A 54,217-nucleotide genomic window follows, 5' to 3' on the forward strand; every position below is an offset into this window, starting at 1 on the left:
CCGACCCCGCGACCAACGGAACCCGAAGGAGGAGTCCCAGCACCGACAACAGAGGTTTCGAGGCTCGGCGCTGGCGCGCCTCGCACCTCAACCAGCGGGAGGCGCGGCCTCAACCACCGTCGGACGGACGCTTGATCCGCTTCGGCTGGTCGGGCAGCGGAAGCACCAGCGGCGGTGCCGCGGGCTCCTCGTCCTCGTAGTCCAGCCAGCCGTCGTACTGCTCGACGAGCATGTCGAGCTGGATCTCCGGGGCGTCGGTGACCACGGCCCACGGGTGGTCCTCGTCGTCGTCCTCGCCGGCGAGCCGCTCGCGGACCACCTCGGCGGCGTAGCCGCCGCGCACCAGTGTCTCCGCAGCCGAGCGCGCCTGGTCCTCGTCGAAGAAGATGCCCCTCACCGCACCATGATGACGCAGGTCCGCCGGCGGACTCGGCTAGCGTGACCGCCGTGGTCGGACTGCACCTGACGCGCACCGCCGAGAACGGCGCGGAGATCGATGCGCTCGCGGCGGCGCTCGCCGCCGACGGGGGTGGGCGGGTCGGCGTCGACGGGATGGTCGCCGACCTGACGGGCCGGCTGCGGCGTACCTTCGCGCCGAGCCCGCGGCTGCTGGGCCGGAAGGTCTCGCAGGCCTACACGTGGGAGGGCCACGACCGGCGCGACCCGACGTGGATGCCGCAGGGCATCACGACGTCGGCCGAGACGGGCTTCCGCGAGCGGCACGGGCACGACGTGCTCGCGACGTCGTGGTACTCGAGGAAGGGCGCCGGGTCGCGGATCAGCATCGTCGACGTCGAGCGGCGGAAGTACGGCCACGTGCTGCTGGTGACGCCGACGGTGAAGGACGGGGTGCCGGGGTTCGGGCCGCTGAAGGTGCACGCCGGCGGGATCGTGTGGCACGGCGGCTACCTGCACGTCGGCGGCACCGGCAAGGGCCTCTACACCTGCCGCCTGGAGGACCTGATGCGCGTGCCGGCCGGGTCGTCGTACGAGACGTGGGGGCACCGGTACGTCCTGCCGGTGCGCTTCGTCTACCGCGGCGCGAGCGAGGAGGGTACGTCGCGACTGCGCTTCTCCTTCTTCACCATCGACCGCAGCGGGGCCGAGCCGGCACTGGTCGTCGGGGAGTACGGCTCCCCGAAGCAGACCCGTCGCCTCGCGCGCTTCGCCCTCGACCCCGCCACCCACCTGCTCGTCGGTGGGGAGGACGGCCGCTTCGTGCCCGAGATCGACGAGCGTGGGAAGGCGCGGATGCAGGGCGTCGCGGTCGTCGACGGCGTCTACTACGCGACCGCCTCGCGGACGCCGGTGCTCCCCGGCTCGATGTTCGTCGGTACGCCGGGCGACTTCCGCGAGCTGTTCTGGGCAACGCCGATCGGACCGGAGGACCTCGTGCACTGGCCCGAGACCGACTCCTTCTGGTCGGTCACCGAGCACCCGCGGCGGCGCTGGGTGTTCGCGATGAAGCGGTCGAGCCTGCGCCGCTGACCGCGACGAAACATTGCCGTCTCATGGCGCTCCTAGGCTGCGCGCGTGATCCTGCAGCCCGGCGTCGGCCCGATCCGCGCGGAGGCCTACCTCCCGGCGGAGCCGGCCACCCTGCTCTGGGGACGGCTGCCGTGCGCGGGCGACGTACCCCTCCTCGGCGTCACGCCGGGCACGGAGGTCACGTTCGACACGGTGAGCCACGAGGGCCTGCTGGAGGACCAGGGCCGCGACCCCCGGGCCTTCTTCGCCCGCCACGGGGTGCCCGCCGGGGAGGTGCTCGACGACGCCGTCGCGATCGCCGCCTCGGACCTGCCGCACGCCTTCGGCGTCGACGGCCCCCACCTGGTGTCCCGGCCGATCCACGTCGAGGGCGCTCGTCGCGGGGACCTGCTCGCGATGACCCTGGTCGAGGCCCTCCCCCGCGTCCCGTACGGCGTCGTGTCGAACCGCCACGGCAAGGGCGCCCTCGCCGGCGAGCTGCCGGCGGGCGGGGACACCGTGTCCGTCTTCGCGGCGGTGTCCGACGACGGCACCCGCGGCCTGATGCCGCTCCGGGACGGCGGCGAGCCGGTGGTCTCCTTCCCGCTGGCCCCCTTCCTCGGCGTGATGGGGGTGGCGACCGCGACACCGGAGCGCGCGCACTCCGTGCCGCCCGGCGCCCACGGTGGCAACCTCGACATCAACCTGCTGACCGCCGGAGCCACCCTCTACCTGCCCGTGCAGGTCGACGGCGCGCTCGCCTACGTCGGCGACCCCCACTTCGCCCAGGGTGGCGGCGAGGTGTCGCTGACCGCGATGGAGGCATCGCTGCGGGCGACCGTCCGGCTCGACGTGGTGCCGCGCGAGGACGCCGTCCACCGGTTCGGCGAGCTCGCCGGACCGCTGGCGGAGACCCGCGAGCACCTGGTGCCGACCGGCCTGGACCCCGACCTCGACGTCGCGGTCCAGAACTGCGTGCGGGCGGCGATCGCGCTGCTCGGCGCGCGCTACGGCATGGCCCCGCACCTGGCCTACGCCTACCTCAGCGCCGCCACCGACTTCGACGTCTCGCAGGTGGTCGACGTCGTGAAGGGCGTGCACGCGCGGATCCGCAAGAGCGACTTCCCGAGGCAGCCGTGAGTCCGTGGGACGAGCGGGTCTGGCAGCTCCGGGGCGACCCGCTGCTCAACGGGGCGGGGGTCGGTCCGCTGGTCGGCGAGACGCTCGCGGTCAAGGACCTGTACGCCGTCGCGGGGCTCTCGACCGGGGCCGGCAACCCCGCCCGGCTGGCCGCGGCGGCGCCCGCCGACACCGATGCCGAGGTCGTCGCGGCGCTGCTCGACGCGGGCGCCGACCTGCGCGGGATCACCCAGACCGAGGAGTTCGCGTACTCGCTCTCCGGCACCAACGCCCACTACGGCGCCCCGCCCAACCCCGCCGCGCCCGGCCGGGTCAGCGGAGGCTCCTCGTCCGGCTCGGCGACCGCGGTGTCGCTGGGCGAGGCGACGATCGGCCTGGGCACCGACACCGCCGGGTCGATCCGCGTGCCGGCGTCGTACCAGGGCCTGTTCGGGATCCGTACGACGCACGGCGCGGTGTCCCGGGAGGGCGTGCTGCCGCTGGCCCCGAGCTTCGACACCGTCGGGTGGATGACCCGCGACGCCGGGCTGCTGGCGCGGGTGGGCGGGGTGCTCGTCCCCGGCACGGCCACGGACGCCGACCGGCGGTTCGTCACCGTGCCGGGCCTGCTGGAGCTCGCCCACGTCGACGTCGCGGCGGCGGTGGCGGCGTGGCAGCCCGGCCTGGCCGTGCCCGTCACGTGGCCGGTGGAGGACCTGGACCCGTGGCGCGACGCCTTCACCACCGTGCAGGCGTGGGAGGCCTGGCAGGCGCACGGCGCGTGGCTCGGCTCCCGGATGGACACGCTCGGCGCCGACGTGCGCGCCCGCTTCGAGCGGGCCAGCCGGGTCACCGCCGACGAGGCCGACGCCGCGCGCACCGTCCTCGCCGGAGCACGGGACGCCCTCGACGAGCTCGTCGGCGACCGGATCGTGGTCCTGCCCGCGACGCCGACGGTCGCTCCGGAACTCGGTCCGGGTCTCTCGGAGCGACTCCAGTCGGTTCGCGAGGCGACGCTCACCCTGACCTGCCTCGCCGCGATCGGCGGTCTGCCCGCGGTGACGGTGCCGCTGCGGACCGCCGCCGGCCTCCCCTGCGGCGCCTCGCTGCTCGCCGGGCGTGGCCGCGACCACGACCTGCTGCAGATCGCGGCCACGCTCACGAATTGATCCGCCTGAAACGATTGTTTCGCGCAGCCTTCACGAGGAGGATCTAGTTTCAACCTCGTGACGGGGAGGCGGACGTGCTGATCGACGAGTTCAACGGGTTGCCCGATGCCGAGGCGGCGGCGCTGCTGCGAACCTGCGTGGCGATCGACTCGTGGGTGAGCACGCTCGCCGCGGGACGCCCCTACGTCACGGCGCAGGACCTCCTCGACGTCGGTCGGGCCCAGGTGGTGGGGTGGGCCCCGGCCGACGTCGAGGCGGCACTCGCGGACCACCCGCGGATCGGCGAGCGGCCGGTCGGCGGGGGCGCGAGCGCCGCGGCGTCGCGCAGCGAGCAGGCGGGTGTGGACGCCGGCGACCTCGACCTGGCCGAGCGGTTGCGCGCCGGCAACGCCGCCTACGAGGAGCGCTTCGGGCGGATCTACCTCGTCCGCGCCAAGGGCCGCAGCGGCGAGGAGCTGCTCGCCCTGCTGGAGCAGCGGCTGGGCAACGACCCGGCGACCGAGCTCGAGGTCACCCGCCAGCAGCTGGGCGAGATCGCGTTGCTGCGCCTGGCCGACCTGGTCGGCGTCGACGAAGGAGTCCTGCGATGACGACCGTCTCGACCCACGTGCTCGACGCGGTCCTGGGGCGCCCGGCGGCGGGGATCGCCGTCGTGCTGGGCACCGCGGCCGGCGTACCGGTGGCGGAGGGGGTGACGGATCCCGACGGCCGGATCCGGTACGACGCCGAGCTGGCCCCCGGCGACCACCGGCTGACGTTCGCGACCGGCGCGTGGTTCGCCGCGCAGGACCGGGCCACCTTCCACCCCGAGGTGTCGGTGGCCTTCACCGCGGTCGAGGGCGAGCACCACCACGTCGCGCTGCTGCTGAGTCCGTTCTCGTACACGACCTACCGGGGATCCTGATGACCTACCGACTCTCGGACCTGCAGCACGGCAAGGCGGAGTGCCGGCTGGTGAAGGTGGACCGCACCGACGGCCTGCACGTGCTGCACGACCTCAACGTGACCACGCAGCTGCGCGGCGACTTCGCGACGGCCTACACCGACGGCGACAACACCCAGGTGCACGCCACGGACACCCAGAAGAACACGGTGTTCGCGCTGGCCCGCGAGCACGGCGTCACGACACCCGAGGCCTTCCTGCTCGCCCTCGCCGACCACTGGCGCCGCCAGCCGTGGGTGACCGGCACCTGGTTCCACGCCGAGGAGCAGCCGTGGCAGCGGCTGCCGCAGAACGGCCACTCCTTCGTCCGCACCGGCGTCGCGACCCGCACTGCGTGGGTGCAGACCGACGGTGACGAGACCTTCGTGCTGGCCGGCACGGCCGACCTCGTGGTGCTCAAGACGACGGGCAGCGAGTTCCACGGCTTCCCCCGCGACCGCTTCACGACGCTCGCCGAGACCGACGAGCGGATCCTCGCCACCAGCGTCACCGCGACCTGGCGCTACGCCGTCACCGACGCCGACTGGGACACCCTCCACGCGACCGTGCAGGACGCGATCGCCGGCGCCTTCGCAAGCACCCACAGCCTCGCGCTGCAGCAGACGATCCACGCGATGGGCGAGGCCGCGCTCGACGCCTGCCCGGAGGTCGTCGAGATCCGGATCGCCTGCCCCAACAAGCACCACTTCCTCGTCGACCTCCAGCCCTTCGGGCTCGACAACCCCGGCGAGGTCTACGTCGCCGCCGACCGCCCCTACGGCCTGATCTCCGCGACGATCTCGCGCTCCGACGTCCCTGCCGAGCCCCGCGCGTGGACCGGGATCGCATGATCCGGTCCGTCTCCGCGCGGCGCACGCTGGTCGACGGGGAGCTCCGGGCCGCGACGCTGACCGTCGAGGACGGGCGGATCGCCGCGATCGGGCCCTACGACGCTGGCGCCGAGCTGGCGCTGCCCGACTCGTCGTACCTGCTGCCGGGGGTGGTGGACACCCACGTCCACGTCAACGAGCCGGGCCGCACGGAGTGGGAGGGCTTCGCGTCGGCGACCCTGGCGGCGGCGCTGGGCGGCGTGACCACGCTGGTCGACATGCCGCTGAACTCGCTGCCGCCGACGACCTCGCTGGAAGCGCTCGACCTCAAGCGGTCCGCGGCCGCGCCGCAGTGCACCGTGGACGTGGGCTTCTGGGGCGGCGCGGTGCCCGACAGCCTCGGCTCCCTGGAGCGGCTGTGGGAGGCCGGCGTGTTCGGCTTCAAGTGCTTCCTCTCCCCGAGCGGGGTCGACGAGTTCCCTGCGCTCGACCCGGAGCAGCTGCGCGCCGCGCTCGCGGAGGTCGCCTCCTTCGACGGCCTGCTGATCGTGCACGCGGAGGACGCCGCGGTGCTCGACGCGGCGCCGCACCGCCCGAGCCGGGCGTACGCCGACTTCGTGCTCAGCCGCCCCGACGAGGCCGAGACCACGGCGATCCGCCGGCTGATCGACGGTGCCCGCGAGACGGGCTGCCGGGTCCACGTGCTGCACCTCTCGAGCGCGCGTGCGCTCGACCTGCTCGCCGGTGCGCGGGCCGAGGGTCTGCCGGTGACCGTCGAGACCTGCCCGCACTACCTCTGCCTCGCCGCCGAGCAGATCCCCGACGCCGCCCCGGAGTTCAAGTGCTGCCCGCCCATCCGCGACGAGGGCAACCGCGCTGCGTTGTGGGACGCGCTCGTCGACGACGTGATCGACGTCGTCGTGAGCGACCACTCCCCCACGACACCGGCGATGAAGGCCGCCGGCGACGGCGAGCTCCAGCAGGCCTGGGGCGGGATCTCCGGCCTGCAGGTGGGATTCGCGGCGGTCGCCGACGAGGCTGCCCGGCGCGGGATCGGCATCGAGCGGGTCGCCGGGTGGATGGCGACCGGGACCGCCGACCTGGTCGGGCTCGACCGGAAGGGGCGGATCGCGGTCGGCGCGGACGCCGACCTCGCCGTCCACGACCCCACGGTGCCGATGGTCGTGGACGCCCGTCGACTCGCGCACCGCAACCCGCTGTCGGCGTACGACGGGCGGACGCTGGCGGGATCGGTGACCCACACCCTGCTGCGGGGCGAGCTGGTGGGCGGGACGGACGGGGCGCGACGCGGCGCCCTGCTGGAGAGGACACGATGAGCATCGACGAGATCGCACCTCCGCCGCGGCTGCTGATGGGGCCGGGCCCGATCAGCGTCGACCCCCGCGTGCTGCGGGCGATGGCGGCGCCGCTGGTGGGCCAGTTCGACCCGTTCATGACCACCACCATGAACGAGACGATGGCGCTCTACCGCGAGGTCTTCGCCACCGGCAACGAGCAGACCTTCCTGGTCGACGGCACGGCCCGGGCCGGGATCGAGGCCGCACTCGTGTCGCTGGTCGAGCCGGGCGATCGCGTGCTGGTGCCGGTGTTCGGGCGCTTCGGCCACCTGCTCGCCGAGATCGCCGGGCGGTGCGGGGCGGAGGTGCACACGATCGAGGTCCCCTGGGGCCGGGTGTTCGCGCCGGAGCAGGTCGCTGCCGCGATCGAGGAGGTCCGGCCGAAGGTGCTCGCGTGCGTGCAGGGCGACACCTCCACGACCATGTGCCAACCGCTGGCGGAGATCGGCGCACTCTGCCGCGAGCACGACGTCCTCCTCTACTGCGACGCCACCGCGTCCCTCGGCGGCAACGAGTTCCGGGCGGACTCGTGGCGCCTGGACATCGCGACCGCGGGACTGCAGAAGTGCCTGGGCGGTCCGTCGGGATCGGCGCCGATCACCCTCTCGCCCCGCGCGGTCGAGATCGTCAACGGCCGGCGGCACGTGGAGGCGGGCATCCGCGAGGCCTCCGACGAGGCGCGCGGCCGGGTGATCGGCAGCAACTACCTCGACCTCGCCATGCTGATGGACTACTGGGGCCCGCGCCGGCTCAACCACCACACCGAGGCCACCTCGATGCTGTACGCCGCCCGCGAGTGCGCGCGCCTGCTGGCTGCCGAAGGCATCGACGCGGCCGTCGAGCGGCACGCGCTGCACGGCCGCGCGATGCTCGAGGGCGTCCAGGGCCTGGGCCTCGGCGTGTTCGGCGACCTCGCGCACAAGATGAACAACGTCGTCGCCGTGGAGATCCCCGAGGCGCTGGGCGCGGCCGGCGGCGACGCGGTGCGCGGCCGGATGCTCGACGACTTCGGGATCGAGATCGGCACGTCCTTCGGCCCGCTCCACGGGAAGGTCTGGCGGATCGGCACGATGGGCTTCAACGCCCGCAAGGACGCGGTCCTGACGACCCTCGCCGCCCTCGAGCAGGTGCTGCGGTCCTCGGGCGTCGCGGTCCCGGCCGGCGGCGGTGTCGAGGCCGCGCTGGCGGTCTACCGATGAGCACCGCCGACGTCGTCCTCGCGCGGTGCGGCGAGCTCGACGCGATCTCCGCCTCCCCCACCTGGCTGGAGCGCACCCACCTCACCCCCGAGCACCGGCAGGCCAACGCCCTGGCCGGTCGGTGGATGAAGGCGGCCGGGCTGCACGTGTGGCAGGACGCGGCCGGCAACATCTGCGGCCGCCGTGAGGGCTCCTCGCCCGGGATGCCCGCCCTGCTGCTGGGATCCCACCTCGACACGGTCCCCGACGCGGGCAGCTTCGACGGGATGCTCGGCGTGCTGATGGCGATCGCCGTGGCCGAGCGACTGCAGCACGTGACGCTCCCGTTCGCGCTGGAGGTGATCGGGTTCAGCGACGAGGAGGGCGCCCGGTTCGGGAAGGCCCTGCTCGGCAGCCAGGCCGTCGCCGGCACGTGGGACGAGGCGTGGTGGGACCTGCGCGACCGCGACGACGTGACACTGCACCAGGCCTTCCTCGAGTTCGGCCTCGACCCGCGCCGGGTCGGCGACGCCGCGCGCCGGCCCGACGAGCTGGTCGGCTACCTCGAGGCGCACATCGAGCAGGGCCCCTACCTCGAGGCCGCCGATGCGTCCCTGGGCCATGTCACGACCATCGCGGGCGCCCGCAGGTTCCGCCTGTCGGTGACCGGGGAGGCGCGGCACGCCGGTGGGACGCCGTACGAACGCCGGAGGGATGCGCTGCTCGGTGCCGCCGAGATGATCGTCGCCGTCGAGCGGCTGGCCCGCGCGGCCGGCACGATCGCGACGGTCGGCCGGATCGAGGTGCAGCCCGGCGCGGTCAACGTGATCGCCGGGCGGGCCGACCTCAGCCTCGACCTGCGGGCCGCCACGGATCCCGAGCGGGACCGCTCGTGGGACGAGATCGAGCAGGAGCTGCGGGCGATCTGTGTCCGCCGCGACCTGCGCCTCGACCTCGTGGAGACGCACCGGGCGCCGGCCGCTCCGTGCGCCGCCTGGCTCAGCGAGGCCGTCGTCGCCGGCATCCGGACCACCGGCGACGACCACCCGATGGGCCTGTGGAGCCGGGCCGGGCACGACGCGATGGCGATCGCCGCGATCACCGGGATCGGGATGCTCTTCCTCCGCTGCCACGACGGCATCAGCCACCACCCCGACGAGAGCGTCCGCGAGGTCGACGTGGCGCGGGGGCTCGACGCCTTCGAGCAGGCCGTGCTCGAGGTCGCGCGGCGGTACGACGAGGCGCGGCCATGAGGATCGACGAGCGGATCGCCGCCCATCACGACGAGCTGGGCCCGCAGGAGCGGCGCGCGGCCGCGACCCTGCTCGAGCACCTGGACGACCTGGCGACGTACCGGGCCGCGGAGCTCGCCGAGCTCGCCGGCGTCTCGCGGGCGACCATGAGCCGGCTGTTCCGCAGCCTCGGCTTCGCCGACTTCGACCAGGTCCGCGAGCACCTGCGCGGGCTGCGGGGCGCGGGCGAGCCCCGGCGCGTCGAGGGCGCCCCCGATGTCGCGACCCTCGTCGCGGCCGAGCAGGCCGCGATCCAGCGCGCACTGGAGCACCCGCGGCTGCCGGAGGTCGCGGGCCTGGTCGCGCTCGCGCACCGGGTCCTCGTCGTCGGCTGGCGCAACAGCTACCCCGTCGCGCTGCACCTGCGCGAACAGCTCGCGCAGGCGCGCGACGACGTAGGAATCGCGCCCGTCCCGGGCCAGGCGATCGGCGAGGAGCTGGTGGGACTGGGCCCCGACGACGTGGTCGTCGTGGTCGCCTTCCGCCGCCGCCCACCCCACCTCGGGCCCTTCCTGGAGGCGGCGCGCGACACCGGCGCGGCCGTCGTCCTGCTCGGCGACCCGAGCGCCGTCGCCCACGCCGCGCGGGCCACGGTCTGGGTCGAGTGCCCCCTTCAGAGCACCCTCGCGTTCGACAGCTACGCCGCCCCGATGGCCCTCGTCGGGCTGCTCGCCGACAGCGTGCTCGCCGCCTGCCGGCGCCACGGTCCCGCCCGGGTCCGCGCCATCACCGAGACCTACGAACGACTGGGAGAAGTCGAGTGAACGACGACAACGTCTGGCTGGCCGAGGCCGTGGACCTCGCGACCGCGAACGTCGCCGACGGCGGCGGTCCCTTCGGCGCGGTCATCGTGCGCGACGGCGTCCGTCTCGCCACCGGCCAGAACCGGGTCACCCGCGACCTCGACCCGACCGCCCACGCCGAGGTCGTCACGATCCGCGCCGCGTGTGCGGAGGTCGGCGACTTCAGCCTCGCCGGCTGCACCCTCTACACGTCCTGCGAACCCTGCCCGCTCTGCCTGTCCGCCGCACTGTGGGCCCGCATCGACCGGGTCGTGTACGCCGCCGACCGCGACGACGCCGCCCGCGGCGGGTTCGACGACCGCGAGTTCTACGAGCTGTTCTCCACACCCCGGTCGGAGTGGGCGATGGCGGTCGCGAACGTGCGCCTGCCCTCGGCGCCCGCGCCCTTCGACGCGTGGCTGGCGCACGAGGACCGCACGGCCTACTGAGCGAGGTGTGTGCAGGTTGCTACACTTGCACCCATGAAGACGGTGGCCTCACGCGACCTGCGCAACCACACGGCGACGGTGCTCGCCGAGGTCGGCGCGGGCAGTCCCGTCGCGGTCACCGTCCACGGCGAGGTCGTGGCCGAGCTCCACCCGCCGAGCCGGCTCCGTCCCGACTACGTCCTGCGCAGCGACCTGGTGCGCTTCCTCGAGCAGCGCCGGGCCGACCCGGCGCTCGCAGACCTCCTCGAGGAGATCAGCGGCGGCACGACCGACGACCTGGACCCGCTGCGGTGACTGCTGCCGCGCTCCTCGACACCAGCGTCTTCGTCGCCGTCGAGACCGGCCGTTCCCTCGTGCTCGACGCGCTGCCCGACCGCGGCCACCTCTCGGCGATCACCTACGCCGAGCTGCAGGCCGGCGTGCTGGCCGCCACCGACCTGCGCACCCGGAGCGACCGTCTCGCCACGGTCGAGTTCGCCGCGTCCTACGAGCTGCTCCCCGTCGATGCCGCCGCCGCCCGCCACTGGGCGAGACTGCGGATCGAGCTGCGCGACGCGGGCCGCGCCATGAAGGTCAACGACCTGTGGATCGCGTCGGTCGCGCTCGCCCACGACCTGCCCGTGGTGACCCAGGACCACGACTTCGACGTGCTCGCCGACCTCGGCCTGCTCGAGGTCATCCCCGCCTGAACGCACCCTGGCGGCCGAGCAGCTCGAGGGCCACCGCCAGCGCGATCCGCGCGGGCTCCTTGCCGGTGACGGCCGGGTCGCCGATGGGCGTGCGCACCCGGTCGACGGCGGAGGCGTCGTGGCCGAGCTCGGCGAGCCGCGCACGGAAGCGCGTCCACTTCGCGCTCGACCCGATCAGCCCGATCGACGCCGGTACGTCGGAGCGCAGCAGCGCGTCGAGCAGCGCCAGGTCCTCGGCGTGGTCGTGGGTCAGCACCAGCGCCTCCACCCCGGGCGGCAGCAGCGCGATGGCCAGCTCGGGCAGCACCGGCTCCCGGTGCACGTGCACGTCGGCCGGGCCGGTCAGCACCGACGCCAGCCGTTCGGGGGCGAGCTGGTCGGCCCGGGAGTCGACCAGGTGCAGGTCGAGGTCGTGGCGGCTGAGCAGCAGGGCCAGCTCGAGGCCGACGTGGCCCAGGCCGAAGATCGCGATCGCCGGGCGCACCGGCTGCGGCTCGTAGAGCAGGGTGACCTCGCCGCCGCAGCACTGCACGCCGTGCTCGGCCGGGGCCCGGTCGGACAGGTCGTGCCGCTCGGTCACGGCGGCGGCGTCGGCGAGCCCCGCCTCGATCAGGGCGCGCGCCCGTCGTACCGCTGACTCCTCGAGGTTGCCGCCCCCGACGCTGCCCCAGACCGCGTCCGCGGAGACGACGAGCTTGGCACCAGCGGCGCGGGGTGCGTGGCCGCGCACGTCGGCCACGGTCACCAGCACCGCCGCGACCCGCTGCTCCCGGCAGGAGAGGAGTGCACGCAACCAGTCCATCAGCGTCGCGCCTCCTCGATCGCCCACCAGACGGCCTCGGGCGTCGCCGGCGAGGCGAGCTCGACGGACCGGCCGGCGGGGCCGAACGCGGCGACCGCGTCCCGCAGCGCCTCGCGCACCGAGAACGCCAGCATCAGCGGCGGCTCCCCCACCGCCTTCGAGCCGTAGACCGCGCCGTCCTCGGTGGCGCGGTCGAGCAGGGCGACCCTGAGGTCGGCCGGCATCTCCGAGAGGCTCGGCAGCTTGTACGTCGACGCGGCCTGGGTGGCGAGGCGCCCTCGTGTCGGCCCGGACGAGGTGTCCCAGCGCAGGTCCTCGAGGGTGAGCCAGCCCAGTCCCTGCACGAAGCCGCCCTCGATCTGGCCGAGGTCGATCAGCGGCGAGAGGCTGTCGCCGACGTCGTGGACGATGTCGACCCGGGTCACCTCGTAGCCGCCGGTGAACCCGTCGACCTCGACCTCGGCGGCGGCGACGCCGTAGGCGAAGTACTTGAACGGGTTGCCCCGCATCGCCGCGGCGTCCCACGACAGGCCCTCGGTGCGGTAGTAGCCCGCGGCCCAGAGCTGGATCCGGTCGAAGTAGGCCTTGCGGACGACGTCCTCCCAGGACGCGGCTCGCCCGAGCTCGGCGCGGACCGGCACCAGCCGCGCGAGGATCTGCCCGCAGGCGTCCTTGACCGCCGCGCCGTTGAGGTCGGCGCCCGAGCTGGCCGCGGTGGCGGAGGTGTTCGGCACCTTGTCGGTGCGCGTCGGCGCCAGGCGCACCCGCTCGATCGGCAGGCCGAGTGCGGTCGCCGCGACCTGCAGCATCTTGGTGTGCAGGCCCTGGCCCATCTCGGTGCCGCCGTGGTTGATCAGCACCGAGCCGTCCTTGTAGACGTGCACCAGCGCACCCGCCTGGTTGAACGCGGTGAAGTTGAAGGAGATGCCGAACTTCACCGGCGTGATCGCCAGACCCCGCTTGCGGTGGGGGTCCTGGGCGTTGCCGGCCGCGATGGCCGCCCGCCGCTCGGCGTACGACGACGTGGTCAGCACCTGCTGCCAGGCCCGGTCGAGCCGCTCGGCGTGCCGCACCGGCTGCCCGTACGGCGTGGCCTGGCCCTCGACGTAGAAGTTGCGCCGCCGCAGCTCCTCCGGCGCCAACCCGAGCAGGGGGGCGCAGCGACCGAGGACGTCCTCGACCACGAGCATCCCCTGGGGCCCGCCGAACCCGCGGAAGGCCGTCTGCGAGGTCTTGTGGGTCTGCGCGATCCGGCCGTCGACGAGCACGTGCGGGATCCAGTAGGCGTTGTCGACGTGGCACAGCGCGCGCGAGAGCACCGGCTCGGACAGGTCGAGGCTCCAACCACCGTCGGAGGTCAGCGTGGCCCGCAGGGCCTGCAGACGACCGTCGGCGTCGAAGCCGACCTCCCACGCCGCGTGGAAGCCGTGCCTCTTGCCGGTCATCGTCATGTCCTGCTGGCGGGTCAGCCGCAGCCGGACCGGCCGTCCGGTCAGCGTCGCGCCGAGCGCCGCGATCGCCGCGAAGCCGTGCGGCTGCATCTCCTTGCCACCGAACCCGCCACCCATCCGCAGGCACTGCACGGTCACCTGGTGGCTCGCGAGGCCGAGCACGTGGGCGACGATCTCCTGCGTCTCGGTGGGGTGCTGGGTGCTGCACGACACGTTCACCTGGCCGTCGTCGTCGACGTGCGCGAGGGAGGCGTGGGTCTCGAGGTAGAAGTGCTCCTGGCCCGCCATCTCGAACGAGCCCTCGAACACGTGCGCGCTCGCGGCGAAGCCCTCCTCGACCTCACCGCGCTCGAGCCGCGGACGGGCGCCCTGGAAGGCCTCCTGCTCGATCGCCTCGGTCAGCGTCAGGACCGACGGCAGCTCGTCCCACTCGGCAACGACCGCGGCCGCCCCGAGCCGGGCGGCCTCGAGCGACTCGCCCAGCACCCACGCCACCGCGTGCCCGTGGAACATGGCCTCGGCCGGGAACAAGGGCTCGTCGTGCTTGGTGCCCGCGTCGTTGACCCCTGGTACGTCGGCGGCGGTCAGGACCCGCACCACCCCCGGCACGTCGTACGCCGGCCGCGGGTCCAGGCTGCGCAGCCGGGCGTGCGCGTGGGGCGATCCCACCGGGTGGGCGTGCAGGACGCCGGGCGTGCGCAGCGCGACGTCGTCGGTGTAGAGCGCGCGGCCGGTGACGTGCAGGGCCGCGGCCTCGTGGGCGCGGGGCTGCCCGACGGTGCCGGAGGTTCCGGGGCTCACGGGTGCTCGCACCTCACCCACCGGGCCTCTCCGCCACGAGCCGCGGCAGCGCCTGGCCGAGCATCGCCCGCCGGTAGGCCGCACTGGCCCGGTGGTCGTCGATCGGCGTGCCGGTCGCCGCGAGCGCCGCGGCGGCCGCGGCGACGCCGTCCGCGGTCCAGTCGGCTCCGACGAGCAGGGCCTCGGCCTCGGGCGCCCGGACCGGTGTGGCCGCCACGCCGCCGAGCCCGATCGCCGCCCGCTCGACCCGCCCGGCCACGACCTCGACGGCGAAGGCGACCGCGACGGAGGAGATGTCGTCGTACCGTCGCTTGGCGATCTTGTGGAAGGCGGTCGTGCCGGCGAGCGGCAGCGGGACCCGGATCCGCGCGATCAGCTCGCCCGGCGCACGGACGCTGGCGCGGTAGCCGGTGAAGTAGTCGACGAGCGGCACGACCCGCTCCCCCGCGGTCGAGACGAGCACGACCGACGCGTCGAGCGCGAGCAGGGCCGGCGCGAGGTCGCCGATCGGCGAGCCGGTGCCGAGGTTGCCGCCGATGGTGGCACCGTTCCTGATCAGTCGCGACGCGAACTGCGGGAACACCGCGTCCAGCAAGGGGATCCGGCCCTCCAGCCGTCGCTCGACCTCACTCAGGCTGAGCGCCGCGCCGATCTCGACGACGTCCTGCGCCACCGACAGGGAGCGCAGCTCCGGGAGCTGGTCGATCGCCACGCGCAGTGCCGGTCGTGATCCCCGCAGGTTCGCCTCGACGCCGAGGTCCGTCGACCCCGCGATCGCCACGGCGCCGGACTCGCCGAGGAGCTCCAGCGCCTCGCCCAGGCTCGCCGGCCGTGCCCAGCCGCGATCACGGACCGGGGCGGCGGGCGGTGCGGCGGCCGTCGTACGACGCAGCAGCGGGTCCTCCGCCGCCGGGGGGCCGAGCGCCTGCGCTGCCTCCAGGATGGGCCGGTAGCCCGTGCAGCGGCACAGGTTCCCGGAAGAGCGTGGGGGTCGAAGGAGGTCCGGCCGGGCCGGTAGAACTCGGCGGCCATGCTGCAGACGAAGCCCGGCGTGCAGTAGCCGCACTGCGATCCCCCGCGCACCGCCAGCTCCTCCTGCACCGGGTGCAGGCCACCGTCGGGCGCGAGGCCCTCGGAAGTGACCACCTCCTGGCCGGCGAGCGCGGCGGCGGGCAGCAGGCAGGCGTTGAGCGCCGTCCACTCGGTCGTTGCGTCGACCCCGGGGCGGGCGACCAGCACCGAGCAGGCGCCGCACTCGCCCTCGGCGCACCCCTCCTTGGCGCCGGTCAGGCCGATCGAGCGCAGCCAGTCGAGCGCGTTCGCCTCCGGCGGTGCGCCGGCGAGCGGCCGCACGGATCCGTTCACGGTGACCTCGGCATCGGTGCTCATCACCGCCACCGTAGGCCTGTCGACGGCCCGTCCGGGAGCGACTCAGCGGAATTAACGAGGCCGAAACCAGCCGACCCGGACCTGAAACGCGCGTCTCATAGCGTCGCCGCACAGCAACTGCCGTTGCGTCTCGGAGGCCCTGACATCAGCTCACAGGAGACCAGATGACCCACCCGTCCGCCCGTTCCCGCCGCCGCGGCCTGCGCCTCGCCGCCGCCGGCCTGGCCACCGCCGTCGGCCTGCTGGGCCTCGCCGCCTGCGGCAGCGACGACGCCGAGGACGGCAGCGGCACTGCCGGCGCCGACCACGGCACCATCAGCGTGCAGTACTCCTGGATCAAGAACGAGGAGTTCGCCGGCGAGTTCTACGCCGACGACAAGGGCTACTACGACGACGCCGGGTTCGCGGGCGTCAACGGCGTCTCCGGCCCCGACACGGGCGTCGCGAAGCTGCTGAGCGGCACCGTCCAGGTCGCCCTCAGTGACGCCGCGTCGATCGGCGCCGCCATCGCCAACGAGGACGCCCCGCTGAAGATCATCGGCGCGACCTTCCAGAAGAACCCGTTCACGATCCTCTCGCTCAAGGACGGCGCCGACATCACCACGCCCGAGGACCTCAAGGGCAAGAAGATCGGCGTCCAGGACTCCAACGCCAGCGTCTTCGAGGCGATCCTCAACGCCAACGGCATCTCCAAGGACGAGGTCGAGGTGGTCCCGGTCGACTTCGACCCGACGCCGCTCATGGAGGGCAAGGTCGACGGCTTCATGGCCTACCTGACCAACGAGGCCATCACCGTCGAGCTGGCCGGCCACGAGGTCACCAACCTGCCGTACGCCGACAACGGCGTGCCCTACGTCGCGGAGACCTTCAGCGTCACCGACCAGTACCTCGCCGAGAACCGGGGCCTCCTCAAGGACTTCCTGGTCGCCGAGATCAAGGGCTGGACCGACGTCTTCAAGAACTCGACCGAGGACACGGTCGGCCTGATCACGAAGTTCTACAACAAGGCCGCCTCCGACAACGCCGACGGCCTCGAGGCCACCTTCGGTGCGCTCGACCCGGAGAAGACCGGCAAGGGGCTGGAGGCGGAGAAGCTGTTGATCTCCACGCCGGACACCGAGGCCAACGGTCTGTTCACGATCACCGACGAGCTCAAGGCGCAGACCGTCGCCTCGCTGAAGGCCGCCGGCTGGGAGGTGAGCGTCGACGACCTCTTCGACACCAGCATCATCGACGAGATCTACGAGGAGCAGCCCGAGCTCAAGGCCTACCTCCCCTGACGATGGGCACCGGCATCCACGTCTCCGGACTCACGAAGACCTTCAGGGCGGGACGGCACCGCGTCGTACCCGCCCTGGAGGGCGTCGACCTCCACACCGAGCAGGGCTCGTTCCTGGCCCTGCTCGGTCCCTCGGGGTGCGGGAAGTCGACGATCCTGCGCATCCTCGCGGACCTGGAGCACCCGTCGTCGGGAACGGCCCAGGTCGACGGCCGCACCCCTGTCGAGCTGCGCCGCGACAGCGAGCTGGGCATCGCCTTCCAGGACCACGCGCTGCTCCCGTGGCGCAGCGTCACCAAGAACATCCGGCTGCCCTTCGAGGTGGCCGGGCGCGACGTCGACAAGGGGTACGTCGACGAGCTGATCGCACTGGTCGGCCTCCGCGGGTTCGAGGACGCCAAGCCCGCCCAGCTCTCCGGCGGCATGCGGCAGCGGGTCTCCATCGCCCGGGCGCTGGCGCTCAAGCCGTCGGTCCTGCTGCTCGACGAGCCGTTCGGGGCGCTCGACGACATGACGCGGCAGAACCTCAACCTCGAGCTGCTGCGGATCTGGACCGAGAAGCCGGCGACCACCCTGCTGGTCACCCACGGCATCTCGGAGGCGATCTTCCTGTCCGACCAGGTCGCGGTGATGTCGCCGCGCCCCGGGCGGATCAAGGCGATCATCGACGTCGACCTGCCGCGCCCGCGCACGCCGGAGATGATGCGCACCCCGGAGTTCCACGCGCTCGTCGACCGGGCCTCGGAGCTGCTCTTCGGCGCCGACGGCCGCGCGGGCGCCGAGTCGTGAGGCCGGACCGGCGGATCCCGGCCTGGGCCGCATCCGTGCTCGGCACGGCCGGCCTGGTCGTGGCGTGGTGGCTGTTCTCCGCCCTGGCCTTCCGCCCCGACGCCGGGACGACGTACGACCCCGTGCCCTCGCCGCTCGCCGTGGTGCGCCAGATCCTCGACGACGGCTTCTCGGCGTACTGGGACTTCTTCTCGGTCACCGTCCACGAGGCGGCGGTCGGCTTCCTGTGGGGCAACGGACTGGCCCTGCTGCTGGCCGCGACCGTGCTGGTCGCACCACGGATCGAGCCGGTCGTGGTCCAGGTCGCCGTCGTGACCTACTGCCTGCCGCTGGTCGCCGTCGGCGGCATCGCGATCGTCGCGCTCGGCGGCGCGGTCCGGCCGGGCGACCCGTCGAGGACCGCGATCTTCCTGGCCGCACTGTCGGTCTTCTTCACGACGGTCGTCGGGGCCCTGCTCGGCCTCAAGGCAGCCGACCCGGCCAGCCTCGACGTGGTGCGGGTCTTCGGCGGCGGCCGGGTCCGCCAGCTGTTCAAGGTCCGCCTGGTCGCCGCGCTGCCGGCGATCCTCAACGCCCTGCAGGTCGCCGTGCCCACGTCGCTGCTGGGCGCCGTGCTCGGCGAGTACATGGGCGCAACCGACCGCAGCGTCGGCATCACCCTGATCCGCCTCCAGGGCCAGCTCGACTCGGTGCGCGTGTGGGCCGTCTTCCTGCTCTGCGCACTCGTGGCCCTCGTCGGGTACGCCGCCTTCGGGCTCCTCGCCCGCCTGGCCACGCCGTGGGTGTCGGGTCGGAGCGCGTCATGACGCGCGCGATCGGCCGGTCGCTCATCAACGCGCTGGTGACCGTGCTGGTGGTGCTCGCACTGTGGCAGGCCGTCGTCAGCCTCGCCGGCGTCTCGCCGTACGTCGCCAAGGGGCCGCTTGACGTCTTCCGGTTCCTCTTCGTCGACGAGGCCGGCGCCGCGCCGGGCCGGTTGGCCGCCGACCACCGCGACGCGCTGCGCCCGCTCACGCTGCAGACCCTGCGCGACGCCGGCCTCGGCTTCGCCGTCGGGCTGGGGATCGCCGTCGTGCTGGCCGTCGCCTTCTCGCTGTCGAAGACGGTCGAGGCCGGCGTGCTCCCGCTCGCGCTGCTCCTGCGCAGCGTGCCCCTGGTGTCGATCTCGCCGGTCATCATCCTGATCACCGGCCGCGGAACGACCGCCTCGGTGGCGGTCATCGGCACCATCGTGGTGCTCTTCCCCGCCCTCGCGTCCGCCCTGTTCGGCCTCGGCCGGGCCAGTCCGGAGAGCCTCGACCTGGTCCGCGTCTACGGTGGCGGCAATGCGACCGCCCTGCGCAAGGTCGCGCTCCCCGGCGCCCTGCCGTCGCTCTTCGCCGCCGCCCGGGTGTCGGTGCCGGGTGCGGTCACCGGCGCACTGCTGGCCGAGTGGCTCTCGACCGGCAAGGGCATCGGCGGCTCGATCCAGAAGTTCAGCGCCGCGGCGAAGTTCGACGACCTATGGGCCTCGGTCGCGATCATCACCGCGATCACGCTGCTCCTCTACAACCTCGTGCAGCTGCTCGAGAACGTCGTGCTGGCGCGCATGGGGATGCTCACGGAACGACCGGGAGGCTGAGCGTCTGCGCCGATCCCGACGCGATGGTCACCGGCGTCGGCGCCAGTCCCCCGCGGTAGTTGACCGAGCCGCCCGCCACCACCAGCCGGATCCGGTGGCCGGCCGCGAACTCGTGCACGATCGCGGGCACCTGCACGGTGAACGCCTTCGTCACGTCGGGGATTCGCACCGGCGCCTCCAGCCCGTTGATCAGCCGGGCCGTGCCGTCGGGCGCCACGTCGGCGACCTTGACGAAGAGCACCAGCTGGCCCGCGGGGCAGGTGGCCTGCGTCAGCGCGGCACTCGGAGCGCCCACCCGCAGCGTGACGGTCGGCGAGCCGGCCACCCGGACCGGGGCCGTGAGGGCGGGCGTCGACCAGCCCACCGCGGTGCCGGGCAGGTCGGTGACCAGCGAGCCGACCGGACCGAAGTAGCTGCCGAACACGTCCATCTCGTCCAGGCGCGTCGGCAGCCCGGCGGCCGTCGTGACGAGCGACTGCGAGCCTGCCGCGGTCGGCGTCAGGCCGGTGACGAGGTCGCCCTTGCCCGACAGGCGCCACGTCCGTCGTACCCCGACCGGGAAGGACGTCGACGTGGCGTAGGCCGGCGCGGCGTTGCCGGCGTAGGACACCCAGTCGCGGAAGTAGGCGAACTCGGGACCGGTGCTGCCGGTGCCGCCCCGCAGGTAGCGCTCGAACCAGCCCAGCACACGGCCGCTGACGTAGCCCGACGCCGGGTCCGCCCAGGTGACCTCGCCGGGCGCACCGTCGCCGGAGTGGCCGCCCAGCATCCAGATCATCTTGGTCTCGGTGCCCTGCGCCTGCAGCGCGCGGTAGGTCGCTGTCGCCTCGTTGAGGTTGAAGAGCGTGTCGCGCTCGCCCTGGATGAGCAGCGTCGGGACCCGCACCCTGCCGACGTACGACGCCACGGAGGCGTGCCGCAGCGAGGCGACCTGGGACGGGAGCAGGAAGCCGGTGGCCCCGGCCGTGACGAGCGCCGGGCACACGAAGGCCGCGAAGTTCGGGCACGGCAGCGCGTCCGGCGGGACCTGCTGGTTCTGGAGCTCGCCGAGCACGCCGGTCACGGAGAAGCCCAGCGCCCACAACAGCTTGGCCGCACCGGGCGTCGCGCTCGAGACGCCGGTGGCCTGAGCGGTGTTGTTGGGGTCGAGGCTGTAGCTCAGGTCGTTCCAGGTGATCAGCGGGACGATCGCGTCGACCCGCGCGTCGACCGAGGCGACGGCGAACTGGAAGCCGCCGCCGTAGGATCCGCCGAACGTGCCGACCCGTGGGTCGTCGGTACGCGCGACGCCCTTGTGGTCGTGCGCGTCCTTCTGCACGACGTCGAGCACCGGCGCGGGCTGGGTGTGCTCCTTGTCGAGGAACGCGATGCCGCCCCGTCCACCGAGGTAGCTGACCAGCTGGCTGGCGGCCTTGCCGTCGTAGTCGGGGTCGTCGAGCGTGATCACGCAGCTCGAACCGCCGAAGCCGAGGCCGGAGTAGGACAGCACGACGTAGCCGCGGCTGGCGAGGGTCCTGGCGAACGTCGCCTGGTCGTCCTTGGACCCGCCGAAGCCGTTGGTCGTCAGCACGGCCGGCACCCGGCTGGCGCTGCTCGCCGCCGCCGGGACGTAGACGTCGCCGACGACGTCGCACGCCGTGCTGCCGGTCGGGCCGACGGCGACCTTGAAGTGGAGGGTCGTCGTCGTGAACGGGTCGGCGGCGTGGGCCGGCGACGCGGGGACGAGCAGGCCGGCGGACGCGAGGAGCGCAGCGAGCGCAGTTGTGACGTGCTTCACACGTGGTGAACGACCGGTCACCAGCCGCCGTTACGCCACCTCGGTGGTTGAGGTGCGAGCGCCAGCGAGCCTCGAAACCTCAGTGGTTGTTGGTGGTCACCAACGCCGCGCCGAGACCGACCATCATCACGCCACCGGCGGCGCCGAGGCCGTCGAGGCGCTGCGGCTTGCGCGCGAACCAGTCGCGTGCCCGGCTGGCCAGCAACGCCCAGCACGCGTCCGAGCAGACCGCCATCACGCCGAAGAGCAGGCCGAGCAGCACCAGCTGCGGCCCCGCCGCGGCACCGTCGTCGATGAACTGCGGCAGGAAGGCGACGAAGAAGACGATCGTCTTCGGGTTGGTGGCACCCACGAGGAAGCCCGTGCGCACCGACACCCAGCCGGTCTCCGCCGCGCCGCCCGTCAGTCCGGCCGCCTCCATCGCGGTCCGCGCGTCGGCGCGGTGCCGGATCGCCTGGATGCCGAGGTAGACGACATAGCCGGCGCCGAGGAGCTTGAGCACCGTGAACGCGGTCGCCGACGCGGCCACGACGGCGCCGAGACCGACCGCGACCAGCACGACCTGACCGACCAGCCCGAGGGCGTTGCCGACGACCGACAGCAGCGCGTCGCGACGCCCGACGGTCAGCGCGCGGCCGATCGTGAAGAGCAGGCTCGGACCCGGGACCTGGATGAACAGGATCGAGGCCACGGCGAAGGCGGCGAGCTGACTGGTCGACGGCATGCAGGCAGTATCCGCCAGTGCTCGCCTCCCGCGCGACCCGATTGCTCAGCTCGTCGTACCGGCTGCCGAGTGGAGGGGGATGGAGCCCCTCTGCCCGCCGTGGTGCGTGACCACCGCCGCCGAGCACGAGTACGACGACCAGGGCGCCTGGCTGCACGAGGGACCCCGCTTCGGCCTGCTCCGCACGTGGTGCCTGGACGGCCCGGAGCCGGTGTTCACCGCCACCTTGTCCGAGGAGGTCGGCGACGCCGGCGAGCTCGATGTCGACCAGCTGCGCCGGCTCGCCACCGACGCGCTCGACGTCGCGATGTGGATCGACCAGCAGACCCGGATCGGCCTGACCCGACTCGGGCAGTCGGTGGTCGAGCTGGTCCGCGAGGCGCACGCGCGGTCCTCGCGCTCCGCCTGACAACCGGACCCGTCGCTCGCGCGTCCTCCTTCGCGAGGAGGCCCGAGATGAAGGCAACGATCGTGACCGCGACGGCGGTCGTCGTGCTGGTGACGGGATGCGGGACGACCTCGACCACGGCCGGGGACGAGCCGTCCACGGCCCCGCCGTCGTCACCCTCGCTGTCGGGTTCGGTGTCGGGCTCGGTGTCGGCATCGGCAGCCGCCCAGCCCACCGAGGAGGACCTGGCTCTCGCCCGCGCCCTGGAGGCGCTGTCGAAGGACCCCGGTCCGGAGACGCTCGCCCAGGTGCCCTTCGCCCCCGAGGTCGCGCTGGGGCTCGCCCGGCGCCTCGAGCCGCCCCGGGCCCGCGACCAGCTCGCCGCACGCGCCGGATGGTCGATCGACGCGGCACAGTTCCGGGGCTACGTCGGCCCGTTCAACGCCCTGGAGCACCTCGACGGCGCGCGCGTGGACGTGGAGGTGGGCCCCCAGCCGCACTGCGCGGGCCCGCCGGTCCCGGCACCGCCCGGCCTCGAGAGCCTGCACCGCGTCGTGCTGCAGCCCGCAGCCGGGACGATCGACAGCTGCCTGGACTGGTTCAGCGTCGACCTGTTCGTCGACGACGGCACGGTCGTCGCGGTGACCCTCGACCTGTGGGAGCCGTGAGCTACGCGGCGGCCGACTCCCCGCCGAACCCGATCTCGTTGCCGTCGGGGTCCCGGTAGGTCACCTTGCGCACCCCGTTGTCGTAGGTCTCGTCGGAGGCCGGCTCGATCCCGCGGTCGGCGATGGCCTGGATCCATGTCTCGAGGTCGTCGACGAAGAGCGTCGTACGAGCGTGCCCGGCGTGCTCGGCCAGCACCTCGGTGAACACGTACCGGTGGTCGGCCAGCTCCCAGACCGCCTCGACGTCGTTGGGCAGAAAGGACGGCGGCTCCCCGAGCAGGCGGGTGTACCAGTCGACCGCGCGGTCGTGGTCGGTGACGGGAAGGCCGGCGAAGAGGTCCAACGTCATGGGGTCAGGCTAGGGGACGCAGGCACTGCGCGGCCGCGGTCAGCACCGCGTCGGTGAAGGCGGCCAGGACCGGGCTGTCGAGACGCCAGCGCTGCCAGTACAGCGGGACGTCGACCGGACGTGCCCCGGGCAGCCGGACCAGGTCGCCCGCGGCCAGGTCCGGCTCCAGCTGGGGATCCATGACCATCCCCCAGCCGAGTCCGGCGCGCACGGCCTCGTGGAAGTCGGCGGTGCTCGGCACCCGGTGGACCACGGGCGGTCGCGTCGCCCGACGGGCCGCGAGCACCTCGTCCTGGAGGTGGTCCTTCTCGTTGAAGACCACCATGGGGAGGCGCTGCCAGTCGACGGAGCGCCCCCGGCGGTGGGCGTCGACCAGCCACGGCGCAGCCGCCGGCGTGTACCGGACCCGGCCCAGGGGGACCACCGCGCAGCCCTGCACGGCATCCGGCTCGCCCGTGATCGCGGCCAGCACCTCACCGCGCCGGAGCAGGTCGTCGGAGTAGGCCTGGTCCTCGACCCGCAGCCGCAGCGCGACGCCGGGCGTCCGCGCCACGGCGCTCAGGACCGGCCGCAGCCAGGTGGCGAGCGAGTCCGCGTTGACCGCGACCGGCAGCTCCACCACGTCCTCCCCGCCCAGCGTGGCCGCCGCCTCGGCGGCGAGGAGCCGCAGCTGGCGGCCGAGCCGGACCAGGGGCTCGCCCGCCGTGGTCACCGCGGCGGGNCGGCGGCCCGCTCGAGCGCCCTGATCCGCTGGCTGACCGCGCTCGGCGTCACGTGGAGGCGGCGCGCCGCCGCCTCGAAGGTGCCCTCCTCGGAGATCGCGACGAGGGTCTCGAGCTGGGCGGGGTCGAAGCGCACTCGAGCATGTTAAGTGGTGCTTCATCTTCTTCAGGAACATTCGCTGGCCTGCACCACTGGGCGACCGTACGGTCGTGGCCGTGCTCGCCCCCACCGTCGCAGGTCTGCTGACGTCCCTGTCCCTCATCGTCGCCATCGGCGCGCAGAACGCCTTCGTGCTGCGCCAAGGACTGCGTCGCGCCCACATCGGCCCGGTGGTGCTCGTGTGCGCCCTGTCCGACGCGGTGTTGATCGCGGCGGGCGTCGCTGGTGTCGGCACGCTGGTCGACCGCGCGGACGGGGTCATCGACGTGGTCCGGTGGCTGGGCGTCGCCTTCCTGCTCGGGTACGCCGCCTCGTCGGTCCGGCGTGCCTTCCGGCCCGAGTCCCTCGACCCGGCGAGCGCGCCGGGAGGCGAGACGCGCGGACGGGTGGTCGGCAGGACGCTCGCACTCACCTGGCTCAACCCGCACGTCTACCTCGACACCGTGCTCCTCATCGGGTCCGTCGCCGCCGTGCACGACGGCGGCGCGACGGCCGGCCGGTGGTGGTTCGGCGCGGGGGCTGCGCTGGGCAGCGTGCTGTGGTTCACCGGCATCGGCTTCGGCGCGCGGCTGCTGGCTCCCCTGCTCGCCCGGCCGCGAGCGTGGCAGGTGCTGGAGCTCGCGGTCGCCGCGACGATGGTCGTGGTCGCCGTGAAGCTGGCCCTGGGCTGAACGCGCCTCAGGCCCGGACGTGCGGCGATATGAACGCCGTGCGCACCGACATCCCGAGCTCGCGGTGACGCAGTGTCGTGATCCGGCGCCCGGGCTGGACAGCGTCCTTGACGCGCGAGGTCCGCTCGCCGAGCAGCTCGGCGGTGGCGTCGATGTCGGCGACCGCGTAGGTGACGCCCCAGAGCGTCGCCGGCCCCTCCCCGGCGACGCCGGGCGCACCGACGAGCTCGAGGATCACGTCACCGAGCCGGTAGAAGACCTGCCGCATCGGCGCTCCCCAGAGCTCGCCGTCCCGCTCCCGTCGTGCCTCCAGGCCGAGGTCCGCGAGGGCGGTCGTCGTGCGGTCGAGGTCCGGCGAGAGCAGCACGACGTGGTCGACGTGGGTCGTCCCGTTGGGATGAAGCGGAGGCTCGGCGGACGGGGGCGGCGCGGTCGACAGGGTCGTCGGTACGCCGTCCACGTCGGTCCGGTCCGCCGGGATCCCCCGCAGGCTCCAGCCGATGACACCCTTGCCCTGCTCACCGCCGACCAGACGCACGGCCACGCTGCCGATCCGGCAACGGCCGTCGTCGCCGACCGCGAAGCCCGCGGCCTGCCAGGCCTCGGGCTGGTCGGCGACGACGAGCGCGTCGATGGTCACGGTCACGACGCGACCCTAGTCCAGTCCCGTACGGCTCAGGCCGGCGCGGACACCCACTGCACCAGCTGCCACACGATGCCGTTGGGATCGGCGAACTGGCAGTAGCGCTCGCCCCACGGCTCGGTCTCGGGTGGGGTCACGACCCGCGCACCGCCAGCGCTGATCCGCGCGAACTCGGTGTCGATGTCGTCGACCTCGAACACCAGGAGGGTGCCCTGGCCGGCCGACCCGGCGATCTCCTGGGGCTTGAAGGTGGGCAGCCCGGTGCTCAGGAAGATGACGTGCAGCGGGACGGACGGGTGCCCGAGTGACACGAAGCCCTCGGCCGCCATGGCCTCCGTGAAGCCGAGGTGGTCGGTGGCGAAGGCGGCCGACGCGGCGACGTCCGGGACGTTGAGCGAGACGGCAGCTGACGTGATTCCCATGGGATCCTTTCGATGGAACAACTCTGTACGCCGTACAACGTACAGTGTCATGAAAAGATTCCCGCATGGAGCCGAGATGCCACGTCCGCTGATCGACCTGCTCTGGCGGGACCACCCCGACGCCCCCGCGGGCGGCCGCCGCGGACCGCGCGCCCGGGTCGCGACCGGTGACGTCGTGGCCACCGCGACCCGCCTCGCGGACGCACACGGCCTGGCAGCGGTGACGATCCGCACCCTCGCCGCCGAGCTCGACGTGTCGACGATGTCCGTCTACACCCACGTCAACAGCCGCGACGACCTCCTCGTGCTCATGGCCGACGCGGCCCACGCCACGGTCGAGCTCCCCGCCTTCGGTCGCCAGGGGTGGCGGTCGCGGGTCCGCGCGGTCGCCGACGCCAACCGCGCGCTCCTCGCCCGCCACACCTGGCTCCTCGACGTCGCTGACGAGCGGACCGCACTCGGGCCCGGCACGATCGCCAAGTACGACCACGAGCTCCGTGCGCTCACCCCGCTCGATCTCGACGCGGTGACGCAGGACGCCGCCCTGACCTTCGTGCTCGACTTCGTCCGGGCGAGCGCACGAGCCGCCGTGCCCACCGCCGGGGCAGGTGAGCTCGCGGCGCACTGGCCGGAGTGGGGGGTGCGGCTGGCGTCGTACCTGGGCGGGGAGTTCGGTCTCGCCCAGCAGGTCGGCGCGGCCGCCGGCGAGGCGCAGCAGGGGACGCGCGACCCGGACTTCGCCTGGCGGTTCGGCCTCGCGCGGGTCCTCGACGGCCTGGCCGGGCTCGCCGGAGCCTGAGGACGCGCCTCTGATCGCCGGCATCGAGCCCCGCGTCGCCAATCTCGAATAGGACGCGCCAGCGCTGACAGGAAGGGGTCTTGTTCGCCCCGCTTGAGGATCGGACGCGGGGCGTGTTGCGAGCCGAGCATCCTGGAGCGATAGGGCGCAATCGGGCTTGGCTCGAGGCCGAGGCCGACCGGATCGCAGGCGTTGTTCGAGGCGGAGCCCACAAGGAAAGCCGATCCCCACAGTTGGGGAAATCGGTCCGCCTGCGTCCCGCTAGGAGGCCACCACCGCGATCCTCCTCACTATGACTCTTGAGACAGCCCGAGGTGGATCATCCCGGGCTCGGCAGTTCTGTCTGGTTGCAGTGACAGCCAGCATTGCCGCCAACCTCAGCTCCGCAGCAGTCGCCGACACGCCTCAATATGGCAACGATATTGCTGAGCGGTTCGACGGCTACAACTCCTGCTTGGCTCAGGTCGTCGAGAAGCCCGGCTTCACCGGCGACACCTGGGAGGTCATCCTCCAGCAGTCATTGCCCGCCGCGACGCAGCTCCCCGACCACGCCGGTGCCGAGCCGTCGAAGGAATGGACGGCCTTCCTCGAGCTAGAAGAGTTCCTGGAAGCCGCGGACTGGCGGTGCCGTGGCGAGGTCTATAACGACCACATCGAGGACGTGCTCGACGCGGTCAACGACTTCGCCGACCGCAACGCCGATGAGATCGCCGCCATCCAGGAAGGCTGGGAGGCAGTTGTCGAGCATGCCGAGGACCTCGGATTCACCGGCGCACCGGGATCCCTCGACGCCGATGGCTAGCAACCCTCGAACGCCCCGGGCGCGAGGAAGCACGGCTGTCGCCGTCGCCGCAGCAGCCGTGTTCGCGATCACCGGATGCAGCGAAAGCGACCGTCCCGCGGCAACCACGTGCGACGACATGGAGGCGGCGCTGTTCTACGAGCTCAAGGACGCTGCCGCTGATCTCATGGAAGGCACCGACTACGAACTCGAGACGGCCTACCGGGGTGGCTGCGAGTCGATGGGGAAACCAGGTCCCTACCTGTACCTTGCGTCGGCAACCTGGGACGTGCGCGGAGGCATGCGCATCTTGATGAGCAAGAGCCCATGGACCCGGGTCGTCGAACAGAACGGGGGCGTGTCTTGGCGCGACCCTGACTCACGTTTCAGCGCGCGGCCCGTACGGAACAACGGGCAGAGAGTGCTCGCGCTCGGGTTCGTGGACCGGGCACCCGTGCCGGACCCGGACTACCTGTCGTGATGCCTGCGGGGCCGAGGACCGCGTGAGGGACGCGGCGGCGGCACTGGTTGCTGAAATCAACCGTTCTGCTGAGGGCACTGCGAGGGCAGAGCGGCCGTGATCGAGCCGCATACCCCCTCTGACCTGCGGAAATAGCGTGGGGTCAGACGTTGAAGCGGAACTCCACCACGTCACCATCGGCCATGACGTAGTCCTTGCCCTCCATCCGGACCTTCCCGGCCTCCTTGGCCTTGGCCATGGAGCCCGCGTCCATCAGGTCGTCGAAGGAGACGACCTCGGCCTTGATGAAGCCCTTCTGGAAGTCGGTGTGGATGACACCGGCGGCCTCGGGGGCGGTGGCGCCCTTGGGGATGGTCCACGCGCGCGACTCCTTGGGGCCGGCCGTGAGGTAGGTCTGGAGGCCGAGGGTGTCGAAGCCGACGCGGGCCAGGACCTCGAGGCCGGGCTCGGTGACGCCGGCCTCGGCGAGGAACTCGGCGGCCTCCTCGTCGTCGAGCTCGATCAGCTCGGACTCGAACTTGGCGTCGAGGAAGATCGCCTCGGCGGGAGCGACGAGCTCGCTCATCCTCGCCTTCAGGGCGTCGTCCTGGAGCTCGTCGGCGTCGCAGTTGAAGACGTAGATGAAGGGCTTGGCCGTGAGGAGCGAGAGCTCGCGCAGGAGGAGGCGGTCGATCGAGGTGGCGATGATCGGCGTACCGGACTCCAGCGCCTCCTTGGCCTCCTTGGCGGCCTCGAGGTTGGCGGCGAGCTCCTTGTTCTTGCGCGCCTCCTTCTCCAGCCGTACGACGGCCTTCTCGACCGTCTCCAGGTCGGCGAGGATCAGCTCGGTCTGGATGGTGGAGATGTCATTGCCGGGGTTGACCTCGCCGTCGACGTGGGTGACGTCCTCGTCGCGGAAGACGCGGGTCACCTGGCAGATCGCGGCGGACTCGCGGATGTGGGCGAGGAACTTGTTGCCGAGGCCCTCACCCTGCGAGGCGCCCCGGACGATGCCGGCGATGTCGACGAACTCGACGGTCGCGGGAAGCTGCCGCTCGGAGCCGAAGACCTCGGCGAGCTTGCCGAGGCGCGGGTCGGGCACGCCCACCACGCCCACATTGGGCTCGATGGTGGCGAACGGGTAGTTCGCCGCGAGGACGTCGTTCTTGGTCAACGCGTTGAAGAGCGTCGACTTGCCTGCGTTGGGGAGACCGACGATGCCGATGGTGAGTGCCACGGGGCGCGATTCTATGGGGGTACGACGAGGGGACCCGAATCTCCGTCCGGGCCCCCTCGTCGTGCTGGATCAGATCGGCGTCAGGATCCGTAGAGCGCCCGGACCCCGGCGGCGTCGGACGCCTGGAACTCCAGGTCGCTCGAGCTGCCGTTGCACTGCGGGTAGTGCATGATCGACGCCGAGTCGTAGGGCGTCAGCGGGCGCCAGTTGTTGTCCTCGAAGCAGGTGCCGGACTCGGGGCGCGTGTGCTCGTGGCGGAAGCCGAGCGTGTGGCCCAGCTCGTGGCCGAGGATGTCGCCCGGCTCCCAGTTGCCCGAGGTCCAGATCGAGTCGTCGACCAGGACGTTGCGCTGGCGCTTCGGGGTGCTCGGGAAGAACGCGCGGGCGATGTACTGCGTGGTGCTGGTCGGCTCGACCGAGAACAGGATGCTGTTGTTGCGGGTCGTGCACTTGCCGTCCTGGGCGGGCACGTACACGAAGTTCACCTTCGACGAGGCCGCCTCCCACAGTCCGGCGCCGGCGGTCATGGCGGCGACGATGTCGTCGTGGCGGGTGCCGAACTTGGTGCTCACGCAGTAGGTCAGGTTGGCGACCTGCGACGCGCTCCACCGGTCGTCCGCGCCGCCGACCGTGTTGACGATCAGGCCGTCGACGGGGGTGCTCTCCGGGCCGACGAGCCGCTCGTAGAACTTCTTCAGCTCGCCCTTGGACGAGACCACCTCGTCGCCGTTGACGACGAAGGCGCCGTCGACGTCGACGTACGTCGAGGCCTCGAACTCCTTGTACGTCGGCGCGCCCGCGGTGTCACCGTCAGCGGCGGACGCCGAGACGGTGGCGCCGGCGAAGGCCGCGGCCAGGCACGCGACACCCAAGGAAATCCTGCTGATCCGAGAAGACAACATCCAAGAACCTTTCGCCAGTGAGTCGATCGGGCACATCGAAACCCGCACAGTGCCTGCACGACAAGAGTTCTTCCGGTTCAGAAAGGCGCAGGGTCCGCGGCTGCACGAATGTGAGCCACCCAGGGGAGGGTCAGCCCGGGCAGCGGTCGGACAGCGCGTAGCGCAGCAGGGCCACGTCGCCGATCGACCGGCTCTCCAGCAGCGTCGCGCGCCGGCCGGCGTGCCACGGGAAGCCGCCGTCGCCGACGAACCGCCGCGCCCGGGAGTCGCCGACGAAGAACGGCGCCACCACGAGGTGCAGCTCGTCGGCGACCCCTGCTGTGAGGAACTGCGTGTGCACCGTGCCGCCGCCCTCGACCATCAGGCGTCGTACGCCGCGCGAGCCGAGGTCGGCGACCAGGTCGGCCATCCGCACCTCGGCGCCGAGCCCGACCACCTTGGCCACCGAGCCCACGCGGCTCTCGAGCTCGCCGACGGTGGCATCGGGGCAGTAGACGAGCTTCTCGCCGTCGCCCAGCGCGAAGAAGCGGGCCTCCGGCGAGAGGTCGCCGCGCGAGCTGAGCGTCACCTTCACCGGGCCGTCGGGGAGCCCCGCGGCCACCCGGCTCCGACGTCGTTCGGCGGAGCGGACCAGCAGCCTGGGGTCGTCCTTGCGGACCGTGGCCGCGCCCACGAGGATCGCGTCGCAGCCGGCCCGCACCTCGTCGACGCGGTCGAAGTCGTCGTCGTTGGACAGCAGGAGCCGCTCCTCCCCCGCGCTGTCGAGGAAACCGTCGAGCGACATGCAGCAGCTCAGGAGGACGTAGGGCCGCTCACCCATGCCGGTCCTCCCCTCGCCGTCCGGACCGGGTACGACGCCCGCGGGCTCCGCAGCACCAGCAGGCCCGGCAGCGTCGCCGCGAGCGACAGGACGCCGTAGACGACCGCGACCTCGACGCCCACGGTGGCGCCGAGCCCGGCACTGGCGAACGCCCCCGCGGCAGCGCCCTCCCGCGGGCCCCACCCGGCGATGCCCAGGGGGATCGCCGAGGCCAGCAGGACGAGCAGCGCGAGGGCGACCAGTCGCGACATCGGTCCGCCGACGCCGGCGGTCCGGGCGGCGACGACGAAGACCGCGACGTGCCCGCCGGCAGCGACCGCGGACAGCAGGACCACCTCGGGCCACCCGCGCCCGAGGGCCGCGACGGCCTCCCGGCGCACGGCCGGGAACGCAACGAGCACGATCCCGGCACCGAGGACGATGACCGCCAGCGCACCGAGGACCCAGCCGCGCAATGCTCCCGGCAGCAGCGGTACGGCGGCCGCGGCCAGCGCCACCTGCACGGCCTGCCCGCTCGCCCGGTCCCAGACGACCGATCGCAGCCCGCGGCCGAGGGCGCCGGTGTCGCGGCCGTGCCGGTAGCCGCGGTGCAGGTCGCCGGCCACACCGCCCGGGAGCGTGGCATTGAGCACCTGGGCGCGGTAGCAGGTGCGGTAGGCCGCGGCGAACGGGAGCCCGACGCCGAGCCCGTCGGCGACCAGGCTCCAGCGGCGGGCGCAGCAGGCCGTCGTGAGCGCGGTGACGGCCAGGGCGAAGGCGATCGCCCGGGGATCGGTACGGGCCAGCCCGTCGAGGAACGGCCGCGCGCCCAGGCGCAGCACGAGCACGACCAGGATCGCGGCACCCGCGACCAGCCGGATCCTCGCCCAGCGCGTCGTCCCGTCGATGGCTGACTCCTATCCCTCACCCGTACGTACGGGGGTGGGAGCGATCCGGTTCAGCACGCCTGCGACCCGTTCGGCGGTCTCCGCCCAGGTCCCCAGCCGCGCCGCGCGCTCGGCTGCGGCCCGCCGCCACCGCTCCCGCAGGTCGCCGTCGGTCAGCCAGGTCCGCACGGCGCCGGCCAGGGCGACGGGGTCGTCGAGCGGCACCAGTGCCCCCGGCAGCGAGTCGTCGTCCGCCGTGCCGAGCGCCTCGGGATGCCCACCGACGTCGGTCGCCACCGCGGGCAGCCCGCGGGCCAGGCCCTCGGCGAGGGCCATGCCCCAGGACTCCCGTCGCGACGGCGCCACGACCAGGTCGCTGGCCGCGCGGACCGCGTCGAGGTCATCCGGCGACAGTGGGCCGGTCAGCTCGATCCGGTCGTCGACGCCGAGCTGCCGGGCCCGCTCGCGCAGGGTGTCCGCGTACGACGGCGCCAGGTCGGGCGCGCCCACCCACCGGCTGTGCCATTCGAGGTCGCGGAGCCCGGCGAGCGCGACCAGCAGGTCGTCGTACCCCTTGGCGGGGACGATCGGCCCGACCGTGAGGAGCCGGGTCCCCCCAGCAGAGCCGGTGGCAGTCACCCCGGCGTCCACGCCCGGCACCGCCACGTGCACCTGCTCCGCGGGCACTCCCACCGTGTCGAGGACCCAGCGGCGCGCCCACTCACTGGTCGTCACCACCGCGTGCACGGCGCCCAGCACGGCCGGCTCGTACGGACCGGAGCCCGGCATGTGCAGGAGCACCGCGATGCGCAGCCGGCCGCTCGCGGCCACGAGGTCCGGGCTGGTCGAGGCGACCAGACCGTCGACCAGCACGAGCACGCCGTGGGGCAGCCCGGCCAGCACCTCCCCCGGCCCCGCCTCGCCGACCCGGTGCTCCCGCACCGGCCACCCCCGCCCAGCGAGACCCGCGGCGAGCCGGCGGTCGTAGACGTTCCCGCCGCTGGGACGCCGCGGGTCGTCGATGCGCTCGGGGACGAGGAGGTGCAGTGTCACAGCACCCGCTCGTAGCTGGCCCACGCGACGTGCGACTCGTGCAGCGTGACCTGGATCCCGGTGAGGTCCCGGCCGCCCGGGCCGAGGTCGCCGTCGCTCGCGCGGGCCGCCAGCCGGTCGGCCACCCACCGTGCGAGCACCTCGGTCGAGGTGTTCTGCCTGTCCAGCTCATCGAGCTCGTCGAGCTCGTCGAGCTCGTCGAGATTGCGGTAGTGCAGCCGGCCGAGCACCTCGTGCAGGACCTCCGTCGCCCGGCCGATGTCCACGAGGATGCCGTCGGCGTCGAGCGCGGGACCGGCGAAGGTCGCGTCGACGACGAAGGTGGCGCCGTGCAGCCGTTGCGCCGGTCCGAACACCTCGCCCTGCAGGCTGTGCGCGACCATGATGTGGTCGCGGACGGTCACGCGGAACATCAGCTCTCCTCGGAGTAGTCGATCGTGTGGCACAGGCCCGGCAGGTCGCCGGACGCGATCCGCGCCATCACCGCGGGCAGCTCGCCGAACGGCGAGGACCCGGTGAGCAGCACGTCGAAGGCGGGGTCGCGGAGCAGCTCGAGCGCCAGCGTCAGCCGGTCGCGGTGGCTGCGCGTGGCCCGGCGGGCGGGCGCGACCGCCCCCACCTGGCTGCTGCGCAGGGTCAGCCGACCGGAGTGGAACGCCTCCCCCAGCGGTACGGCGACCGGCCGGTCGCCGTACCAGGACAGGTCGAGCACCGTGCCCTCCGGCTCGACCAGCTCGAGGGCGCGACGCAGCCCGGCCTCGGTCGCGCTCGCGTGCACGACGAGGTCACTGCGGCCCGGGTGCTCGTCGGCGCCGGCGAAGCCGGCACCGAGCGCGGCGGCCACCTCGGACCGGCCGGGATCGGTGTCGACGAGCGTCACCCTCACTCCGGGCACGCCCGCGGCCAGCCGCGCGACGCAGCAGCCGACGAGGCCGGCGCCGACCACGACGACGTGGTCGCCGAGCAGGGGCGGCGCGTCCCAGAGCGCGTTCACCGCGGTCTCGACCGTGCCGGCGAGCACGGCCCGCGCGGCCGGGACGCCGTCGGGCACCGGCAGGACTGCGGTCGCCGGCACGACGTAGGCGCTCTGGTGGGGGTGCAGGCAGAAGACGGTGCGTCCCCGGAGGTCGTCAGGCCCCTGCTCGACGACGCCGACGCCGAGGTAGCCGTACTTCACCGGCCCCGGGAAGTCGCCCTCCTGGAAGGGCGCGCGCATGGTGGCGTGCTGGCTGGCGGGGACCCGGCCGGCGTGGACCAGCGACTCGGTGCCCCGGCTGATCCCGGAGTGCAGCGCCCGCACGAGCACCTCGCCGGCACCCGGCTCGGGGAGGGCGAGCGGCCGGATCTCGCCCCGTCCCGGCTCGACGACCCAGTAGGCCCGTGCGTCGACCACGGCGAACTCCCTTCACCTGCGTTGAACCCAGGTCCTGGCTCCGTCGTACCAGTCTTTACGACCAAGGACACGGAGGTGCGATGGATCGGGTTCACCTCGGGCCGGCCGACCGCGTGACCGCGGTGCGCGCTGTGCTCGCCTGCGGGGTCGCCGCGCTGACCGTGCGCGGGTTGGTCACGCCCCTCGACGGCCGGCTGACGGCGGTCCTGGTGGGTGGGAGCGTCGTGGCGCTGGCGCTGGACGCGGTCGACGGGTTCGTCGCGCGCCGTACCGGCACCGTGAGCGCTTTCGGCGCCCGCTTCGACATGGAGACCGACGCCTTCCTGATCGCCGTCCTCAGCGTGCACGTGGCGCCCAGGCTCGGGTGGTGGGTCCTCGCGATCGGCGCGATGCGCTACGCCTACGTCCTCGCCGCGCGCGCCCTTCCCTGGCTGCGCCGGCCCACGCCGCCGCGCTACTGGGCCAAGGTGGTCGCCGCCGTCCAGGGCGTCGTGCTGACGGTCGCGGCCTCGACCCTGCTCCCCCCGTCGACCGCGCAGCTCGCCCTGGCCCTCGCGCTGCTGCTGCTCGTGGAGTCGTTCGGCCACGACGTGGTCTGGCAGTGGCGGCACCGGTACGACGCCGAGGACGCCCCGCTGCCCGCCGGCACCACCGCTCCGACGCCCCGTCAGCTCACCCTCGCCGCTGCCGCGGTCCTCTGGCTCGCGCTCGCCCCACCCCGGGTCGCCGACGGGGTCAGCCCCGCCGACTTCGCCCGGATCCCGCTCGAGGGCATCGCGCTGGCCGCCCTGGCGGTCGTCCTCCCGGCGCGTGGCCGCCGCGTGGCCGCCGTGGCGGTCGGGCTCGCAGTCACCGTGCTCGCCGTGCTGAGGGGCCTCGGTCTCGGCTTCGACCTCTACCTGGGCCGGTCCTTCCACGTGCTCGGCGACTGGTCGTACCTGCCGAAGGGCTTCGAGGTGGTGCGCGACACCGAGGGCCTGCCGGTCGCGGTCCTCGCGCTCGGCGGTGCGGTCGCCGTGGTCGTCGTCCTGGCCGTGGCGCTGACGTGGTCCGCGGCACGGGTCGCCCACGCGGCCGCCGGGCAACGACGCACCACCTGGCGCGCCCTGCTGGCGATCGGCACGGTGTGGGTGCTGTGCGCCGTCGCCGGCGGACCGGTCCACGGGGTCGCCGCCGCCGGCTCCGCCGGGCTCGTCGTCGACACCGTCGACCAGGTGCGGGCCGACCGCCACGACACCGGCGTCTTCGCCCGCGAGCTCCGGGCCGACCCCTTCGCCGACACCCCCGGCGACCAGCTGCTGCGGGGCCTGCGGGGCAAGGACGTGCTGCTGGTCTGGTTCGAGAGCTACGGCCGGGTCGCGCTGGAGGACAGCTGGTTCGCGCCGTCGGTCGTGCAGGTGGTCGAGCAGGGCAACCGGGACCTGGCAGCCGCCGGCTACCGGTCCCGCAGCGCCTTCCTCACCTCCCCCACCTTCGGTGCCGGCAGCTGGCTCGCCCACGGCACCTTCCAGTCGGGCGCGTGGGCGAACGGCGAGCGCCGCTACGGCCAGCTCCTCGCCAGCGACCGGCTCAGCCTGACCCGCGCGTTCGATGTCGCCGGGTGGCGCACCGTCCTCGACGTCCCCGCCAACACCCGCGACTGGCCCGAGGGCGCGGCGTACTACCGCTTCGACCAGCTCTACGACTCCCGCAACGTCGGCTACCGCGGACCGCGCTTCGGCTACGCCTCGATGCCCGACCAGTTCACGCTCGACCACCTCCGCCGCACCGAGCTCACACCCGGTGCCCGGCCGCGGGTCTTCGCCGAGGTCGACCTGGTCTCCAGCCACCATCCCTGGGCGCCGGTCCCGGAGCCGGTGCCGTGGACGGCCGTCGGCGACGGATCCGGGTTCGACGGCATGCCCGACCGCGGCGCCGAGGCGGTCGACGGGCACCGCGACCCCGAGGCCGCGCAACGCAACTACGCCGCCTCGGTGCGCTACACGTGGCGGACGCTCGTCTCGTTCCTGACGACCTACCCCGACCGGGACCGCGTCGTGATCGTCGTCGGCGACCACCAGCCGCACTCGTTCGTCACCGGACGGCATGCCGGCCACGACGTACCGATCTCGGTCATCGCGCAGGACCCCGACGTGATCCGGCGGATCGAGGACTGGGGCTGGCAGCCCGGCGTGCTGCCCGGTCCGGACGCGCCCGTCACGCGGATGGACGCGATGCGCGACCGGATCCTGACCGCCTTCGGACCCGCCCGCTGAACCAGGTGGCCGCGCTCCTCGTACTCCCTTTCGAGAGGCGTTTCGGCAATCGAGGATCGGAGTGCGCGATGGTGATGCGTGGCGTGGGTGCCCTGGCGGCCGTGGTGACGGCAGCGGTCCACCTCTACCTGTGGTTCGACGGCGTGCGCGACCAGGGCACCGTCGGCCAGCTCTTCCTGGTCAACGTCGTCGCCGGCGCGGTGATCGCGGTGCTGCTGGTGGCCTGGCGCAGCTGGGTCCCGCTGCTCCTGCTGGCCGGGCTGGGCGCGACCACGCTCGCGGCCTTCGTCATCTCCACGACGGCCGGCCTCTACGGCATCCACACGACGTGGGACAGCTGGTACGCCTGGGTGGCCGCGGTCTCCGAGGCCGGGGCGGTGCTGGTCGCCGCCGCGGCCGCTTCCGCCGAGGGCTGGCTCACCTCGCTCAGGTCACGGGTCGACGCGAAGCACTGAGTAGCCCGACGCGGTCTGCACCTCGACCGACGCGATGTCCTCGGGGGCCAGCGACGCGGCCATCGTCAGCGCGACCTCCTTGCTCGGCGCGGTCTGCCAGGTGCCGACCTGCTCGGTGTGGCCGTCGGCGGCGCGCACGACGAGGACGTACGTCGCCGTACCGGACACCGGCCCCTCGTAGGTGCAGGTCAGGTCGATCCGCGTCCCCCACGGGCGCGCGGTGAGCGAGACCCAGCCCGAGGAACCCGTGCCGAGGCCGTCCATCCGCTGTGCCGCGGCGAGCTCGGGCGGCGCCGGCTCGTCGTCACCGAGCGTCGTACCGATCCTGAGGGCGGCGAACGCGAGCAGCACCGCCGCGGCCGCCGCGACCGAGACCCTCAGCAGACGGCGCCGACCGCGCGAGCGCCGGGCCTCGGCGACCATCGAGGGCAGCAGCGTCGGCGGCACCGGCTCGGTGCGTCCGAGCTGCTCGACGACGTCGCCGTCCACCCGGGCCAGCAGCCCCGGGATCCCGGCCAGGTCGCGCAGGGCGCGCGAGCAGTCGTCGCAGCCGGAGAGGTGCCGCTCGTACTCCGCCCGTTCGCCGGCGGCCATCGCCCCCAGGACGTAGACCCCGTCGTGGTGCGCGAACTCGCACGTCATGACGCCACCCCCGTCTCCTCCAGGATCAGTCGCAGTGCGCGCAGCGCGTAGTGGGTGCGGGACTTCACGGTTCCTTCCGGTACGTCGAGGCGCCGGGCGGCCTCCGCCACCGAGCGGCCGCGGTAGTAGCACTCGACGAGCACCGCCCGGTGCTCCGCCGACAGCTGCCGCAACGCATCCGCGACGACCCACGACAGCAGCAGCTCGTCGGTGCGGTCGTCGCTCGCCTCCTGGAGCGGAGGCTCGGCGGACGCGAACTCACGGTGACCGCGCTGCGCGCGCCACTCGTCGATCACGATGTTGCGCGCGACGGTGAACAGCCACGAGCGCACCGAGCCGCGCGACTCGGTGAGGACGGCGGCATTGCGCCAGGCACGCAGCATCGTCTCCTGCGCGACGTCCTCCGCACGCGCCCGGTCGTTGGAGGTCAGGTGCAGGCAGAAGCCCCACAGAGCCGATGCGTGCTCGTCGTACAGCACCTGCATCGCCGTGGCTGGGTCCTCGCTCATCCGCACCTCCCTGCCCGGGGATACGACGGAACCGCGTGCTGGGTTCACCTGATCTGAGACTAGGGTTGCCGCGTGCGACTGGCCACCTGGAACGTCAACTCCCTCCGCACGCGGATCGACCGCGTCGAAGCCTTCCTCGACCGGCACGAGATCGACGTCCTCGCCGTCCAGGAGACCAAGGCCCGCGAGGAGCAGCTGCCGTTGATGGGCCTGCAGGCCCGCGGCTACGAGATCGCGGCCCACGGCCTCGACCAGTGGAACGGCGTCGCCCTCATCAGCCGCGTCGGGCTGGACGACGTGACCGTCGGCTTCCCCGACCAGCCCGGCTGGGGCGACTCCTCCGTCGTCGAGGCCCGCGCGCTCGGCGCGACCTGCGGCGGGGTCCGGGTGTGGAGCCTCTACATCCCGAACGGCCGCAAGCCCGACGACCCGCACTACACCTACAAGCTGGACTGGCTCGCCCGGCTGCAGACCGCCGCCGGTGCCTGGCTGGACACCCCGACCGCGCTGGTCGGCGACTGGAACATCTGCCCCACCGACGACGACGTCTTCGACGTGGCGCAGTTCAAGAACTCCACCCATGTCACCCCCGCCGAGCGCGCCGCCTTCCAGGCGTTCCTCGACGACGGGTGGTCCGAGGTGACGCGCGCCTTCGCTCCCGGCTACACCTACTGGGACTACTACCGGCAGCGGTTCGAGCGCGACCGCGGGCTGAAGATCGACTTCGTGCTCGGCTCGTCGTCCTTCGCCGAGCGGGTGACGGGAGCCTTCATCGACCGCGAGGAGCGGGACCCGTCGGTGTTCTCCGGTGCGCCTTCGGACCACGCGCCGGTGGTGGTCGACCTCGCGGACTGAGGGCGTAGCGAACCGGACGGGTCCGCCGGTCGGGTGGCTGTCCGGCGGTGCGAGTTGACCCCCTCGAATGGTCAAAGACCGCAGATTTCCGGCCGATTTTTCTGCGGTTTGTGACCACTCGAGGGGGTCATCGCGCGCAACGGACCATCACGGGCCGGGCGGCCGCGTCAGCGGCGGCGCGGACGAAGTCCGCGCCGACAACCGCGCCGCCNNAGGCCCCGGGGTCAAGGCCGGCCGAAGGCCGCCGCGCAGCGGGCGAGCGCAGCGAGCGCCTTGACGCCGGGGGTCGGTCGGCTACCGCGCGGCCGCCCGCAGGAGCCACGGCGACAGGATCCAGCTACAAGTTGTCCGACGGTTGCGAGCGTTCCGAACGACCCACGTCTCACAGACCCTGCCAGGCCGGCTTCGCGTCGTACACCGCCCGGTAGTGCTCCCTCCGCACCAGACCCTCCGCAGCCCCCGGGTCACACAGCACGGTGACGTGCGGGTGCAGCTGCAGCACCGACGCCGGGCAGGAGGCAGTGAGCGGCCCCTCGACCGCGGCACCCAGCGCGTCCGCCTTCGCCGAGCCCGTGGCGAGCAGCAGCAGGTGCCGCGCCCGCAGGATGGTGGCGAGGCCCTGGGTGAGCACGTGCCGCGGGACCTCGTCGATCGAGCCGAAGAAACGGGCGTTGTCGTGGCGGGTCTCGTCGGTCAGCGTCTTCAGCCGGGTCAGGGAGCCCAGGGAGGAGCCGGGCTCGTTGAAGGCGAGGTGGCCGTCGGTGCCGATGCCGAGGACCTGCACGTCGACGCCGCCGGCGGCGACGAGGGCGTCCTCGTACCGTGAGCCGGCGGTCGGCAGGCCCTCCGGCGTGGGGTCGGGGCCGTGGACCCGGTCGGCGGGGATGCCGAGGGCGTCGGTGAGCTCGCGCGCGATCGTGGCGCGGTAGCTCTCGGGATGGCCGGCGGGAAGGCCGACGTACTCGTCGAGGTTGAAGCACCGCACCCCGTCGTACGACGGCCCGACGCCCGCCTCGTGGCGCCGCACCAGCTCCCGGTACGTCGGCAGCGGGGTCGAGCCCGTCGCCAGCCCCAGCACCGGCGAGGCCGCCGAGCGGACCACGGCCTCGACGACGTCGGCCGCGAGAGCGGCGACCTCGGACCCGGACCGGAGCGGGACGACCTCCATCACGAGCCCCCGTGCAGCAGCTGGCCGCCGACGACGGTGGCGACGACGCTGAGGTCGTCGTCGACGAGGGTGAGGTCGCCGCGGGCGCCGGTGCCGAGGTGTCCTCGGGCCGGATCCCCGAGCAGCGCGGCGGGGACGGAGGTGCAGCCCGCCGCCGCCGACGCGAGCGAGCAGCCGGTGGCGGCGCGGAGCACGCGCAGGCACTGGGCGAGGTCGGCGGCGGAACCGGCGAGGGTGCCGTCGGTGAGACGGACCGTGCCGTCGGCGACGACGACCGACTGGTCGCCGAGCCGGGCGGGTCCGTCGGGCATGCCGAGGGCGGCGGTGCAGTCGGTGACGGCGAGGAAGCGGTCGGTGCCGAGCGCGCGCCAGTACGCAGCAAGCGTGGCCGGGTGGAGGTGGTGCCCGTCCGCGATCACGCCGGCGGTCAGGCGCTCGTCGGACAGGGCGGCGCCCACGGGACCGGGCATCCGGCCCGCGAGGGCAGGCATCGCGTTGCCGAGGTGGGTCACGGCACGGGCGCCGCGCTCGACCGCTGCCGTCACCTCGGCGGCGGTGGCCTCGGTGTGCCCGACGGCCACGACCACGCCTCGTTCGACCAGCTGGTCGACGACCCCCAGGGCCTCCGGCAGCTCGGGCGCCAGGGTCACCATCGCGACACCCGCGTCGCGCGACCAGCCCTCCACCAACGACGGCGAGGGCACGCACAGCCACGACACCGGGTGCGCGCCCTTGCGGGCCGCGGCGATCATCGGGCCCTCGAAGTGCCACCCCATCGGTACGGCGCCGGCCCAGCCCGTCGGCGGCCCCGCGGCCAGGACGGCGAGCGCCTCCGCCCGGGCATCCGGCGACGAGGTGATCACGGTCGGCAGGAACGCCGTGACGCCGAACCTCGGCAGCGCCGCCGCGACCTCCCAGAGCCGCGAGGGCTCGAGGGTCAGGTCGATGCCGGCGGCGCCGTTGACCTGCAGGTCGAGGAAGCCGGGCAGGACGTGGAGCCCGCTGGCGTCGTACGACGGGGAGCGGGGCGCGGGCGAGGCAGCGACCTGGCCGGCGACGACGGCGACGTCGACGGAACCGCCGACGACATGGAGGTCAGCCATCCCGGCTCCCCAGCAGGGCGGCGCCGAGCGCGGCGACCGGCACGTCCTGCGGCACCAGCCGCACCCGGCCGGCGAGGTCGAGCGAGGCCAGGAACGGCGACCCGGTGGCCTGCTCCGCGAGCGCGTGCGCGACCGCGACCCGCAGCCGCTCCCCCACGTGGGCCACGCCGCCGCCGAGCACGACGACCTCGGGGTCGACCGTGAGCGCGACCAGGCGTACGGCGTCGGCCACGTGGGCGGCGAAGCGGTCACGCACCGCCGCGGCGGCCGGGTCGCCCGCAGCCGCGGCGTCGAAGAGCGCCTGTGCCGGGGGCCGGTCGGGCGAGGGCCACAGGGCCGCGAGGGCCGAGCCCGAGGCCACCGTCTCGAGGCAGCCGACCTGTCCGCACTCGCAGGCGGTCCCGCCCGGGTCGACGGGGATGTGGCCGATCTCGCCGGCGGCGTTGCGGGCGCCGCGGCGCAGCACCCCGTCGAGGACGGTCGCCGCGGCGAGACCGGTGCCGATGCTGAGGTAGACGAGGTCGTCCTGGCCGATCAGCGTGGCCGCACCCAGTGCCGCGGCGTTCGCGTCGTTGTCCAGCACGACCCGCAGCCCGGTGGCCTCGCCGAGGCGCGCGCTGAAGGGGAAGCCGTCGTCGACGCCGAGGTTGACCGCGTGCCGCACGGTGCCGTGCGCGGTGTCGACGAGGCCGGGGATCCCGACTCCGACGACGCCGTCGAGCGGCTGACCCGACTCGGCCCGCAGCCGGGCGACGACCTCCGCGGCCGCGGCCACGACGCCCGTACCTCCGGCCGGGCTGCCGGTCCGCACCTGCGCCAGCACCTCGCCGTCGGGTCGTGCCACCACCCCGAGGATCTTGGTGGCGCCGATGTCCAGCCCCACGAGCAACCCGGTCACCGCTGCCAACCCGCCTCTCGCACGATCTCCTCCACGGCCGCGATCGACGGTCCGCTGTTGCCCCGCGTGCACACCCGGGCGTGCGAGGTCTCCGCCCACCCGGTGCGCGGGCCGGGCCAGCCCCACTCCACGACGACCACCGGGCCAGGGGCCGCGGCGAGCATCGCCGCGACGCCCGGCCGGCGGTGCGCGTCCCGGACCTGTACGACGACGGGGCCGTCCGGAAGGACGTCGCCCTCCGCCACGACGACGTCCGGCAGCAGTCCCCACCTACCCTGGCCGACGGCGATGTTCGCCTCGGTCCCGATGCTCACGACCACCGCACCGCGCAGGTCCGGGAGCGGGCCCTCGACGAGGCAGGCCCGGCGGGCGGCGGCGACCATCTCCCGGGTGTCGAGGTGCCACGAGCCGGACTTCGTGGTGCCACGAGCCACCGTTCGTGGGAGCTGGTCGACCCGGGACGCGGCGTCGGCGAGGCGGGCCAGCGGGAGCTCGCCGGAGTGGACGGCGGCGACGATCGCGGCCTGGATGTCACGCACGAGCCGGGACTGCTTGTCCGGACCGGTGCAGACCAGGTCGACGCCGGCGGCGAGGGCGGCCACGGCCGCCGACGGGATCGAGCGGGCGCCGGACGCGCCGGCCATGTCGAGCGCGTCGCTGACGATCACGCCGTCGTACCCGAGCTCGTCGCGGAGCAGCGCCAGCACCGGGGCGCTCAGCGTGGCAGGCAGGTCGGGGTCGAGCGCCGGGACCACGAGGTGCGAGGTCATCACCGAGGCGGCGCCGGCCGCCACGGCAGCGGCGAAGGGCACCAGCTCGCGGGCCCTCAGGGTCGAGAGCGGAGCGTCGACGTACGGCAGGGTGAGGTGGCTGTCCTGCGCGGTGTCGCCGTGGCCGGGGAAGTGCTTCACGCAGGCCGCGACGCCCTGCGCCTGCAGGCCGGTGACCCAGGCCGCGACGTGGGCCGCCACCAGCGAGGGCGAGGCGCCGAAGCTGCGGGTGCCGATCACCGGGTTGTCGGGGTTGCAGTTCACGTCGGCGACCGGGCCGAGGTCGAGGTCGATCCCGACGGAGGCGAGCTCGGCGCCGACCAGCGCGCCGACGCCCGAGGTCAGGGCGAGGTCGTCGACCGCGCCGAGCACCGCGGGTCCGGGGACCGGGCTCGCCTCGCGGCTGTGCAGCCGCGTCACGTCGCCGCCCTCCTCGTCGGTGGCGACCAGCGCCTCGGCCCGGTGCGAGCGCACCGCCGCGACCAGCGCGGCAGCGTCGGCGAGCGAGCCGGTGAGGTTCGAGCCGAACAGGCACACCCCGCCGAGACCCTCCTCCAGCAGCTCCGCCCAGTCCGGCGGCAGCGTGGGGCCCGCGAAGGACCCCAGCTGCACCCGCAGCGCCAGCTCCTCCAGCGCCCCGGTCATCCCTTCACCGCGCCCGCGGTGATGCCGGAGACCATCCGGCGCTGGACCACGAGGAAGAAGATGATCACCGGGATCGTGATCAGCGTCGACGACGCCATGATCGCGCCCCAGTCGACGCCGCGGCTGCGCGAGTCGGTGAACGCGACGAGCCACACGGGCAGGGTCTTCTTGTCCGGGTCGGTCATCACCACGACGGCGAGCGTGAACTCGTTCCACGCCTGGATGAAGGCGAACACGCCGGTCGCCACGAGGCCGGGCGCGAGCAGCGGCAGGGTCACCTTGAAGAAGGCGCCGGTGCGCGAGCAGCCGTCCATCATGGCCGCCTCCTCGAGCTCGCGCGGCACCCCGTCGACGAACCCGCGCAGGGTCCACACGGTGAACGGGAGCACGCTGGCGACGTAGACGATCGTCAGGCCGATCACGGAGTTGAGCAGGCTCATCCCGTCGAGCATCTTGTACTGGCTGATGAACAGCGCCTCGGCCGGGATCATCTGGATCACGAGCAGCGTCAGGATGAAGGTACGACGCCCGCGGAAGCGGAACCTGCTGACCGCGACCGCCGCCAGGAAGGCGAACAGCAGCGCCACCCCGACGGTGAGCAGGGTGACCGTCAGGCTGGTCACCAGGGCGTCGGTGAACGAGCCGTCGGAGAACACCCGCCGGTAGTTGTCGAGGGTGCCGCCGGTCGGCACGAACACCGGATCCTCGCCCTTGATCCGGTTGCGCGGCAGGAACGACCGGCTGACCATCCAGTAGACCGGGAACACGCAGGCGAGGAAGACCACGATCCCGACCAGGTCCGCACCGATGCGGACCGGCAGTGACGTACGGCGGGCCATCAGGCGTCCCTCTCCTGCCGGAGCATCATCCGGACGTACGGCGCGGTGAGCACGACGGTCAGCAGCAGCATGAACATCGCGGCCGACGCGGCCATCCCGAAGTCGCCGCCCTTGATGCCGAGCGTGTAGACGTAGGTGCCGAGCAGGTTGGTGTCCTTGCTGACCCCGCCGGCCTTCTGGAGCGTGTAGATCTGGGTGAAGACGCGCAGGTCCCAGATCACCTGCAGCAGCACCACGACCAGCAGCACCGGGCGGATCGAGGGCAGCACGACGTGCACGAACCGCTGCCGCGGGCCGGCGCCGTCGATCTGCGCGGCCTCGACCACGTCCTCGGGGACCTGGGTCAGTGCGGCGTACAACGTGAAGGCGACGAACGGGACGCTCATCCAGACCACCACCAAGGTGGCGACGAGGAAGAAGGACCACGGGTCGAGCAGCCAGCTGTGGCCGTCGAAGTCGCCGCCGAGCGCGGTCAGGAGCCAGTTCACGACGCCGTACTCGGTGTCGAAGAGGAACTGCCAGACCGTCATCGCCGCGACCACGGGCATCGCCCACGCCAGCAGCAGCCCGCACTGCGTGAGGACCCGGGTCACCTTGCTCATCCGGGTCATCAGCAGCGCCAGGCCGAGGCCGATCGCGAACGTCAGCCCCGCGTTGACGAAGCAGAAGGCGACGGTGCGCAGGACCACCGGCCACAGCTCGCCGTTGCCGAGCAGCTCCCGGTAGTTGCCGAGCCCGATCCACTCCGGCGCCTGCCCGAACTGCTGGGCCAGCCCGAACTCCTGCAGCGACAGGACCACCTGTCGCACCAGCGGGTAGCCCAGGGCCAGGCCGAGGGCGAGCGCCGCCGGCAGCACCAGCCCGAGGGGCAGATGGCTCCGGCGCGCGGTGCCGCGTGCCACGTCGTCTCCTCTTCTCCGGTACGACGCCCGGCCGGTCTCGGACCGACCGGGCGTCGTGCTCAGTGTGACCCGCGGGTCAGCTCGGCGCGATCAGTTCAGCTCGGCCGTGATGGTGTCGTCCGCCTCGGCCGCGAGCTCGGCGACGTCGCCGCCCTGCGCGATCTCGCTGTAGAGGTCCTCGAGCACGAACTTGCCCTCCACCGTGGCCCACGCGGCCGCGGCCGGGGTGAGCTTGGCGTTCGAGGCGGCCTCGACGGTCGCCTGCGCGAACTCGTCGTCGCCGAGCATGCTGGCGAAGGACTCCCGGGCAGGCGTGAGGCCGGCCTCGGCGAGGATCTTCTGGTAGTCCTCGCTGACCATCAGCTCGAGCACCTTGCGCGACAGGTCCTGGTTGGGCGACTTCGCCGAGATGGCGATGTCGGAGCCGCCGAGCAGCACCGGCGCCGGGCCGCCGTTCGAGCCCGGCAGCGCGAAGACGCCGACCTTCTCGGCGAGCTTCGGGCAGCCGCTCTTCGGGTCGGTGAGCATGCCGTAGACCCACCCCGGGCGGGACATCATGCCGATCTTGCCCGCGCAGAACGGGGTGACCGGGTCGGCCTCGTTGGCGTCGGCAGGCGCGCCCGACGCGGCGTCGTACAGGTCCTGGAAGGCGGTCAGGCCGGCGATCGACTCAGGGGTCGAGAGCGTCCCCTTCCAGCCGTCACCGTCCGGGGCGGCGAAGTCGCCACCCGCGTCCCACAGCAGGGCGGCGCCGTCGCGCCAGTCCTTGCCGGGCAGCCAGTAGCCGGAGAAGTCGGCCTTGCCGCTCTTCTGCTTGAGCTTGGTGGCGGCGTCGACGAACTCGGTCATGCTCGTCGGGACGGCGGTGATGCCGGCGTCCTCGAACAGGTCCTTGCGGTAGAAGACGTACGTCGAGCCGGCGTAGTACGGCACGGCGAAGGTCTTGCCGTCGACCGTGGCGCCGTCGACGAAGCCGGGCAGCAGGTCGTCGCCGCCGAGGTCGGCCAGGTCGCCGGTCAGGTCGCTGAACGCGCCGACCGTGGTGAACGTCGGGGCTTGGGTGTTGCCGACCTCGACCACGTCGGGGGTCTGGTCCGCCGAGGTGAGCGCGGTGGTGAGCCGCTCGACGAGACCCTCCCACTCCTGCTGCTCGATGGTCAGCGTGGAGCCGGGGTTCTGGTCCTCGAAGGTCTTCTTGAGCCAGTCGCGTGCCGGCTGCGGCGTGTCGGCGCCGTTGAGCCAGACGACCAGGTCGGCCTTCTCGGGTCCGCCGCCCTTGGAGTCGCCGCCGTCGTCCTCGGAGCCGCACGCGCTGGTCACGGCCAGCAGGGCGGTCGTGGCCGCGATCGCCAGAGTCTTCTGAATTCGCACCGCTTCGTTCCCTTCGATCATTTCTTGCTGGGGGTTCTGGGGGGGTGGTGATGACGGCGTCAGGAGACGCCGAGCTCGCCCGAGAGCACGACGCCGGTGGCGCCGACCAGGACGCCGTCGTCGCCGAGGGTCGAGACCCGGACGGCGAAGCCGGCGGAGGAGACCGGCATGACCCGGTCCCGCACGGTGGCCTCGGCGTGCTCGGCCAGCGGCCCGACGAGGTCCGCCGGTCCGCTCAGCACGACCTCGCCGAGGTTGAGGGTGGCGACGACCGGCGCGAGCGCCTGGCCGAGCCGCTCGCCGGCGTCGCGGAGCACGGCGGCGAGGTCGCCGTCCGCGATCCGCCGCCGCAGCCGGGGTACGGCGACGTAGGTCTCCAGGCAGCCGGGGCGGCCGCAGGCGCAGGTCTCGCCGTCGGGGTCCACCTGGACGTGCCCGATCTCGCCGGCCGCGCCGCCGCTGCCGTGGAGCACCGCGCCGCCGAGCACCAGGCCGGCGCCGACACCGGTACTGAGGCGGAGCAGCAGCAGGCCGCCCTCGCCGCCGCCGCCGAAGGTGTACTCCCCCATCACGGCGGTGTTCGCGTCGTTGGCGACGTAGACGGGCAGGTCGAGCGTGGCGCCCAGCACCTCCGCCAGCGGTACGTCGTGCCAGCCCAGGTTGGGAGCGTCGAGGACGACGCCGTCGGCGCTGACGACACCCGGCGTCGCGACCGCGACGCCGAGCAGCGGACGGGTGCTGCGGCGGACCAGGTCGGCCGCGATCTCCTCGACCAACGCGGTCGCCTCGGCGCCGCGTCGTCCCTCGAGCGGACGCGCCTCGCGCTCGACGACCGAGCCGGCGAGGGTCAGCACCGCGCCGACGACGTGGTCGTCGACGGACAGGTCGATGGCCACGACGTGCTTGGCGTCCGGCACCAGCCCGACCAGTGTCGGCGGCTTCCCGACCCGGCTCTCGGCCGGGGCACCGAGCTCCTCGAGCAGGCCCTCGGCCATCAGCTCGGCGACCAGGTCGGACACCGTGACCCGGGTCAGGCCGCTGCTGCGCGCGAGGTCGGCACGGCTCGCGGGCCCCTCCGCGAAGAGCTCCTGCAGGAGCATCGCGCGGTGGTGCCGACGCGAGTCGGCCCGCCGGAGCTTGATCCGGTCTCGAGGGGCCCGATCGGTGGGGCTGCGCCAGGACATGTTTGTTAGTTCACCATACTTACATATAAGGTGCAAGCATTCCGTGCGACCCAGGTCACAATTCCGACGCAGGAGCAGCTCATGGCCCGCATCACCTTCGAGGCAGCCCAGCGCTGGTACGACGGCGCCGACGCGCCCGCCGTGCCCGGCATCGACCTGGTGGTCGAGGACGGCGAGTTCCTCGTCCTCGTCGGACCCTCGGGGTGCGGCAAGACCACCACCCTGCGCATGCTCGCGGGCCTCGAGGACGTCGACTCGGGCCGGATCCTGATCGGCGAGCGCGACGTCACCACGCTCGCGCCGAAGGACCGCGACATCGCGATGGTCTTCCAGTCCTACGCCCTCTACCCGCACAAGTCGGTGCGCGAGAACCTCGGCTTCGCGCTGAAGATGGCCAAGGTCCCCCGCGAGGAGCGCGAGCGCAGGGTCGACGAGGCCGCGGCCCTGCTCGGGCTGACCGAGCTGCTCGACCGCAAGCCCAGGGCGCTCTCGGGCGGCCAGCGGCAGCGGGTCGCGATGGGCCGCGCGATCGTGCGCGAGCCACAGGTCTTCTGCATGGACGAGCCGCTGTCGAACCTCGACGCCAAGATGCGCGTGCAGACCCGCAGCGACATCGCCCAGCTGCAGCGCAAGCTCGGCGTCACCACCGTCTACGTCACCCACGACCAGGTCGAGGCGATGACGATGGGCGACCGGGTCGCGGTGATGAACGGCGGCGAGATCCAGCAGGTCGACACCCCGCTCGCCCTCTACGACCGGCCCGCCAACCTCTTCGTCGCCGGCTTCATCGGCTCCCCGCAGATGAACCTGCTCGAGGCCCGCGTCGACGACCGGGGCGTGCACCTCGGCGACCACACCCTCCCCCTCGACGGTACGACGAGCGCCCCGCTCCCCCCGCAGGTCACGGTCGGCGTCCGCCCGGAGGCATGGCGCCTGGTCGGTCCCGGCGAGGGCCTCCCCGTGCGCGTGCACCTCGTGGAGGAGCTCGGCTCGGAGGGCTTCGCCCACGGCAGCGCGCAGCTCGGGGATCGCGAGGTCCCCGTCGCCGTGCGGGTCCCCGAGCGCGGGCAGGTCACCCCCGAGGACGTCCTCCACCTCGCCGTGCCCACGGGCGCGGCCCACCTCTTCGACACCGCGACCGGGCAACGGCTCGGCTCCTGAGCGGCCCGAAATCCGACGTACCGCCACGACGACGACCTAGCGTGGAGGTGTGACCACCGCGCCGCTCCGGACCCCCACCCTGTGGGAGGCCGGCACGCGCCCCGTCGGCGGCGCGCTCCGGCTCGCGTCGGCGCTGCTGATCACCGCGGCCGTGCTGGACCTGCTGCTCTCCGAGGGCCTCGGCCTGTTCTACGACCTGGTCTTCGTGACCCTGTGCGTCGGCGTCGCGCTGACCGTCCGCGCCAGCGACTTCTTCCCCGTCGGGGTGTTCCCGCCGCTGGCGATGTTCGTCGTCGTGCTGCTGCTGGCGATCAGCCAGCCGGAGAGCGTCGCCGACCCGACCGACGGTGTCGTCCAGGCCACCGTGTCGGGGCTGTCCGGGCACGCGGTCGCGCTGGCCCTGGGGTACGCCGCGTGCCTGGCCCTGCTCGTCGTACGACGCCAGTTCGTCGCGCGGCACCCGCGCTGACGCTCGGCGTCAGCAGGAGGGTCAGAAGCGGTCGGGGTCGCCGGCACCGCGCCGGATGACCTCCGGCGCACCGTCGGACCAGTCGACCACGGTCGTCGGCTCGGCCGGGGTCTCCCCCGCCTCGACGACGATGTCGACCTCGTGGTCGAGGTCCTCCTTGATCTCCCAGCCCATGGTGCGCGGCTCGGTCTCGCCGGGGAGGATCAGGGTCGAGGTCAGCAGCGGCTCACCGAGCTCCTCGAGCAGCGCCTGCACGAAGACGTGGTCGGGGATGCGGACGCCGACGGTCTTCTTCTTCGGGTGCAGCAGCCGCTTCGGCACCTCCGGCATCGCCGGCAGGATGAAGGTGTAGGGCCCCGGCGTCGCGGCACGGATGGCCCGGAACGCCGAGTTGTCGACGTGGACCATCTGGCCCAGCTGCGAGAAGTCGCGGCAGACCAGGGTGAAGTGGTGCTTGTCGTCGAGCCCGCGGATCCGCAGGATCCGGTCGCGGCCATCGCGGTTGCCGATCCGGCAGCCGAGCGCGTAGCCGGAGTCGGTCGGGTAGGCGATCAGCGCGTCGTCGTTGAGCGCCTCGACGATCTGCTGGAGCAGTCGGGGCTGCGGGTTGTCCGGGTGGACGTCGAGGTAGCGGGCCATCAGGGCCTCAGAGCCGGACGGCGGTCTTGGTGCTGCGGCCGGCGGCCTTGAGGTCGCGGTGCAGCTCCTTGGGCAGCGAGAACGCGAGCGTCTCCTCGGCCGTCTGGACGGCTCGGGCGTCGGGGTACCCGCGCTCGGCGAGGTAGGCCAGCACCTCGGTCACGAGGTGGTCCGGCACCGAGGCACCCGACGTCACGCTGACGGTCGAGGCCCCGTCGAGCCAGGCCTCGTCGAGCTCCGAGACGTCGTCGATGCGGTACGACGCCTTCGCGCCCGCCTCCAGCGCCACCTCGACGAGGCGGACCGAGTTGGACGAGTTGGCCGAGCCGACCACGATCACCAGGTCGGCGGACGCGCCGATCTCCTTGACCGCGACCTGGCGGTTCTGGGTGGCGTAGCAGATGTCGTCGCTGGGCGGGTCCTCGAGCTGCGGGAACTTCGCCCGCAGCCGGCGCACCGTCTCCATCGTCTCGTCGACGCTCAGCGTCGTCTGCGAGAGCCACGCGAGCTTCGCGTCGGGCGCGAACTCCAGCGTGGCGACGTCGTCGGGGTGCTCGACCAGGACGGTCTGCTCGGGGGCCTCGCCCGCCGTACCCTCGACCTCCTCGTGACCCGCGTGCCCGATCAGCAGGATGGTGTAGCCGTCGGCGGCGAACCGGACCGCCTCACGGTGCACCTTGGTCACCAGCGGGCAGGTCGCGTCGATCGTCTTGAGGTGACGCTCGGCGGCCTCGTTGACCACGGCCGGCGAGACGCCGTGCGCCGAGAACACCACCCGGGCACCGGCCGGGACCTCGTCGAGCTCCTCGACGAAGATCGCGCCCCGGGCCTCGAGGTTGGCCACGACGTGCTTGTTGTGGACGATCTGCTTGCGCACGTAGACCGGCGAGCCGTACAGGTCGAGCGCCTGCTCCACCGTCACCACCGCGCGGTCGACGCCGGCGCAGTAGCCCCGCGGGGCCGCGAGCAGCACCTCGCGCTCGCTGTCCTCGAGCAGGCGGGGGCTCCCCAGGTCGATCGTCATGGCTCCAGTCTACGGACGGTGGACCGGTCAGCCGAGTTCGCGGGCGTGCTGCCGGAACGACCACGCCGCGCCCGCCGCTGTGGCAGCCTGTCGAGGTGTCCGGCCTGTTCCTCGCCCTCGTCGTGCTGTGCGACCTCGTGCTCCGGGTGTGGTGCAACGTCGCTGCCGACCCCTACTACGACGGTCCGTCGTTCCCGCCCGGCGGGCTCCAGCTCCCGGTCCTGCTCTACGCGCTCTGGATCGCCCCCGTCGTGGTCGGCGTGCTGGCCTGTCGCGCCACCGCCTCCCGCGCCGTGCCTGCCTGAGCCGCGCGGCCGAGCCCCCACCCATCCCCGGGCGTCCGCGCGCTTGTAACTCGGTGTTCGGAGGCACCACCACGGAGTCCTGACCGGTCAGGACTCCGTGCCAGAGGTTCCGAACACCGAGTTACAAGCAACTGGCCGGCGACCCAAAAAGCACGACGGCCCGCCACCCTCGCGGGTGACGGGCCGTCGACGAGCGTGAGCTCAGGCCTTGTCGGCGTCCTCGGCGGACTCCTCGGCGGGCGCCTCGTCAGCAGCCTCCTCGGCGACCTCGGCCTCGGCCTCGGGGGCCTCGACCTCAGCAGCCTCGGTCTCCTCGACCCCGGTCTCGACGACCTCGGACTCGGGGGCCTCCTCCACCGGAGCCGGAGCGGCCTCGGTGGCCGGCTTGGCCTTCGGGGCGGACGGCGTGAACGCCTCGGTCACCAGCTCGATGACGGCCATGGGGGCGTTGTCGCCCTGGCGCGGACCGATCTTGGTGATCCGGGTGTAGCCACCCGGACGCTCGGCGAACACCGGCGCGATGTCCGTGAAGAGGGTGTGCACGACGCCCTTGTCACGGATGTCCTTGAGGACCTCGCGACGCTGGTGCAGCGGGTTCTCGCCGGCGTGGGCCTTCTTCGCCTTGGTGATCAGCTTCTCGGCGTACGGACGCAGCGTGCGCGCCTTGGCCTCGGTCGTCGTGATCCGGCCGTGCTCGAAGAGCGCGGTGGCCAGGTTCGACAGGATGAGGCGCTGGTGCGCGGCGCCACCGCCGAGGCGGGGACCCTTCTTGGGCTTGGGCATTGCTTCTCTCGTTTCTCCCCGGCCGTGTCAGGTACCGGGAGTGGGTCCGGCCGTGTCAGGTACCGGAGGTTGATGTCCCGAGGGGACGGATCAGAACTGCTCGTCCTCGACGAACGACTCGTCGTCGTCCTCGTCGTCGGAGTAGTTGGCGAGGGCAGCCGAGGGGTCGAAGCCCGGGGCGCTGTCCTTGAGGGACAGACCCATCTCGTGCAGCTTGGCCTTGACCTCGTCGATGGACTTCGCACCGAAGTTGCGGATGTCCAGCAGGTCCTGCTCGGAGCGGCTGATGAGCTCACCCACGGTGTGGATGCCCTCGCGCTTGAGGCAGTTGTAGGACCGGACGGTCAGCTGCAGGTCCTCGACCGGGAGGGCGAGGTCGGCAGCGAGCTGCTCGTCGACGGGCGACGGGCCGATGTCGATGCCCTCGGCCTCGACGTTGAGCTCACGGGCCAGGCCGAAGAGCTCGACCAGCGTCTTGCCGGCGGACGCGATGGCGTCGCGGGGCAGGATCGACGGCTTGGTCTCGACGTCGATGACGAGCTTGTCGAAGTCGGTGCGCTGCTCGACACGGGTGGCCTCGACCTTGTAGGTCACCTTCAGCACCGGGCTGTAGATGGAGTCGACCGGGATCCGGCCGATCTCGTTGTCGGCACCCTTGTTCTGGACGGCCGAGACGTAGCCGCGGCCACGCTCGACGACGAGCTCGAGCTCGAGCTTGCCGTTGTCGCCCAGGGTGGCGATCTTCAGGTCGGGGTTGTGGACCTCGACGCCGGCCGGCGGCGCGATGTCGGCACCCGTGACGTCACCGGCACCCGACTTGCGCAGGTACATGGTGACCGGCTCGTCGTGCTCGGAGGAGACGACGAGGCCCTTGAGGTTGAGGATGATCTCGGTGACGTCTTCCTTGACACCGTCGATCGTGGAGAACTCGTGGAGGACGCCGTCGATCTTGATGCTCGTGACCGAGGCACCGGGGATCGAGGACAGGAGGGTACGACGCAGCGAGTTGCCGAGCGTGTAGCCGAAGCCGGGCTCGAGCGGCTCGATGACGAAGCGCGACCGGAACTGGTCGACGGTCTCCTCCGAGAGGCTGGGGCGCTGTGCGATGAGCACTTGTTTCTTTCCTTTCCGGGCCGACCGCTATATGAGGACCCAGAGTTGGTGCGGAATAGGAGAAGAGGGCTTGCGGGGTGACGCTGCCCGCCCCGGCGTCCTCCCTGGGGAGGCTGGCCGGGACGGGCTCGCGATCACTTCTTGGAGTAGTACTCCACGATGAGCTGCTCCTGGATCGGCATGTCGATCTGCTCGCGCACCGGGACGGAGTGCACCAGCACCCGCATGCGGTTCGGGAGCGCCTCGAGCCACGCCGGGACGATCCGCTCGCCGTGGGTCTCGCGGGCCACGATGAACGGCGTCATCTCGAGCGACTTCTCGCGCACGTCGATGATGTCGTACTGGGTGACCTGGAAGGACGGGATGTCGACCTTCTTGCCGTTGACCAGGAAGTGACCGTGGTTCACCAGCTGGCGCGCGTGGCGGCGGGTCCGGGCGAAGCCGGCGCGGTAGACCACGTTGTCGAGGCGGCACTCCAGGAGCTGGAGCAGGTTGTCACCCGTCTTGCCCTGGCGACGCGCGGCCTCCACGTAGTACTTGTGGAACTGCTTCTCCAGGATGCCGTAGGTGAAGCGGGCCTTCTGCTTCTCCTGCAGCTGGTTGCGGTACTCGCTCTCCTTGATCCGCGCGCGGCCGTGCTGGCCGGGCGGGTAGGGGCGCTTCTCGAAGGCAGCGTCGCCGCCGACGAGGTCGACGCCGAGACGGCGCGACTTCTTGGTCAGGGGTCCGGTGTAACGGGCCATGTCGGTTCTCCTCTAAGTCTTGTCGTGCGCGTCAGACGCGGCGGCGCTTGGGCGGGCGGCAACCGTTGTGGGGTGCCGGGGTCACGTCCTGGATGGTGCCGACCTCGAGGCCGATGGCACCCAGCGAGCGGATCGCCGTCTCGCGGCCCGAGCCCGGGCCCT

62 protein-coding genes and 2 pseudogenes (1 of these 64 cut by a window edge) are annotated in these 54,217 nt (G+C 72.9%); 29 read left to right on the forward strand and 35 right to left on the reverse strand.

Annotated elements, in window-relative coordinates; translation table 11 throughout:
* Positions 1-109 precede the first annotated feature (109 nt).
* On the reverse strand, positions 110-397 hold the full coding sequence (locus tag ASE20_RS09950) for a hypothetical protein (RefSeq protein ID WP_056894428.1): 288 nt from the start codon (positions 395-397) through the stop codon (positions 110-112).
* A gap of 50 nt (positions 398-447) precedes the next feature.
* Here ASE20_RS09950 and ASE20_RS09955 point away from each other — a divergent pair, with 50 nt between their 5' ends.
* From ASE20_RS09955 to ASE20_RS10015, 13 genes are all read left to right on the forward strand, one after another.
* Positions 448-1,488 (forward strand): hypothetical protein, encoded by a 1,041-nt coding sequence (locus ASE20_RS09955; RefSeq protein ID WP_157538425.1) that lies wholly within the window; start codon positions 448-450, stop codon positions 1,486-1,488.
* Positions 1,489-1,533: 45 nt separating this feature from the next.
* On the forward strand, positions 1,534-2,607 hold the full coding sequence (locus ASE20_RS24695) for an acetamidase/formamidase family protein (protein ID WP_056894430.1): 1,074 nt from the start codon (positions 1,534-1,536) through the stop codon (positions 2,605-2,607).
* A complete protein-coding gene (locus tag ASE20_RS24700; protein WP_056894431.1) occupies positions 2,604-3,755 on the forward strand; it encodes an amidase in 1,152 nt (383 codons plus the stop codon). The genes ASE20_RS24695 and ASE20_RS24700 overlap by 4 nt, the downstream gene beginning before the upstream one ends.
* Before the next feature lie 74 nt (positions 3,756-3,829).
* Entirely contained in the window at positions 3,830-4,345 is a 516-nt protein-coding gene (uraD, locus tag ASE20_RS09970) for a 2-oxo-4-hydroxy-4-carboxy-5-ureidoimidazoline decarboxylase (protein WP_056894432.1), read from the forward strand.
* On the forward strand, positions 4,342-4,659 hold the full coding sequence (gene uraH / locus ASE20_RS09975) for a hydroxyisourate hydrolase (RefSeq protein WP_056894433.1): 318 nt from the start codon (positions 4,342-4,344) through the stop codon (positions 4,657-4,659). The genes uraD and uraH overlap by 4 nt, the downstream gene beginning before the upstream one ends.
* Complete coding sequence (gene pucL / locus ASE20_RS09980; protein ID WP_056894434.1) at positions 4,659-5,528, forward strand: factor-independent urate hydroxylase; 870 nt, start codon at positions 4,659-4,661, stop codon at positions 5,526-5,528. The genes uraH and pucL overlap by 1 nt, the downstream gene beginning before the upstream one ends.
* Positions 5,525-6,844, forward strand: coding sequence for an allantoinase AllB (gene allB, locus ASE20_RS09985; protein ID WP_056895128.1), 1,320 nt, complete (start codon positions 5,525-5,527; stop codon positions 6,842-6,844). Before pucL ends, allB begins: the two co-directional genes overlap by 4 nt.
* On the forward strand, positions 6,841-8,064 hold the full coding sequence (locus ASE20_RS09990) for a pyridoxal-phosphate-dependent aminotransferase family protein (RefSeq protein ID WP_056894435.1): 1,224 nt from the start codon (positions 6,841-6,843) through the stop codon (positions 8,062-8,064). Before allB ends, ASE20_RS09990 begins: the two co-directional genes overlap by 4 nt.
* Positions 8,061-9,296 (forward strand): allantoate amidohydrolase, encoded by a 1,236-nt coding sequence (locus ASE20_RS09995; protein ID WP_056894436.1) that lies wholly within the window; start codon positions 8,061-8,063, stop codon positions 9,294-9,296. Before ASE20_RS09990 ends, ASE20_RS09995 begins: the two co-directional genes overlap by 4 nt.
* Complete coding sequence (locus tag ASE20_RS10000) at positions 9,293-10,099, forward strand: MurR/RpiR family transcriptional regulator (RefSeq protein WP_056894437.1); 807 nt, start codon at positions 9,293-9,295, stop codon at positions 10,097-10,099. The genes ASE20_RS09995 and ASE20_RS10000 overlap by 4 nt, the downstream gene beginning before the upstream one ends.
* A complete protein-coding gene (locus ASE20_RS10005; RefSeq protein ID WP_056894438.1) occupies positions 10,096-10,566 on the forward strand; it encodes a nucleoside deaminase in 471 nt (156 codons plus the stop codon). Before ASE20_RS10000 ends, ASE20_RS10005 begins: the two co-directional genes overlap by 4 nt.
* A gap of 33 nt (positions 10,567-10,599) precedes the next feature.
* Positions 10,600-10,860: a type II toxin-antitoxin system Phd/YefM family antitoxin gene (locus tag ASE20_RS10010; RefSeq protein ID WP_056894439.1), complete on the forward strand. Its 261-nt coding sequence runs from the start codon at positions 10,600-10,602 to the stop codon at positions 10,858-10,860.
* On the forward strand, positions 10,857-11,255 hold the full coding sequence (locus ASE20_RS10015) for a type II toxin-antitoxin system VapC family toxin (RefSeq protein ID WP_056894440.1): 399 nt from the start codon (positions 10,857-10,859) through the stop codon (positions 11,253-11,255). The genes ASE20_RS10010 and ASE20_RS10015 overlap by 4 nt, the downstream gene beginning before the upstream one ends.
* On the opposite strand, the gene xdhC is transcribed toward ASE20_RS10015, so the two are convergent.
* The 4 genes and pseudogenes from xdhC to ASE20_RS25525 form a co-directional block, all read right to left on the reverse strand.
* On the reverse strand, positions 11,242-12,057 hold the full coding sequence (gene xdhC, locus ASE20_RS10020) for a xanthine dehydrogenase accessory protein XdhC (RefSeq protein WP_056894441.1): 816 nt from the start codon (positions 12,055-12,057) through the stop codon (positions 11,242-11,244). The two genes, ASE20_RS10015 and xdhC, sit on opposite strands and share 14 nt — an antisense overlap.
* Positions 12,057-14,309 (reverse strand): xanthine dehydrogenase molybdopterin binding subunit, encoded by a 2,253-nt coding sequence (gene xdhB, locus ASE20_RS10025; protein ID WP_225869043.1) that lies wholly within the window; start codon positions 14,307-14,309, stop codon positions 12,057-12,059. Before xdhB ends, xdhC begins: the two co-directional genes overlap by 1 nt.
* Before the next feature lie 13 nt (positions 14,310-14,322).
* A complete protein-coding gene (locus tag ASE20_RS10030) occupies positions 14,323-15,375 on the reverse strand; it encodes an FAD binding domain-containing protein (RefSeq protein WP_225869044.1) in 1,053 nt (350 codons plus the stop codon).
* Between the two features lie 8 nt (positions 15,376-15,383).
* A pseudogene (locus ASE20_RS25525) lies at positions 15,384-15,698 on the reverse strand (2Fe-2S iron-sulfur cluster-binding protein); the annotation flags it as partial.
* Between the two features lie 164 nt (positions 15,699-15,862).
* On the opposite strand from ASE20_RS25525, the gene ASE20_RS10035 reads away from it, so the two are divergent.
* The 4 genes from ASE20_RS10035 to ASE20_RS10050 are packed head-to-tail and all read left to right on the forward strand — an operon-like array spanning position 15,863 to position 19,387.
* A complete protein-coding gene (locus tag ASE20_RS10035; protein ID WP_056894442.1) occupies positions 15,863-16,978 on the forward strand; it encodes an ABC transporter substrate-binding protein in 1,116 nt (371 codons plus the stop codon).
* Between the two features lie 2 nt (positions 16,979-16,980).
* On the forward strand, positions 16,981-17,766 hold the full coding sequence (locus tag ASE20_RS10040; protein ID WP_056894443.1) for an ABC transporter ATP-binding protein: 786 nt from the start codon (positions 16,981-16,983) through the stop codon (positions 17,764-17,766).
* On the forward strand, positions 17,763-18,572 hold the full coding sequence (locus tag ASE20_RS10045) for an ABC transporter permease (RefSeq protein WP_056894444.1): 810 nt from the start codon (positions 17,763-17,765) through the stop codon (positions 18,570-18,572). Before ASE20_RS10040 ends, ASE20_RS10045 begins: the two co-directional genes overlap by 4 nt.
* Positions 18,569-19,387 (forward strand): ABC transporter permease, encoded by an 819-nt coding sequence (locus ASE20_RS10050; protein WP_056894445.1) that lies wholly within the window; start codon positions 18,569-18,571, stop codon positions 19,385-19,387. Before ASE20_RS10045 ends, ASE20_RS10050 begins: the two co-directional genes overlap by 4 nt.
* Here the strand turns inward: ASE20_RS10050 and ASE20_RS10055 are convergent.
* Together ASE20_RS10055 and ASE20_RS10060 are read right to left on the reverse strand one after the other, a co-directional pair.
* Entirely contained in the window at positions 19,365-21,164 is a 1,800-nt protein-coding gene (locus ASE20_RS10055) for a CocE/NonD family hydrolase (RefSeq protein WP_082612311.1), read from the reverse strand. The two genes, ASE20_RS10050 and ASE20_RS10055, sit on opposite strands and share 23 nt — an antisense overlap.
* 79 nt (positions 21,165-21,243) lie before the next feature.
* A complete protein-coding gene (locus tag ASE20_RS10060) occupies positions 21,244-21,888 on the reverse strand; it encodes a LysE family translocator (protein WP_056894447.1) in 645 nt (214 codons plus the stop codon).
* A gap of 79 nt (positions 21,889-21,967) precedes the next feature.
* Between ASE20_RS10060 and ASE20_RS10065 the strand changes: the two genes are divergently transcribed.
* Both ASE20_RS10065 and ASE20_RS10070 read left to right on the forward strand, forming a co-directional pair.
* Positions 21,968-22,297: a hypothetical protein gene (locus ASE20_RS10065; protein ID WP_056894448.1), complete on the forward strand. Its 330-nt coding sequence runs from the start codon at positions 21,968-21,970 to the stop codon at positions 22,295-22,297.
* 47 nt (positions 22,298-22,344) lie between these two features.
* Entirely contained in the window at positions 22,345-22,944 is a 600-nt protein-coding gene (locus ASE20_RS10070; protein ID WP_056894449.1) for a hypothetical protein, read from the forward strand.
* 1 nt (position 22,945) lies between these two features.
* On the opposite strand, the gene ASE20_RS10075 is transcribed toward ASE20_RS10070, so the two are convergent.
* The 3 genes and pseudogenes from ASE20_RS10075 to ASE20_RS25530 form a co-directional block, all read right to left on the reverse strand.
* Entirely contained in the window at positions 22,946-23,293 is a 348-nt protein-coding gene (locus ASE20_RS10075) for a VOC family protein (protein WP_056894450.1), read from the reverse strand.
* A 4-nt stretch (positions 23,294-23,297) separates the two neighbouring features.
* A partial coding sequence (locus ASE20_RS10080) for an ArgP/LysG family DNA-binding transcriptional regulator (protein WP_235538808.1) occupies positions 23,298-24,014 on the reverse strand: 717 nt, incomplete at its 5' end.
* Position 24,015: 1 nt separating this feature from the next.
* Positions 24,016-24,151: pseudogene (locus ASE20_RS25530) on the reverse strand (LysR family transcriptional regulator); the annotation flags it as partial.
* Positions 24,152-24,231: 80 nt separating this feature from the next.
* Between ASE20_RS25530 and ASE20_RS10085 the strand changes: the two are divergent.
* Positions 24,232-24,846 (forward strand): LysE/ArgO family amino acid transporter, encoded by a 615-nt coding sequence (locus tag ASE20_RS10085; RefSeq protein WP_056895130.1) that lies wholly within the window; start codon positions 24,232-24,234, stop codon positions 24,844-24,846.
* Between the two features lie 7 nt (positions 24,847-24,853).
* Here ASE20_RS10085 and ASE20_RS10090 read toward each other — a convergent pair whose 3' ends face one another.
* A complete protein-coding gene (locus ASE20_RS10090) occupies positions 24,854-25,492 on the reverse strand; it encodes a VOC family protein (RefSeq protein WP_056894451.1) in 639 nt (212 codons plus the stop codon).
* A gap of 29 nt (positions 25,493-25,521) precedes the next feature.
* On the reverse strand, positions 25,522-25,911 hold the full coding sequence (locus ASE20_RS10095) for a VOC family protein (RefSeq protein WP_056894452.1): 390 nt from the start codon (positions 25,909-25,911) through the stop codon (positions 25,522-25,524).
* 76 nt (positions 25,912-25,987) lie between these two features.
* Between ASE20_RS10095 and ASE20_RS10100 the strand changes: the two genes are divergently transcribed.
* The 3 genes from ASE20_RS10100 to ASE20_RS10110 all read left to right on the forward strand — a co-directional run bounded on the left by ASE20_RS10100 (position 25,988) and on the right by ASE20_RS10110 (position 27,972).
* A complete protein-coding gene (locus tag ASE20_RS10100; protein ID WP_056894453.1) occupies positions 25,988-26,710 on the forward strand; it encodes a TetR/AcrR family transcriptional regulator in 723 nt (240 codons plus the stop codon).
* A gap of 352 nt (positions 26,711-27,062) precedes the next feature.
* Positions 27,063-27,512 (forward strand): hypothetical protein, encoded by a 450-nt coding sequence (locus ASE20_RS10105; protein ID WP_056894454.1) that lies wholly within the window; start codon positions 27,063-27,065, stop codon positions 27,510-27,512.
* A gap of 58 nt (positions 27,513-27,570) precedes the next feature.
* Positions 27,571-27,972 (forward strand): hypothetical protein, encoded by a 402-nt coding sequence (locus ASE20_RS10110; protein ID WP_056894455.1) that lies wholly within the window; start codon positions 27,571-27,573, stop codon positions 27,970-27,972.
* Positions 27,973-28,114: 142 nt separating this feature from the next.
* On the opposite strand, the gene ychF is transcribed toward ASE20_RS10110, so the two are convergent.
* From ychF to ASE20_RS10145, 7 genes are all read right to left on the reverse strand, one after another.
* Positions 28,115-29,188 carry a redox-regulated ATPase YchF gene (gene ychF, locus ASE20_RS10115; RefSeq protein WP_056894456.1) on the reverse strand — a complete coding sequence of 358 codons (1,074 nt, stop codon included), beginning with the start codon at positions 29,186-29,188 and terminating at the stop codon, positions 28,115-28,117.
* Between the two features lie 80 nt (positions 29,189-29,268).
* On the reverse strand, positions 29,269-30,060 hold the full coding sequence (locus ASE20_RS10120) for a M57 family metalloprotease (RefSeq protein WP_200952769.1): 792 nt from the start codon (positions 30,058-30,060) through the stop codon (positions 29,269-29,271).
* A gap of 160 nt (positions 30,061-30,220) precedes the next feature.
* Positions 30,221-30,910 (reverse strand): RibD family protein, encoded by a 690-nt coding sequence (locus ASE20_RS10125; protein ID WP_056894458.1) that lies wholly within the window; start codon positions 30,908-30,910, stop codon positions 30,221-30,223.
* Positions 30,883-31,797, reverse strand: a complete 915-nt coding sequence (locus ASE20_RS25265; RefSeq protein WP_318655571.1) for a lysylphosphatidylglycerol synthase transmembrane domain-containing protein — start codon at positions 31,795-31,797, stop codon at positions 30,883-30,885. Before ASE20_RS25265 ends, ASE20_RS10125 begins: the two co-directional genes overlap by 28 nt.
* 9 nt (positions 31,798-31,806) lie before the next feature.
* The gene (locus tag ASE20_RS25270) at positions 31,807-32,829 is read right to left on the reverse strand and encodes a glycosyltransferase family 4 protein (RefSeq protein WP_056894459.1); all 1,023 of its coding nucleotides are present in this window, start codon (positions 32,827-32,829) and stop codon (positions 31,807-31,809) included.
* Complete coding sequence (locus ASE20_RS10140; protein ID WP_056894460.1) at positions 32,826-33,242, reverse strand: 6-pyruvoyl trahydropterin synthase family protein; 417 nt, start codon at positions 33,240-33,242, stop codon at positions 32,826-32,828. The genes ASE20_RS25270 and ASE20_RS10140 overlap by 4 nt, the downstream gene beginning before the upstream one ends.
* Positions 33,242-34,222 (reverse strand): zinc-dependent alcohol dehydrogenase, encoded by a 981-nt coding sequence (locus ASE20_RS10145; RefSeq protein ID WP_056894461.1) that lies wholly within the window; start codon positions 34,220-34,222, stop codon positions 33,242-33,244. Before ASE20_RS10145 ends, ASE20_RS10140 begins: the two co-directional genes overlap by 1 nt.
* 80 nt (positions 34,223-34,302) lie before the next feature.
* On the opposite strand from ASE20_RS10145, the gene ASE20_RS10150 reads away from it, so the two are divergent.
* Together ASE20_RS10150 and ASE20_RS10155 are read left to right on the forward strand one after the other, a co-directional pair.
* Positions 34,303-36,477, forward strand: a complete 2,175-nt coding sequence (locus tag ASE20_RS10150; protein ID WP_082612312.1) for a CDP-alcohol phosphatidyltransferase family protein — start codon at positions 34,303-34,305, stop codon at positions 36,475-36,477.
* Between the two features lie 68 nt (positions 36,478-36,545).
* On the forward strand, positions 36,546-36,932 hold the full coding sequence (locus ASE20_RS10155) for a hypothetical protein (protein WP_056894462.1): 387 nt from the start codon (positions 36,546-36,548) through the stop codon (positions 36,930-36,932).
* Here the strand turns inward: ASE20_RS10155 and ASE20_RS10160 are convergent.
* Both ASE20_RS10160 and ASE20_RS10165 read right to left on the reverse strand, forming a co-directional pair.
* Positions 36,909-37,574: an anti-sigma factor family protein gene (locus tag ASE20_RS10160; protein ID WP_056894463.1), complete on the reverse strand. Its 666-nt coding sequence runs from the start codon at positions 37,572-37,574 to the stop codon at positions 36,909-36,911. The two genes, ASE20_RS10155 and ASE20_RS10160, sit on opposite strands and share 24 nt — an antisense overlap.
* The gene (locus ASE20_RS10165) at positions 37,571-38,083 is read right to left on the reverse strand and encodes a sigma-70 family RNA polymerase sigma factor (RefSeq protein WP_082612313.1); all 513 of its coding nucleotides are present in this window, start codon (positions 38,081-38,083) and stop codon (positions 37,571-37,573) included. The genes ASE20_RS10160 and ASE20_RS10165 overlap by 4 nt, the downstream gene beginning before the upstream one ends.
* A 72-nt stretch (positions 38,084-38,155) precedes the next feature.
* Here ASE20_RS10165 and ASE20_RS10170 point away from each other — a divergent pair, with 72 nt between their 5' ends.
* Positions 38,156-38,938, forward strand: a complete 783-nt coding sequence (locus ASE20_RS10170; RefSeq protein ID WP_056894464.1) for an exodeoxyribonuclease III — start codon at positions 38,156-38,158, stop codon at positions 38,936-38,938.
* A 382-nt stretch (positions 38,939-39,320) separates the two neighbouring features.
* On the opposite strand, the gene ASE20_RS10175 is transcribed toward ASE20_RS10170, so the two are convergent.
* From ASE20_RS10175 to ASE20_RS10210, 8 genes are all read right to left on the reverse strand, one after another.
* Positions 39,321-40,106: a glucosamine-6-phosphate deaminase gene (locus tag ASE20_RS10175; RefSeq protein ID WP_056894465.1), complete on the reverse strand. Its 786-nt coding sequence runs from the start codon at positions 40,104-40,106 to the stop codon at positions 39,321-39,323.
* A complete protein-coding gene (locus ASE20_RS10180) occupies positions 40,106-41,209 on the reverse strand; it encodes an N-acetylglucosamine-6-phosphate deacetylase (protein WP_225869045.1) in 1,104 nt (367 codons plus the stop codon). Before ASE20_RS10180 ends, ASE20_RS10175 begins: the two co-directional genes overlap by 1 nt.
* Positions 41,202-42,107, reverse strand: coding sequence for an ROK family protein (locus ASE20_RS10185; protein ID WP_056894466.1), 906 nt, complete (start codon positions 42,105-42,107; stop codon positions 41,202-41,204). The genes ASE20_RS10180 and ASE20_RS10185 overlap by 8 nt, the downstream gene beginning before the upstream one ends.
* Entirely contained in the window at positions 42,104-43,522 is a 1,419-nt protein-coding gene (locus ASE20_RS10190) for a glycoside hydrolase family 3 protein (RefSeq protein WP_056894467.1), read from the reverse strand. The genes ASE20_RS10185 and ASE20_RS10190 overlap by 4 nt, the downstream gene beginning before the upstream one ends.
* Entirely contained in the window at positions 43,519-44,361 is an 843-nt protein-coding gene (locus tag ASE20_RS10195; RefSeq protein WP_157538428.1) for a carbohydrate ABC transporter permease, read from the reverse strand. The genes ASE20_RS10190 and ASE20_RS10195 overlap by 4 nt, the downstream gene beginning before the upstream one ends.
* Positions 44,361-45,263, reverse strand: coding sequence for a carbohydrate ABC transporter permease (locus ASE20_RS10200; RefSeq protein WP_200952771.1), 903 nt, complete (start codon positions 45,261-45,263; stop codon positions 44,361-44,363). The genes ASE20_RS10195 and ASE20_RS10200 overlap by 1 nt, the downstream gene beginning before the upstream one ends.
* 90 nt (positions 45,264-45,353) lie before the next feature.
* On the reverse strand, positions 45,354-46,634 hold the full coding sequence (locus tag ASE20_RS10205; protein ID WP_056894468.1) for an extracellular solute-binding protein: 1,281 nt from the start codon (positions 46,632-46,634) through the stop codon (positions 45,354-45,356).
* Positions 46,635-46,693: 59 nt separating this feature from the next.
* Positions 46,694-47,734 carry an ROK family transcriptional regulator gene (locus ASE20_RS10210; RefSeq protein ID WP_225869046.1) on the reverse strand — a complete coding sequence of 347 codons (1,041 nt, stop codon included), beginning with the start codon at positions 47,732-47,734 and terminating at the stop codon, positions 46,694-46,696.
* Positions 47,735-47,899: 165 nt separating this feature from the next.
* Between ASE20_RS10210 and ASE20_RS10215 the strand changes: the two genes are divergently transcribed.
* Both ASE20_RS10215 and ASE20_RS10220 read left to right on the forward strand, forming a co-directional pair.
* The gene (locus ASE20_RS10215; protein ID WP_056894469.1) at positions 47,900-48,979 is read left to right on the forward strand and encodes an ABC transporter ATP-binding protein; all 1,080 of its coding nucleotides are present in this window, start codon (positions 47,900-47,902) and stop codon (positions 48,977-48,979) included.
* 49 nt (positions 48,980-49,028) lie between these two features.
* Positions 49,029-49,448 (forward strand): DUF6542 domain-containing protein, encoded by a 420-nt coding sequence (locus ASE20_RS10220; protein ID WP_157538429.1) that lies wholly within the window; start codon positions 49,029-49,031, stop codon positions 49,446-49,448.
* Positions 49,449-49,469: 21 nt separating this feature from the next.
* Here the strand turns inward: ASE20_RS10220 and ASE20_RS10225 are convergent, their stop codons facing one another.
* Positions 49,470-50,087, reverse strand: coding sequence for an L-threonylcarbamoyladenylate synthase (locus ASE20_RS10225; protein ID WP_056894470.1), 618 nt, complete (start codon positions 50,085-50,087; stop codon positions 49,470-49,472).
* A 7-nt stretch (positions 50,088-50,094) separates the two neighbouring features.
* On the reverse strand, positions 50,095-51,111 hold the full coding sequence (locus ASE20_RS10230; protein WP_200952772.1) for a 4-hydroxy-3-methylbut-2-enyl diphosphate reductase: 1,017 nt from the start codon (positions 51,109-51,111) through the stop codon (positions 50,095-50,097).
* A 95-nt stretch (positions 51,112-51,206) separates the two neighbouring features.
* On the opposite strand from ASE20_RS10230, the gene ASE20_RS10235 reads away from it, so the two are divergent.
* Entirely contained in the window at positions 51,207-51,416 is a 210-nt protein-coding gene (locus tag ASE20_RS10235; RefSeq protein WP_056894471.1) for a hypothetical protein, read from the forward strand.
* 201 nt (positions 51,417-51,617) lie between these two features.
* On the opposite strand, the gene rplQ is transcribed toward ASE20_RS10235, so the two are convergent.
* The 4 genes from rplQ to rpsK form a co-directional block, all read right to left on the reverse strand.
* Complete coding sequence (rplQ, locus tag ASE20_RS10240; RefSeq protein ID WP_056894472.1) at positions 51,618-52,199, reverse strand: 50S ribosomal protein L17; 582 nt, start codon at positions 52,197-52,199, stop codon at positions 51,618-51,620.
* Between the two features lie 90 nt (positions 52,200-52,289).
* The gene (locus tag ASE20_RS10245) at positions 52,290-53,312 is read right to left on the reverse strand and encodes a DNA-directed RNA polymerase subunit alpha (protein ID WP_056894473.1); all 1,023 of its coding nucleotides are present in this window, start codon (positions 53,310-53,312) and stop codon (positions 52,290-52,292) included.
* A gap of 134 nt (positions 53,313-53,446) precedes the next feature.
* Positions 53,447-54,055 carry a 30S ribosomal protein S4 gene (rpsD, locus tag ASE20_RS10250; protein WP_056894474.1) on the reverse strand — a complete coding sequence of 203 codons (609 nt, stop codon included), beginning with the start codon at positions 54,053-54,055 and terminating at the stop codon, positions 53,447-53,449.
* 31 nt (positions 54,056-54,086) lie between these two features.
* Positions 54,087-54,217: the final stretch of a 30S ribosomal protein S11 gene (gene rpsK, locus ASE20_RS10255; RefSeq protein WP_056894475.1), read on the reverse strand. 271 nt of this gene lie beyond the right edge of the window; only the last 131 of its 402 coding nucleotides appear in the window; its start codon lies beyond the right edge, outside the window; the stop codon is at positions 54,087-54,089.

Origin of the sequence: Nocardioides sp. Root240, assembly GCF_001428825.1 — a bacterium.
In the GTDB taxonomy this organism is placed as follows: Bacteria; Actinomycetota; Actinomycetes; order Propionibacteriales; family Nocardioidaceae; genus Nocardioides.

Excerpts from the sequence above, each read along its gene's own strand:
- ASE20_RS10095 (WP_056894452.1), bottom strand. The coding sequence starts at position 25,911 with ATGGGAATCACGTCAGCTGCCGTCTCGCTCAACGTCCCGGACGTCGCC.
- ASE20_RS10000 (WP_056894437.1), top strand. The coding sequence starts at position 9,293 with ATGAGGATCGACGAGCGGATCGCCGCCCATCACGACGAGCTGGGCCCG.
- ASE20_RS10225 (WP_056894470.1), bottom strand. The coding sequence starts at position 50,087 with ATGGCCCGCTACCTCGACGTCCACCCGGACAACCCGCAGCCCCGACTG.
- ASE20_RS10075 (WP_056894450.1), bottom strand. The coding sequence starts at position 23,293 with ATGACGTTGGACCTCTTCGCCGGCCTTCCCGTCACCGACCACGACCGC.
- ASE20_RS10165 (WP_082612313.1), bottom strand. The coding sequence starts at position 38,083 with ATGAGCGAGGACCCAGCCACGGCGATGCAGGTGCTGTACGACGAGCAC.
- ASE20_RS09990 (WP_056894435.1), top strand. The coding sequence starts at position 6,841 with ATGAGCATCGACGAGATCGCACCTCCGCCGCGGCTGCTGATGGGGCCG.
- ASE20_RS09995 (WP_056894436.1), top strand. The coding sequence starts at position 8,061 with ATGAGCACCGCCGACGTCGTCCTCGCGCGGTGCGGCGAGCTCGACGCG.
- ASE20_RS10175 (WP_056894465.1), bottom strand. The coding sequence starts at position 40,106 with ATGGAGGTCGTCCCGCTCCGGTCCGGGTCCGAGGTCGCCGCTCTCGCG.
- ASE20_RS10065 (WP_056894448.1), top strand. The coding sequence starts at position 21,968 with ATGGAGCCCCTCTGCCCGCCGTGGTGCGTGACCACCGCCGCCGAGCAC.
- uraH (WP_056894433.1), top strand. The coding sequence starts at position 4,342 with ATGACGACCGTCTCGACCCACGTGCTCGACGCGGTCCTGGGGCGCCCG.
- ASE20_RS10195 (WP_157538428.1), bottom strand. The coding sequence starts at position 44,361 with ATGGCCCGCCGTACGTCACTGCCGGTCCGCATCGGTGCGGACCTGGTC.
- pucL (WP_056894434.1), top strand. The coding sequence starts at position 4,659 with ATGACCTACCGACTCTCGGACCTGCAGCACGGCAAGGCGGAGTGCCGG.
- ASE20_RS10150 (WP_082612312.1), top strand. The coding sequence starts at position 34,303 with ATGGATCGGGTTCACCTCGGGCCGGCCGACCGCGTGACCGCGGTGCGC.
- ASE20_RS10230 (WP_200952772.1), bottom strand. The coding sequence starts at position 51,111 with ATGACGATCGACCTGGGGAGCCCCCGCCTGCTCGAGGACAGCGAGCGC.
- rplQ (WP_056894472.1), bottom strand. The coding sequence starts at position 52,199 with ATGCCCAAGCCCAAGAAGGGTCCCCGCCTCGGCGGTGGCGCCGCGCAC.
- ASE20_RS10210 (WP_225869046.1), bottom strand. The coding sequence starts at position 47,734 with ATGCTCCTGCAGGAGCTCTTCGCGGAGGGGCCCGCGAGCCGTGCCGAC.
- ASE20_RS10070 (WP_056894449.1), top strand. The coding sequence starts at position 22,345 with ATGAAGGCAACGATCGTGACCGCGACGGCGGTCGTCGTGCTGGTGACG.
- ASE20_RS10180 (WP_225869045.1), bottom strand. The coding sequence starts at position 41,209 with ATGGCTGACCTCCATGTCGTCGGCGGTTCCGTCGACGTCGCCGTCGTC.
- ASE20_RS10140 (WP_056894460.1), bottom strand. The coding sequence starts at position 33,242 with ATGTTCCGCGTGACCGTCCGCGACCACATCATGGTCGCGCACAGCCTG.
- ASE20_RS10035 (WP_056894442.1), top strand. The coding sequence starts at position 15,863 with ATGACCCACCCGTCCGCCCGTTCCCGCCGCCGCGGCCTGCGCCTCGCC.
- ASE20_RS10060 (WP_056894447.1), bottom strand. The coding sequence starts at position 21,888 with ATGCCGTCGACCAGTCAGCTCGCCGCCTTCGCCGTGGCCTCGATCCTG.
- ASE20_RS10100 (WP_056894453.1), top strand. The coding sequence starts at position 25,988 with ATGCCACGTCCGCTGATCGACCTGCTCTGGCGGGACCACCCCGACGCC.
- ASE20_RS10155 (WP_056894462.1), top strand. The coding sequence starts at position 36,546 with ATGGTGATGCGTGGCGTGGGTGCCCTGGCGGCCGTGGTGACGGCAGCG.
- allB (WP_056895128.1), top strand. The coding sequence starts at position 5,525 with ATGATCCGGTCCGTCTCCGCGCGGCGCACGCTGGTCGACGGGGAGCTC.
- xdhC (WP_056894441.1), bottom strand. The coding sequence starts at position 12,057 with ATGGACTGGTTGCGTGCACTCCTCTCCTGCCGGGAGCAGCGGGTCGCG.
- ASE20_RS10160 (WP_056894463.1), bottom strand. The coding sequence starts at position 37,574 with ATGACGTGCGAGTTCGCGCACCACGACGGGGTCTACGTCCTGGGGGCG.
- rpsD (WP_056894474.1), bottom strand. The coding sequence starts at position 54,055 with ATGGCCCGTTACACCGGACCCCTGACCAAGAAGTCGCGCCGTCTCGGC.
- ASE20_RS10010 (WP_056894439.1), top strand. The coding sequence starts at position 10,600 with ATGAAGACGGTGGCCTCACGCGACCTGCGCAACCACACGGCGACGGTG.
- ASE20_RS10190 (WP_056894467.1), bottom strand. The coding sequence starts at position 43,522 with ATGACCGGGGCGCTGGAGGAGCTGGCGCTGCGGGTGCAGCTGGGGTCC.
- ASE20_RS10215 (WP_056894469.1), top strand. The coding sequence starts at position 47,900 with ATGGCCCGCATCACCTTCGAGGCAGCCCAGCGCTGGTACGACGGCGCC.
- ASE20_RS10040 (WP_056894443.1), top strand. The coding sequence starts at position 16,981 with ATGGGCACCGGCATCCACGTCTCCGGACTCACGAAGACCTTCAGGGCG.
- ASE20_RS10050 (WP_056894445.1), top strand. The coding sequence starts at position 18,569 with ATGACGCGCGCGATCGGCCGGTCGCTCATCAACGCGCTGGTGACCGTG.
- ASE20_RS10125 (WP_056894458.1), bottom strand. The coding sequence starts at position 30,910 with ATGGGTGAGCGGCCCTACGTCCTCCTGAGCTGCTGCATGTCGCTCGAC.